This is a genomic window from Blautia difficilis (assembly GCF_014297245.1).
Taxonomy (GTDB): Bacteria; Bacillota; Clostridia; order Lachnospirales; family Lachnospiraceae; genus Blautia_A; species Blautia_A difficilis.
Map to the genome: position 1 here is coordinate 57672 of NZ_JACOQG010000010.1, position 57463 is coordinate 115134.

The following is a 57463-nucleotide window of genomic DNA, read 5'->3' on the forward strand; positions in this document are numbered from 1 at the left end:
ATCTGAAAGATTAATGCCACCGGTAAAACCTACCCATCCGTCAATGATACACAGTTTTCTGTGGTCACGGTTATTCTGAATAATATTAAGAATCGGACGGAAAGGATTAAATACCTGGCAGGTAATTCCCTTTTTCCGAAGCTCTTCATAATATTTGTGAGGTAAGGTGGTCAGACATCCAAAACCATCATAGATCAGTCTTACATCCACTCCCTCTGCAGCCTTCTGTTCCAGAATATCCAGAATTGTCTGCCACATCACTCCGTCATTAATAATAAAATACTCGATAAAAATATATTTTTTTGCCTGCTTCAGTTCTTTTACCAATACAGGGAACATATCATCCCCCACCTGAAAATATTCAGCTGAAGTGTTCTGATGCACCGGAAAATGAGAAGCACTGGAAATATAATGGGACTGCATGGCAGCAGAAGGATCTCTCTCCCAAAGGCCGCTGACAGTCTCCGGATCATTCTGCATCAGTTCACTGCTCTCCTCTATCCTTTTCATAAACTGGCGGTCCATAATAGATGCAATTCTGGACTTTCCAAAGAGAAAATACAGCGTTACTCCCAGAATAGGAAGACTTAAGATCAACATGGTCCAGGCCAGTTTATAAGAAGGATTGATCTCTTTGTTAACGATCCAGAGAACGATCAGCACTCCCACGATCCCCATAAACATATCCACATAACGGGAAAAGGCCGCGATCTTCAAAACCATGACAAAAATCCAGCCCAGCTGAATAAGCATAGCGAATACCACATAAAAAATCCTGTTAAACAGCAGCTTCAGCAATTTTCTGAGCAGCAGTAATATAAAGTTTTTCTTTTGTTTTAAATTTTCATTTTTCTCTGCCTTCAAGCCTGCTTCCTTTCCCCCAAAAATTTTCCTGTCTGCTTCATGCCCTACAGCAGATTTCGCAACACAGTAATACTTTATAATGTTAAAAATCCCTGACATACTGCCAGGGATTTTTGCGCACAATTAATTATATTTACGTTTTCTTGCGGCTTCAGATTTCTTTTTACGACGAACGCTTGGTTTCTCGTAATGCTCTCTTTTGCGGATTTCCTGCTGGATTCCTGCTTTTGCACAGCTTCTCTTGAATCTGCGAAGAGCGCTATCTAAAGTCTCGTTCTCTTTTACGATAACGTTTGACATAGACTCACACCTAACCTCCCTCCAGTTGTAGATTGTGCTAAAATACAACTGTCTGGGTATTTTTCTTGCACAAGTCATATTATATATCATTGGCTCTTGGTTCGTCAACATCTTTTTGGTTAAATTTTGAAATTATTTTGTTGCTGTTCACACACCACTATTCCGCGAGGTGTTTTGGCATGAATATGCCAAAATCCCGAGACATACAAGCCAAAATTCCATTGCCGCAGGCAATCTGGAATGAATTTTGGCTACGTTACTGTGAACGGAGTGAACAGTAACATTATTTTAACTGACCTTCCAGGATTCCTGCTGCTGCATCTACAGCTTCCTGAGCCTTTGCTGGGTTCTTTCCGCCGGCCTGAGCCATATTCGGACGTCCGCCGCCGCCACCGCCTACGATGGCTGCCACTGCTTTGATCAGGTTACCTGCATGAGCACCTGCTTTCTGGGCTACGTCTGTTGCCATTGCAAGAAGGTTTACTTTCTCACCGTTTACTGCTGCCAGAAGGACAACACCTTCTCCAAGTTTACCTTTCAGCTGATCGCCAAGGTCACGAAGTCCGTTCATGTCAACTCCGTCTACTTTTGCAGCAAGGAGTTTCACACCTTTGACTTCTACTACTTTATCCATAACATCTCCCAGAGCTCCCTGAGCCAGTTTGCTCTTTAAGGATTCGTTCTCACTGGAAAGTGCCTTTACTTCTCCCTGAAGATGTCCGATTTTCTCTACGATCTCTGCAGGATTTGCTTTGAGAGCTTTTGCAGCTTCGTGAAGCAGTTCTTCCTGTTTCTTATAGTATTCCAGAACTCCGTTGCCTGTCAGAGCCTCGATACGGCGAACGCCTGCTGCAATACCGGATTCGGAAACGATTTTGAACAGCATGATGGAGCTTGTGTTTGCCACATGAGTACCACCGCAGAGTTCTTTGGAGAAGTCGCCCATGGATACCACACGTACCTTCTGGTCATATTTCTCTCCGAACAAAGCCATTGCTCCGGATTTCTTAGCCTCTTCCACATCCATAACATCTGTACGGACTTCAAGACCAGCCTGGATTTCTTTATTTACAAGTGCTTCTACCTGTGCGATCTCATCAGCTGTCATAGCCTGGAAATGAGCAAAGTCGAAACGAAGTCTGTCCGGTGTTACCAGAGAACCTTTCTGTTCTACATGGCTTCCAAGTACTGTCTTTAATGCTTTCTGAAGAAGATGTGTTGCACTGTGGTTCTTCTCAGTATCTCTTCTTGCAGCTTCATCCACTTTCAGGGAAACAGTTTCCCCTGCAGAGATCATACCGGATCCCATATGACCTACATGTCCGAATTTGCCGCCGCGAAGCTTGATGGTGTCTTCTACTACGAACTTACCGTTTGCAGTTTCGATCACACCGGTATCTCCGACCTGACCACCCATTGTTGCATAGAATGGAGTCTGCTCTGTAAAGACAGTTCCTTTTTGTCCTTCCATCAGGGAGTTTACGATCTCTGTCTCTGTTGTAAGGACTGTTACTTTGGAATCAAAGGTAAGATGATCATATCCTACAAATTCTGTTGTAACATTTACATCGATATCATCATATACAGTTGCGTCAGCGCCCATATAGTTGGTCACTTCACGGGCAGAACGAGCTTTGTTTCTCTGCTCTTCCATACATTTCTGGAAGCCTGCCTCGTCGATATCATATCCTTTTTCCTCAAGGATCTCTTTTGTAAGATCCATCGGGAATCCGTAAGTATCATATAATTTGAATGCATTTTCGCCGGAAAGTGTTTTCTCTCCTGCTACTTTCATCTCATCTTCCATTTCTCCAAGGATACGAAGACCCTGGTCAATGGTCTTGTTGAACTGGTTTTCTTCATTTGTGAGAACTTTGAAGATAAATTCTTTCTTCTCCTCCAGCTCAGGATATCCTGCCTTGGAACCATTGATCACTTCTTCACTTAATTTGGCAAGGAAGGGGCCTTCGATTCCAAGAAGACGTCCGTGACGTGCTGCACGACGGATCAGACGGCGAAGTACATAACCGCGGCCCTCGTTTGTAGGCATGATACCGTCGGAGATCATAAATGTTGCAGAACGGATATGGTCTGTGATCAGACGGATGGATACGTCATCGTTATAGTTCTTCTCGTATTCTTTTCCGGAGATTTCACATACCAGGTTACGCAGTGCACAGATGGTATCTACATCGAAAATGGAATCTACGTCCTGCACAACAACTGCCAGACGTTCCAGACCCATACCTGTATCAATGTTCTTCTGTTTCAGTGTTGTATAATTTCCATTTCCATCGTTCTCAAACTGGGTAAATACGTTGTTCCATACTTCCATGTAACGGTCGCAGTCACATCCTACTGTACAGCCAGGTTTCCCGCAGCCGTACTTCTCTCCACGGTCATAGTAGATTTCTGAACATGGACCACAGGGGCCTGCGCCATGCTCCCAGAAGTTATCTTCTTTTCCAAAACGGAAAATTCTGTCAGCCGGGATTCCGATTTCTTTGTTCCAGATGTCAAATGCTTCATCATCTTCCAGATATACGGAAGGATACAGACGGTTTGCATCCAGTCCTACTACCTCTGTGAGGAATTCCCAGGACCAGTGGATGGCTTCTTTCTTAAAGTAGTCACCAAAGGAGAAGTTACCAAGCATCTCAAAGAATGTACCGTGGCGTGCAGTTTTACCTACATTCTCGATATCACCTGTACGGATACATTTCTGGCAGGTACTTACTCTTGTTCTCGGTGGGATTTCAGCACCTGTAAAATATGGTTTCAGCGGAGCCATACCTGCGTTGATCAGCAGAAGACTCTTATCTCCCTGTGGTACCAGGGAAAAGCTTTTCATTACCAGATGTCCTTTGCTTTCCATGAAGTCCAGGAACATCTGACGAAGTTCGTTTACTCCGTATTTCTTCATAATCTTTTCCTCCTGAAGTCGGCGGAACCAGCAGTATCCGCCGACATTTCTATAATGATTTTTTATTTTGCCAGAACTTTGTTAAATTTCTTTTTACCTTTTTTGAGAACTACGCCATCGCCTGTAAGTGCATCTTTGGCAACTGTGTATTTCACATCTGTGATCTTCTCACCGTCGATGGAAACACCGCCCTGTTCAATGGCACGGCGTCCCTCGGAACGTGTTGGAACCATTCCTGCTTTTACAAGCATGGAGATCAGGTCGATTGTTCCTTCTTCTGAGAAGTCTTCGTCTACAAGCTCAGTTGTCGGCATATGTGCTGTGTCAGCGCCACCTGCAAAAAGTGCTCTTGCGCCTTCCTGTGCTTTCTTTGCCTCTTCTTCCCCATGAACCAGATTTGTCAGCTCATATGCAAGGATTTCTTTTGCTTTGTTTAACTGGCTTCCTTCCCATTTCTCCATCTCATCGATCTGCTCTAACGGAAGGAAGGTGAGAAGACGCATGCATTTGATCACATCTGCATCATCCACATTTCTCCAGTACTGGTAGAAATCGAATGGAGAAGTCTTATTCGGATCAAGCCATACAGCTCCAGACTGTGTTTTACCCATCTTCTTGCCTTCTGAGTTAAGAAGAAGTGTGATCGTCATAGCGTAAGCGTCTTTTCCAAGCTTACGGCGGATCAGCTCTGTACCGCCAAGCATATTTGCCCACTGGTCATCGCCGCCGAACTGCATAGTACAGCCGTATTTCTGATATAACATGTAGAAGTCATAGCTCTGCATGATCATGTAGTTAAATTCAAGGAATGTAAGTCCACGTTCCATACGCTGTTTGTAGCATTCATGAGAAAGCATACGGTTTACAGAGAAATGTGGCCCAACATCACGAAGTACCTCTACGTAGTTTAAGTTCATCAGCCAGTCTGCATTATTTACCATTAATGCCTTGCCGTCTGAGAAATCAATGAAACGCTCCATCTGTTTCTTAAAGCAGTCGATATTGTGCTGGATAGTCTCCACTGTCATCATCTGACGCATATCAGATCTTCCGGACGGGTCACCGATCATACCGGTTCCGCCGCCTAATAATGCAATGGGTTTATTTCCTGCCATCTGCAGACGTTTCATCAGGCAGAGTGCCATGAAATGTCCCACATGAAGGCTGTCTGCGGTAGGGTCAAAGCCAATGTAAAATGTAGCTTTTCCATTATTTACCATTTCTTTAATCTCTTCTTCGTCTGTTACCTGGGCAATCAGACCACGGGCTTTCAGCTCGTCCCAAACTGTCATTACAATTTCCTCCTGTAAATAAATATAAACCCGGTTCCTGTCCTTTTAGGACGAGAACCGGGTCTCGCGTTACCACCTAAATTTACAGAAAACTCGCATTTTCTGCCTCCATAAGTGAATATTATAAAGTCACTGCCAGAGTATCTTCCGGCCAGACCTTTCACTTAAGCAAATTAACGGATGCCAAACCGCTGCAGCCTACTGTTCTCAGAAAAATCAGATCCGGAAGTTGGGTGCAGAGCTCCGGGAGGTATTCACACGGTTCCCTCAGGCGCCTCTCACCAGCCGGCTGCTCTCTGTCTGCTTTCCACGTGCTACTATTTCCCATCTGTGCCTTTACATTCATATAGCCGTCAGGATCAGAATACCGAATTGCCCTTTTCCTGACTGCCTTATCTATCTGCAAGTATACAAATACAGATTTTGTTTGTCAAGAAATTTTACAGATAATTTCGTTTTTCTCTGCCAACTTAAAGTATTAATGCATCAGCCTGATATCCAGTCTACAAAGAACATATGACCCTTGTACTGTTCATAATCCAGTTTGCTGAAATTCAGGTTCTGCGCCCAGAAGGCCTGAGGAGTCATAAAGAATTTATAATCAAAATCCTTTTTCTTAAATCCGGGCAGAGTTCTGGCAGTTCCTTTATTAACATAATCATTAAACATTGCCATTGCCGCTTTTGCAGCTGCATAGGCATTGGTTCTGTCTTCAAACTGTCCCTTCAGTCGTTTGATCAGAGCACCGTCAATCACAACTGCATACTGGTTCGGTTTTCCCTGATATACCACATAACGGATCTGTGACGGAAATTCCTTATACTTGTCCACTGTACAGTTCAGCACACAGAGAGCCACTGCTTCCATACCCACAAGCCCCTGGTCTCCCGCCTCCGCATCACATACTGCAGCCAGCAGGTCCAAGTCAGAAACTGTGCCGTCAGCAATTCCCGGATGCTCCAGAAACTCTTTTTCCATATAATACCATTTATTATTTTTAGCATCAAATACCTTGACATATTTTCCATCTATCACGTAGTTGGAATCTACTTTAGACGCCACACCGTTTTCATCAAACTTGTAAGTAGCGCCGTCAATAGCCCGCACATCATTTACAACCATGGCACCTGAGGATTCAAAATAATATTTTTTGCCATCCTCCTCCAGCCAGCCGGTCTTCATTTTGCCTGTTTTTTTGTCAAAATAATATTTCTTACTTCCGACCGTGCCAAAACCCTTCTCATAACGGATACCTGTAGTCTTGGAGAAATAGTAGTAATCTTCTCCCACCTTCTGAAGTCCTACATACAGAATTCCCGACGTCGGATGAAAATATCTGTAGTTACCTGCAGAATTCTCAACCCATCCCGTAAGCATCCTGCCGTTTGCTTTACTGAAATAACGTCTCTGTGATTTTTTATCCTGTACCCAACCGGTAGCCATCACTCCGGAACCACTGTAATAATAATATTTATATCCCTTGGAATCTGTACGCCATCCTCTGGTAAGCAGGCCTGTCTTCTCATCAAAATAACGGATATTTCCCTTGGAATCCTTCAGATTGCCGGTAACCATATAGCCGGCACCCTTGGTAAAATACCGGATCACTTTACCGCTGGAATCCTTGGCCCAGCCTTTCAGCTGAACTCCTGTAGTTCTGTTAAAATAATATTTTCTGCCATTTAGCTCCAGCCATCCTTTCTGTCTGGAACCATCCTTGTTTATGTAATAGGTTTTGCCATTCTCAGTGACAAAGCCTGTTTTGGCCGCAGCCGACACAGAAAAACACCCCAGTACAAAAACGGCGATCACAGAAAGAAGCAGGCAGCTTTTCCATATGTTCCTATGTTTCTTCATGAATACTCTCCATTCTTTTTATACTTATTTTTCGACTTTTTATTGCATTTGTTTTTCACAATCTTTGCATTCTTTACAAAATTGTTACATATATTATATCTGAATCCACTATTAATGTCAACTTCTATTCGGTTTACTCAAACAACACATTTGAGTTACTGTTCATTCCGTTCACAGTAACACATTTGATCCTGGTACATATGATAGAGTGTAAAGAAATTCTGGAGGAATCAACATGAGTGATTTAGCTGCTACAAACTGCTGCGACGACAGAGGAGGATGCGGATGCAATTCCGGTTGTGACACTAACTGTGGATGCAATATGGGCTGTGGATGCGGAAACGGCTGTGGACTCTCCTGCGGAAATAATTCCTGCAGCAATATCCTTTGGATCATCATTCTTCTTTGCCTGTGCGGTAACAATGGATTTGGTGGAGGTAATAGCTGCGGATGCAATGACAACTGCTGGATTATTATCGTTCTTCTCTGCCTGTGCGGCAATGGCAGTGGATGCAATAACAACTGCTGCTGACCGGCTGCCGTTTTTCCCTTCCCGGGCAGAGGTTAACCCCTCTGCCTTTGGGGACGGCTATCCGGTTTGTCACAGCCAGATCCAGTACCTTTTTCAGCTTCTTCCTTCCTGCGCACGCACTCCAGATCTATTTCATAAAAGGAATTCCCCTCCATTATCTGTTTTTCCTTCTGATCCTTCATTTTCCCTTCCTCTTTCCTTCTGTTTATAATTTATTATATGTCACAGCTGTCTGCTTCGCCATAACGATTACCCACTTCCCGTCAAAATTCCTTCATATTCTGATAGCAAAGATCATAAACTGTTAGGGGCAAAAATCTCAGGCCCCGTCATCAATCATAAACAAAAAGGAGCATCATCATGAATCAGGATTTTATTTCCCAAACTCCTCTGGATCAGATCACAGGTACTGATTACGGACAGATGCTAAAGGCTGCTATTCCTTACCTGCCTGCCAGAAGCCGCCAGATTCTCTCTATTTATGAAAAAGCAATAGAATTTCGAAATACAGTTTCTATTTTTGGAAAAAGAAATTACGAATCCGATCTGACTGCTGCAAGTACCACAGACACGGATCCTATGGATATGCTTAACGATATCCGCAGCTTTTGCTACGGTCCTGCCAGGTCGAAGCTGGATCAGCTTGTGAATATGATGGCAATGGTTCAAATGGTAAATATCATAAACCAGCCGGAATACAGAAAGGAGGATTCCAATGAAGGATCCCTTAAATAATAACCTGAATGATAACTGGATCAACAATCCAAAGCTTGCAGATATAGACAAAGCCAAGCTGGAAATGCTCCGCAGCCTGGCTTCTCAGGGAAATACAAAAGGCGCCGGTGAACTCCTGCCTTTCCTGTTGGGAGCAGCCTCCCAGGGGAAGAAAAGCGGTATGAACTTCAGCGCCAGTGAAATCTCAACAATCATTGATGTGTTAAAAGCAGGGAAATCTCCTCAGGAGGTTCAAAAACTTGACAAGGTAATTCAGCTAATGAAAATGATACGCTGAATTACTTTTTCAGTCCTGCATTTTATCAATCCTGCATGGATAATACTTTCTTGTTCTGCCAGATATAAGTAATCAGAGAAATAATAGTCAAAGCTACTGACAACCAGACGAAAATCTGTGCCCACACATCAAACACACCTCCCAGATCTGCCAGAAGAAGAATAATCATGATCATCTGAGAAACAGTTTTGAACTTGCCCCAGTAATTCGCCGCAATTACAATTCCATTCTCTGCTGCGATCAGGCGGAAACCACTGATAATAAATTCTCTTGCGATAATGATGATCACAATCCATGCCGGAAGCTTGTCCAGCTCAATAAAACAAATCATAGCAGAACAGACCAGAAGCTTGTCTGCCAGAGGATCCATAAATTTTCCGAAATTTGTTACCAGATTATTTTTTCTGGCAATCTTACCGTCAAACCAGTCTGTAACACTGGCTACCACAAAAATAGCCAGGGATATATAGCGGTTCCCTTCTCCGCCCCATCCTGTAAGCATAAACAACACCAGAAATGGTACAAGGATCATTCTGGCCACTGTCAGTTTATTCGGTGTATTCATCTGCCAACACTCCTATCAAATCATATTCCAGCGCGCCGGTCACACGTACCTTTGCAAAATCGCCGGTCATCAGAAGCTCCCCGGTCTGCACAAAGATATAGCCGTCCACCTTCGGTGCGTCTCCATAGGTCCTGCCGATATAGGCACTTTCATCTGCCACCTTGCCCTCAATCATGACAAGCAGCTCCTGGCCAATACGGTCAGTCCCCTTATCATAAGAAATCTCCTGCTGGAGCTCCATGATCTCATCCCTTCGTTCTTCCTTGATCTCCTCAGGAATCTGGTCCGGCATTCCTGCAGCAGGAGTATCCTCCTCAGGTGAGTAAGTAAATACCCCCAATCTGTCAAACTCCATTTCATCCACAAATTCCATCAGTTCCTCATGGTCTTCCTCAGTTTCACCGGGAAATCCTGTGATCAGAGTCGTTCTCAGAACAATGTCCGGAATCTCTCCCCGAAGTTTATTTACAATATCCACCAGTTCTGCCCTGGTGGTACGTCTTCCCATTCGCTTCAGGACCCTGTCGCTGGCATGCTGGATTGGAAGATCCAGATAATGACATATTTTTTTCTCCTCTTTCATGGTCTGGATCAGTTCATCATAAATCTCTTCCGGGTAGCAGTATAACACCCGGATCCAGCGGATTCCGCTGATCTTACACAATTCCCTCAAAAGAACATGAAGAGATTTTTTTCCGTAAATATCCGTACCGTATACCGTAGTCTCCTGTGCTACCAGGATCAGTTCTTTCACACCTTCCTCAGCCATTTCTCTGGCCTGGGTGAGCAGGCGCTCCATGGGAACACTTCGGAATTTACCTCTAAGCTTTGGAATAATACAATAAGTGCAGTGCTTGTCACAGCCTTCTGCTATCTTCAGATATCCAAAATGGCCGCCTGTAGTCAGGACACGCCTGCCCAGGCTTTCCGGCAGATAATCAATACTCTTGAATTCCTGAAACTGTTTCCCATCCATAGATTCCTGGATTGCTCTGTAAATATCCTCATAGGAGGTGGTTCCCAGTACTGCATCTACCTCCGGAACTTCTTCCGTGATTTCATTTTTGTAACGCTGAGCCATACATCCGGTGACGATCAGAGCCTTACAGCTTCCTGCCTTTTTATACTCTGCCATCTCCAGGATTGTATTTACGCTCTCTTCCTTAGCATCATTAATAAAGCAGCAGGTATTGATAATGATCACCTCTGCCAGTGTTTCATCATCTACGATCTCAAATCCTTTTCTGGTCAGAAGTCCAAGCATTTCCTCAGAATCCACCAAATTCTTATCGCAGCCTAATGATACAAATAATAGCTTCATATAATCTCCCAATCAGTTTTCTTCTGTCTCAGTTTCAGCAGCAGTCTCTTCTGCTGCCTCTGTCTCAGCTTCTGCCACAGCCTCTGTCTCTTCCACAGCTGCCTCTGTCTGTACAGCTTCTGCTGTTTCTTCTGTCTCCTCTTCAGGTGCCAGAATCTTTACCTGTCCCTGATATAATTCATCAATAGCAATAGAAAGCGGCTTTTTACCTGCTGCACCAGCTACCATAGGTTTTGCTCCTGCGATCAGCTGACGTGCACGCTTGCTGGCAGCAAGTACCAGGGAATAGCGGCTGTTGATGGACATTGTGGTATCATCGTCCTCATTGTTTGTGTTGATTGCCTCAATTAATTCTGTATAAGATGGATGTATCATTTATATTCTCCTTTCATTTTTAATGGCTTTGCCATATAGTTATCTTTTATTTCCGAAAAGCTTTTGTCTGTCTCTGGATGTCCTCAATAAAATCAATATTTCTGGATGCTCTGGAATGCTCACTTACAATAATATCATGAAGATGATCCACACATTCCTCCACATCATCGTTAACCAGAATATAATCATACTGATCCATGCCTTTTGCTTCTTCTCCGGCTCTGGCCAGCCGGTCTGCAATTACCTGATCAGTTTCTGTTCCTCTGCCTTTAAGACGCTTTTCCAGCTCTGCCACTGTAGGCGGAGTTACAAATACCAGTAAAGCCTCCGGTATTTTTTCTTTTACCTTCATTGCCCCCTGGATTTCAATTTCCAGGATCACATTCCTGCCTGCTGAAAGCTGCTCTTCTACATAAGAACGGGGAGTACCGTAATAATTCTCCACATACTGGGCATATTCGATCAGCGCATCCTCCCTGATCAACTGCTCAAACTCTTCCCTGCTACGGAAAAAGTAAGCAATACCGTCTTCCTCACCTGGGCGGGGTGCTCTGGTAGTCACGGAAACAGACAGTGCATAGTCATCATATTTTTCAAGAAGACGCTTCATCACTGTGCCTTTACCTGCACCTGAAAAGCCGGAAACTACAACTAAAATTCCTTTACTCATGAACTTCTCCCTTATCTTCATATTCATATATTTCTGCAAACCTGCGGGCGATGGTCTCAGGCTGCAGTGCGCTAAGTACCAGATAATCATCACTGGTAATGATCACTGCTTTGGTTTTCCTGCCCTGGGTTGCATCGATCAATGACCTGGTTCCTCTGACGCTCTGCACCATGCGCTTCACCGGTGCAGCATCAGGGCTGACCACAGCCACGATTTTCTGTGAATTCACTACATTTCCAAATCCTATATTAATCAGTCTGGCCACCATCATCCATCCTTTTTATTCTATATTCTGGATCTGTTCCCGTATTTTCTCGATTTCTGTCTTCAGGTCTATGGCTATATCCGAAATCTCCATATCACTAGATTTGGACAGGATGGTATTTGCTTCTCTGTTCATCTCCTGTGCCATGAAGTCCAGCTTTCGTCCAATCCCCTCTGTCTCTGTGGTAAGCATTTTCGTCATGTTTTTTACATGACTGTGCAGACGTACTGTTTCCTCATCATTACAGATTTTATCAGAGAAAAGAATAACCTCTGCTGCGATCCTGTTGTCATCGATCTGTGTGTCCTCAAGAAGCTCGGAAACCTTGGCTTCCAGTTTTGTCCTGTAGGCATTTACCACCTCAGGCGAACGTTCTTCTATGCGGGTAACCTTCTTGTCCAGGCCGTCCAGTTTCTCCAGAAGATCTTTCTCCAGGTTGTGTCCCTCCTGGGTACGGGTCTGAATGAATTTCTCACAGGCTTCCCGCACCGGCGGCTCCAGTATGCTCCACAGTTCTTCTTCATCTACGGACTGTTCTTCCATAGTGAGGATATCCGGATAACGGGAGAGAGTGCTGACTTTTATGTCATAGTCCAGGTCAAAGTCCTGCTGGATCTGCTTCAGGCAGGCTATATATTCGGCTGCCAGTTCTTTGTTGTATTTCAGGGTGCCATTGTTTATGGTATAATCTTCGTATGTGATATAGACGTCTACCTTACCTCTCTGGATATAGGTTTTCATCAAATTTCGGATGGAACCTTCCAGGAAGCTGAGTTTCTTTGGCATTTTGATACTCAGATCCAGATATCTGTGGTTGACGGATTTGAGTTCGATGGTTATTTTTCGTTCATCGGTTACGACTTCTGAGCGGCCGAAACCTGTCATACTTTTTATCATGGTTTTTTCTCTCTTTGTGGGTCTGTTTTAAAAGTATTGGGGTGTAAAATTTACATACAGATTTATTATAGTTCATTATGAAATCTTAGTCAAATATTTTTTGTAGTTTTGAGGGTATGCTTGAATCCTTGATTGCAGGGGGCGGGGTGTGGTATACTGAGAGGAATCGTATATAAATTTAAATATTTTAGTTAGGAGTATATATATGGCATTTGATGGAATTACGATTGCGGCGATGGTGGCGGAGCTGCATTTGAATTTGGATGGAGGCAGATTTAATAAGATTGCTCAGCCGGAGGCGGATGAGTTGTTGATTACGGGTAAGGGGGCGAATGGGCAGTGCAGGCTGCTTTTGTCGGCCAGTGCTTCGCTTCCGCTTATTTATTTTACGTCTAAGAATAAGGTGAGCCCTCTGACTGCGCCCAATTTCTGTATGCTGCTGCGTAAGCATATTGGCAGTGCGCGTATTTCCGGGATCAGGCAGCCGGGGCTGGAGCGTGTGGTGGAATTTGAGCTGGAGCATCTGAACGAACTGGGGGATCCCTGTAAGAAGGTTCTGATCATGGAGCTGATGGGGAAACACAGTAATATTATTTTCTGTGATGATCAGGGGATGATCCTGGACAGTATTAAGCATGTTTCTTCTCATATGAGTTCTGTAAGGGAGGTTCTTCCGGGAAGGGAGTATTTTATTCCGAAAACTCAGGATAAGCTGGATCCGCTGTCTGTAAGTGAGGAGGATTTTATAAGAGTTATCTGCAGTAAGCCCTGTAATATTTCCAGGGCGATCTACTCTTCTCTCACCGGACTTAGTCCTGTTGTTGCAGAGGAAATCTGCTACAGGGCTTCCATTGACGGCAGTGATGCGGCGCAGTCACTGGATGAAACAGCCCAGGTACATCTGTACCATACCTTCAGTAGACTGATGGAGCAGGTTAAGGAATGTGATTTTACCCCTAACATTGTGTTCCGGGGTGAAGAGCCTGTGGAGTATGGGGTGTTTCTTTTTCAGCAGTATGGGGCTGAGTATCATGCTGAGACCTTTGACAGTGTGTCTGCCATGCTGGAAACTTATTATGCGAAAAAGAATACTCTTTCACGTATTCATCAGAAGTCTGCAGATCTGCGCCGGATTGTACAGACTGCCCTGGAGCGTAACCGCAAGAAGCTGATACTGCAGGAGAAGCAGATGAAGGATACTGCCAAAAAGGACAAGTATAAAATCTATGGAGAACTGATCAACACTTATGGTTATGGCCTGGAGGATGGCTGTAAGTCATTTAAGGCTGTGAACTATTATAATAATGAAGAAGTTACCATTCCTCTGGATCCTACCATGACTCCTGCTGAAAATTCCAAGAAATATTTTGATAAATATGGCAAATTAAAGCGTACGGAGGAGGCTCTTAAGGAACAGCTTGAAGAGACAAGAAGTGAGATCGATCATCTGGAGTCTATCTCCAATGCCCTGGATATTGCGCTGGCTGAAAGCGATCTGGCCCAGATCAAGGAGGAGCTGGCAGAATGCGGCTATATCAAAAAGCATTATGACCGGAAGAAAGGCCAGAAAATGCAGGCCAAATCCAAGCCCTTCCACTATGTCACAGAGGATGGCTATGATATTTATGTAGGGAAAAATAATTTCCAGAATGATGAACTTACCTTTAAGTTTGCCACAGGAAATGACTGGTGGTTTCATGCGAAGAAGATGGCCGGTTCCCATGTTGTGGTAAAGTCCAGGGACGGGGAGCTGCCGGATCATATTTTTGAGATTGCAGGACAGCTTGCGGCATATTATTCCAAAGGACGTACTGCGCCAAAGGTGGAAATTGATTATATCCAGAAAAAGCAGGTAAAAAAACCGGCAGGTGCCAAGCCTGGCTTTGTGGTTTACTATACCAATTATTCTCTGATGGCAGAGCCCTCCCTGGCAGGAGTCAGGGAAGTCTGAGGTTCACTGATTTTTTCTGTTTCCGGCAAAAAAATACCATCCTGTACTATTTTTCAGTACAGAATGGTATTTTTTTATCTTACTGCATTATTCTTCTTATTTTTACCCAGATATGCGGCCTTTACTGACTCATTGGATGCAAGCTCCTCTCCTGTTCCGGACAGAGTGATGGTTCCAGTTTCCATTACGTAGCCATGATGAGCTGCACGGAGAGCCATATTGGCATTCTGTTCTACCAGCAGGATGGTTTTTCCCTGCTTATTGATCTCGCGGATAATATCAAACACACCCTTAACAACAATAGGTGCCAGTCCCAGCGAGGGCTCATCCATCATGATAATATCCGGTCTGGACATAAGGGCCCGGGCAATGGCCAGCATCTGCTGCTCACCACCGGATAGAGTTCCTGCCAGCTGCCAGTTTCTTTCCTTTAATCTGGGGAACAGATCATAACACCAGTTGATGTCCTCTTCCAGGCTGTCCTTGCGCATATATGCACCGATCTTTAAATTCTCCAGCACTGTAAGATCTGCAAAAACGCGACGTCCTTCCGGAACCAGGGTAATTCCCTGACTTACGATCTGTTCCGGAGTTTTTCCCGCAATTTCTTTCCCATTTAATTTAATATTACCGGTTTTTGGCTTTACCAGACCTACAATAGAACGCAGGGTGGAACTTTTGCCGGCACCGTTGGCTCCGATCAGGGTTACGATCTCCCCCTTCGGAACCTGAAAGCTGATATTTTTTACAGCCTTAATGCCGCCGTAGCTTACGCTTAAATCCTTTACTTCCAAAATATTACTCATCTGCGGCACCTCCAAGATATGCATCAATAACTCTCTGATTATTCTGGATTTCTTCAGGTACACCCTCTGCAATAGGTTTCCCAAAATCAAGAACATAGATCCTGTCAGAAATCTCCATAACCAGATCCATATGATGTTCGATCATAAATATAGTCAGACCAAATTCATCACGGATTTTCGCGATAAAGGCAGTCAGATCATCGGTCTCCTGTGGATTCATACCTGCAGCAGGCTCATCCAGGAGAAGTAGCTTTGGTTCTGTAGCCAAGGCTCTGGCAATCTCCAGTCTTCTCTGTTTACCATAAGGAAGAGAAGTTGCCATCTCATCTCTCAGATCTTCCAGACCTACGATGCGAAGGAGTTCTTCTGCCTCTTTACGCATCTTCGCTTCTTCTTTGCCATTCAGATGGAAGGTAGCAGTAAAAAGGTTACTGGTTCTTCTCAGATGCTTGGCAATGAGAATATTCTCGAATACCGTCTGACTTTTGAACAGACGGATATTCTGGAAGGTTCTGGCGATTCCCAGCTTTGTGATCTTATCCGGTGTGGGAACAATGGAATGCGTATATTTTCCATCATTTTCTCCCTGATAAAGCTTTTTCATTTTACCCTGGGGATGATTTTCAATGATCTTCTCCCCCTGGAAATAAACGGCTCCGTTGGTAGGTGCATACACTCCTGTGATTACATTGAACGCAGTAGTTTTGCCCGCACCGTTAGGACCGATCAGCGAAACGATCTCCCCTTTGTTTACTTCAATATTCATGTTGTCTACGGCGATCACACCACCAAACTGCATGGTAACATTCTCAACCTTCAGTACGTTGTTCTCACTCATCAGGCGTTACCTCCTTTGGCAGTTTTTTTCTTTTTTGATTTTCCGGTCAGGAAATTATAGATTCCCCTGATGGAAAATTCTCTGGTTCCCATAATACCCTGTCTGAAGAAAAGCACGATGATCATGATAACCACTGAAAATACAACTTTACGGAAACCGGCACGCAGAAGAGGCACATGGAAGCTTCCTATATAAGTATCATTGTCAAGGAATCGAAGAATCCATTCAGAGAAAATGATAAACAGGAAAGAGCTGATACAGCTTCCTGTAACAGAGCCGATACCTCCGATTACCACGATCAGAAGGATTTCATAGGTCATGGCTGATTTGAAGGTAGATGCCTGGATCGTAGTCTGATACATGGCAAGTAATGCACCGGAAACTCCTGCAAAAAAGGAGCTTACCACAAAGGCAATTCTCTTGTGATGAGCCAGGTTGATCCCCATGGCCTCTGCAGCCACCTCGTCATCGCGGATTGCCTTGAAAGCGCGGCCGTAAGTGGAATTAATCATCATCACGATAATGGCAATACAGATTCCGGATACAATGAAGGGAAACAGCACACTGTTAAAGGTAGGATAGGCTCTCAACAGGTTGGAACCATTGGTCAGCGGTCCTAATTTATCCCACTGGAACACTGCACGGATGATTTCCGCAAAGCCCAGTGTGGCAATAGCCAGATAATCGCTTTTCAGGCGAAGCACAGGCAGACCGATCAGATATGCAAAAACTGCTGCAACCACACCGGCTGCGATCAGTGCCACAAAAACCGGCACAGTAAACTGTACAATACCACCGTCAAAATACATATATACATTTTCTCTCTGTTCCACCGGAATGGTAAGGATTCCATAGGTATAGGCACCCAGAAGCATAAATCCTGCCTGTCCCAGAGAGAACAGTCCTGTAAACCCGTTTAACAGATTCATGGAAACTGCAACCAGCGCATAAATAGCACCTTTTTTCAAAACTGTAAAAAGCATGGAGGTAGACGGAAGAATCTGCTCCAGCACATATAATACGATCAGTAAGGCAGCGATTAAGGCAACGCTTATGATCGTTTCTTTCTTCTTTGTCATAATATCTGCCTCCTTAAACCTTATCTGTAGATTTCTCACCGAAAAGCCCGGTTGGTTTTGCAATAAGGATAACGATCAGCAATGCAAAGGTAAATGCATCTGAGAAAGTCGTCCAACCCATGCCCTTAATAATATTCTCACAAATACCAATGATAAACGCTCCGATCACCGCACCAGGGATAGAACCGATACCTCCGAAAACAGCTGCTACAAAAGCTTTCAGGCCAGGCATAGCACCTACAGTAGGAGTAACACCTGTATAGTTTGTAAAAAACAGAAGGCTTCCCACTGCTGCCAGGAAAGAACCGATAATAAAGGTCATACTGATGACTGAATTGATCTTGATCCCCATAAGCTGTGAAGTCTCAAAATCCTTGGATGCTGCACGCATTGCCATACCGATCTTTGTATATTTGATCAGGGCAACCAGGGCGATCACAAGAATAATCGTCAGAAAGGGTGTGATCACAGTTACACGTTTTGTGGTAGCACCCAATACTGTGATGGTATCACTGATCCACGGGATAGCCGGATACTGCTGTGCCAGACCTCCTGTTATGTACAAAGCAAGATTCTGCAGCAGATAGGAAACACCGATTGCTGAGATCATAATAGACATTCTGGGTGCAGACCGCAGAGGCTTGTAAGCCACACGTTCTACCAGAAAACCAATCACAACGGTTGCAACTAATACTAAAGGGATAGATATATACATGGGCATAACCGTGGATGCATATATCATAATCAGACCTGCGACCATAAAAATATCACCATGGGCGAAATTGATCAGTCGCAGAATACCATATACCATGGTATATCCTATGGCGATCAGTGCGTACTGTCCGCCTACTGAAATACCTGCCAGCAAATAGGGCAGATTTCTGCTGAACCATTCCATATCATTTCTCCTTATGCTTACGATTTATAATAATCAACCAAAACTGCTCCGGCTAAGAGATGTATCATCCCTAACACCGGAGCAGTCAGGTATCTTTCTCAGGAAATACCCTGCTACTTACTGATATTCATTTTAATATCACGGCTGTAGTTTTATAAGTAAAAAGATTATTTAATTCCCTGTTCTCCTACAAATTCCCATGCACCGGTCTCTGTATTTGCCTGTTTTACATATGCTGTATCTCTTACTGCGTCCCCGTTTTCCTTGTCAAATTCAATGTGTCCGCATACGCCGTCATACTGAACATCCCAGAGTGCTTCATTTACTTTTGCCGGATCTGTGGAGCCAGCTCCCTTCAGTGCCTCCAGAGCTGTAAAGTATGCATCATAGCCCATGGCAGATACAGCAGCGATGGTATCATTTCCACCATTGTTGGCTTTGTTTGTGGAATCAGAATTTACAAATTCTTTCATACCTTCATCAAATTCTTTGTTACCACCCTCCTGGTAGAAGGTTGTTACATAAAGCTGAAGATTTTTGCCCTTAGCAGCATTCAGGATAACATTGGAATCCCAGGTATCGCCTGCAAGAAGAGGAGCCTCCAGTCCCTGGGAAGCTGCCTGGTCAATAATCAGGGCTGCTGCCTCTGTAGAAACCGGTGCAAAGAATACGTCTGCCCCTTCATTCTTGGCTGTTGTTACATAGGAAGCGAAATCGCTGTTTCCTTCCGGGAATGTATCAGATACAACTTCACCGCCTGCATCTTCAAATGCCTTTGTGAAGTAATGTCCAAGGCCAGCAGAATAATCATCCCCCTGTTTCGTCAGTACATAGGCTTTTTTTGCTTTAAATTTGTCACTTGCAAAGTTTGCAAGTACAGTACCCTGGAAGGGATCCAGGAAACAGATACGGAAATAATGGGTATTTCCCTGGGTTACCTGTGGATTGGTGCATGTAACACCGATTGCAGGAACCCCGCCCTGTTTGAAAATATCAGATGCTGCGATGGCAACACTGGAACCATAAGATCCAAGTACAACAGAAACTCCATCACTTACCAGCTTGGATGCAGCAGATGGACCCTTATCATTGGAGGATTCATTATCAACAATATCCAGTTCTACATTATATTCCTTGCCATCAATCTCTACGGTAGGCTGTACACTGTTGGCATACTGGATGCCCAGCGTCTCCTGCTTGCCGCCTGCACCATTGTCACCGGATGCCGGTTCATATACACCAATCTTTACTGTGTCAGCCGCAAATGCAGTTGCTGCTGTGGCTGCCACCATAGATACTGCTACTGCTGCGCTGAGTAATACGGCTAAAACTCTTTTCTTCATAATAGTTTCCTCCTTTAAGATGATTTAAATGTTTTTTCTTGGAGAACATTTGTCCTTATCCCTCAAACATTTTTTTGAATTATATCACGCTTTACCACTTTACGCAAGTAAAATTTGTGTTTTTTTATATTTAAAGCCCCGGATAATGGACTTTAAACAAAAAAGGTGCCGAAGATTTCTCTTCAGCACCTTTGCTTGACATAAATAATAACACATTGTAATCCATATTACAAGTATTAATTTTTTATTTCAAAATTTGCGTTCCCATTATCCTCAGGTCCACATTTATCTCAATTTCTCTGCCAGCGCTTCTATTTCCTGTATAATATCCTCACGGTCTCTTACCGGTACTTTATCTGTACGGTTCACATAGACAGTTCCCAGACTGTCACAGTTCATCTGGCGGAGCAGCATTTTTGCTGTGCTTTCCGCTTTTTCTCTCGGTCCAATGCTCCCTGCTGCCAGAAGGACTGCTCCTGTTTTCTTTTTGGGGACAGGTTCTTCCTTGCGGAGATACCTGGCACTGAAATATGTCTGAAGCCTGCTCAGCACAGCAAGAAGCATTCCCGTCACCTCTTCAAAATATACAGGTGAAGCTATCACAATATGGTCGCACTCTTCAATAAAAGAAAGAATTTCCTGCCATTCATCCTGTACCGCACATCCTGCATGTTCAAAACACCACCTGCAGTCTATACACGGGCTTATTCTGGCTCTGTATGCATCCACTACTTTAAATTCCCCGCCAAGTTTCTCCTGTAATGTCTTGATCATATACGCTGTCTCACCTTTTTTTCTCGGCGATCCGTTAAAAATCAATGTTTTCATTTCTGCCTTCCTTATCTTTCCATAAAAAACAGCTCCATGCAAAGAACTAACCATCCATTTACATGAAGCTGTTTCATTTGTCTTTCTATCAGAACAGGAAAATCATTTCTTATTCTGCTCTCAGATACGGTATCTTACTCCTTTGTTGTGTATGAGAAGAAGAAGAATCCAAGAGGTGTATAGTACATACCCTTAATGTCATCTTTCAGCATGTATGGCTGTACATAGAAGTACAGAGGAGCCAGTACACTGTCGTCTCCGATCAGGATATCTTCTGCTGCATGGAATGCTTTCATACGTTCTGCTGGATCAGATGTAGATTTTGCTGCATCGATCTGTGCATCGTAATCCGGGTTGGAGTACTGAGCATCGTTGTTTCCGCCGCCTGTGTACCACATATCAAGGAATGTACAAGGATCATTGTAGTCTCCGATCCATCCGTTACGGGAAATCTGATAGTTACCTTCTTTTCTGTTCTGAAGGAATACGTTCCAGTCCTGGTTGTCCAGATTTACTGTAACACCAAGCTGTTCCTGCCACATATTCTGAAGTGCTTCAGCGATCTTTTTGTGTTTGTCATCTGTGTTGTACAGATATTCAACTGTCGGGAATCCTTCACCGTTGGGATATCCTGCATCTGCAAGAAGCTGACGTGCTTCTTCACAGTTTTTCTCATAATCGTCTTCAGAAACGCTGTAATATTCACCGCCTACTGTACGGAAGTCATCTCCGCTTGGTCCTTCTGCGTCATAAACACCATTGGGAACATATCCTGTTGCAGGAGTTTCACCAGTCTGTGTAACGCTCTCTACAATGTAGTTACGGTCAATAGCAAGTGAGAATGCTTTACGAACCTTAGGATCAGAAAATGTTTCATCCTCTGTATTGAAGCATGCATAGTATGTTCCAATGTAATCTCCCAGTTCGATTTCTCCGGATGCAAGTAAACCAGCAACCTCGTCTACAGGGAAGTTATTGATGAAATCAAGTTCTCCGTTGTTATATCCTTTAAGGATAGCATTGCTGTCGTCCAGAAGAGCAAATTTGATTGTGTTCGGACCAAGGTTTTCATAATCATAGTAGTTTTCATTCTTTTCCATAAGAATGTAAGCGTTATGAGACCATTCTTTCAGCTTATATGCACCGTTGGTTACATAAGTTGCAGGATCAAATGTCCAGTTGTCACTTCCCTCTACAATATCTTTACGAACAGGGTAGGTTGCCGGGAATGCCATGATTTCCTCGAAATACGGGCAGTCATAGCTTAAATCAATCTGCAGTGTTGTATCATCTACAGCCTTAACTGCAAGAGTGTCAACCTCAGCACTTCCGTCAGCTACTTCGCTGTAGCCTTTGACCATATCGATCATGTAAGTGTAATCTGCTGCTGTTTCCGGATTTGCCAGACGTTTCCAGGAATATTCAAAATCCTGTGCTGTAACTGCCTGGCCATCAGACCATTTGATATCGTCACGAAGGTGGAAAGTATAAGTTACTGTTCCATCATCGTTTGTCTCTTTATCCCAGGATTCTGCCTGTCCTGGAACTGTAGTAGCATTTCCCTCGCCATCATCAGCCCATTTAACCAGACCTTCGAACATATGCTGACACATAATGGAACCATCCATTGTTGTATTCAGTGCAGGGTCGATACTCTGTGGTTCAGATGCGATACAGAGATTCAGATCAAATCCCTCTGCTGCCATTACAGGTGCCGGAGCTGCCATGCTTGTTACCATAGCTGCTGTCAGAGCCAGAGACATAATTGTTTTTGCCTTTCTCATTACTAGTCCTCCTTTATTATGGTTTTCGGTAACCGTTCAGCAATTTAGTGCTTAAATGCTGAACAGTTGTATCGCTGTATCATCGTTCAGCGATTTGTATTATAAATTCCATTATACAGGAATCTAATACCTGTGTTAAGTCTTTTTTTTCGCATTTATAAACATAATTAAAGTCATAATTTTGTTAATTATTACCCATGTTATGTTTTTTCTGTCTTTTTTTACATTTTCTGTCAATTCCCACTCTACTGCAACATTTCTGCGAAATAGCGTATTCAAAGCAGTTCACAGGCTTTCATCCTACAGACTTGATCATTTATCAAGCAGATGGCATGCTGCCCAGTGTCCAGGCTCATGCTCCTTGAACTTCGGTGCCTCCTCTTTACACTGCTGTGTCGCATATGGACATCTGGTGTGGAAACGACATCCGCTTGGCGGGTTCATAGGACTTGGCACATCTCCCTCAAGGATGATCCTCTGTCTTGTACGGCTCAGCTTAGGATCCGGTACAGGAACTGCAGAAAGAAGTGTCTGTGTGTACGGATGAATCGGGTGGCGGTTCAGCTCATAGCTCTCACCAAGCTCTACCAGAGATCCCAGATACATAACACCGATTCTGTTGGAGATATGACGTACAACTGACAGGTCATGTGCAATAAACAGATAGGTCAGTCCCATCTCTGCCTGCATGTCCTCCAGCATATTTACTACCTGTGACTGGATGGAAACGTCCAGAGCGGAAATCGGCTCATCACATACAATGAATTCCGGTTTTACGGCAAGTGCACGGGCAATACCTACACGCTGCTGCTGTCCGCCTGAAAATTCATGAGGATAACGGTTTGCATGCTCTGTATTTAATCCCACTCTTGAGAGCAGACCCTTGATCATATCCGCACGGTCCTTCTTGTTTGCAGCCAGCTTATGAATATCAATGGCCTCTCCGATGATCTCTCCTACTGTCATACGCGGGTCAAGAGATGCGGAAGGATCCTGGAAAATGATCTGCATTTTTTTACGGTAAGGAAGCATGTTTACAGCTTTCGCTTTTCCGATGGGATTTCCGTCCTTGTCCAGAGGATTGTCAAAGATCGTTTCACCGTCATAAATGATCTTACCACCGGTAGGCTCATACAGTCTGAGAAGAGTTCTTCCCAAAGTAGTCTTACCGCAGCCGGACTCTCCTACCAGACCCAGGGTCTCTCCTTTTTTTATATAAAGAGAGACATCCTGAACTGCCTGGACACCAGGTCCGTTCGCTCCTTTGATAGGGAAATATTTACGTAAATTCTGTATCTCCACAAGTTTCTTTTCTTCATTTGCCATATCAGTTCTCCTCCTTGCCCATCAGTTCCTGAACACGCAGCCAGCAGGCTGAACGGTGTTTCTCGCCTACTTCCACATAAGGAGGCATTTTCTTAAGACAAATCTTCATACAATGCTCACATCGTGGTGCAAAAGGACATCCTTCCGGCGGATTCAGCATATCTACCGGGGTACCCTCGATAGGGATCAGTCTCTCATAACTCTCTGCATCTACACGAGGCATGGAGCGCAGAAGACCTTTTGTATACGGATGTGCAGGTTCATAGAAAATATCATCAACCGGTCCCTGCTCTACGATACGTCCTGCATACATAACAGAAACCTTGTCACAGATATCTGCAACAACACCCAGGTTATGAGTGATAAAGATGATTCCCATCTTTGTTTTCTTCTGCAGATCTTTCATCAGGTCAAGGATCTGAGCCTGGATGGTAACATCAAGAGCTGTAGTGGGCTCATCGGCGATCAGAAGCTGGGGATGACAGATCAGACCCATGGCGATCATAACTCTCTGACGCATACCGCCTGAGAACTCATGAGGATACTGTTTCATACGTTTCTGTACATTGTTGATACCAACCAGCTCCATCATTTCCATGGCACGTTTCTCAGCATCTTCTTTGCTGATATTTTTGTCATGTGCACGGAGTGCCTCTACCAGCTGATTACCGATAGTATAAACCGGGTTTAAACAGGTCATAGGGTTCTGGAAGATCATTGCTACCTTGTTTCCGCGGAACTGAGTCATCTGATCTTTGGTGAAGGACAGAACGTCTTCTCCCTCAAATGTAATGGAACCTCCCACTACTTTACCAGGTGACTGCAGAAGTCCCATAATGGAATAAGCCTCCTGACTCTTACCGGAACCGGACTCACCTACTACTCCCATAACTTCGCCGTAGTCCAGGTCATAGGAGATTCCTCCTACTGCCTTAACCTCACCGGCAGGTGTAAAGAAGGAGACCTTTAAGTCCTTTACTTCTAATAATTTATTCTTCTGTTCAGACATGATTCTCCTCCTCTCTTATTTCTTAAGTTTCGGGTCAAGTGCATCACGCAGTCCATCACCGAACAGGTTAAATGCAAGAATCATTATACTGAGGATCACAGACGGAACGATCAGTCTGTAAGTATAAGTATACATACCACTTAAGGCATCTGTTGCCATAGATCCAAGACTTGGAAGGGGTGCTGATACACCAACACCAAGATAGGAAAGGAATGACTCCAGGAAGATCGCAGACGGAATCTGCAGACAGGTTGTTACAACGATCTGTCCGATACAGTTCGGAAGCAGATGACGACGGATGATCCTTCCGCCTGAAGCACCGAGTGCTCTTGCTGCTGTTACATATTCCTGCTGTTTCAGCTGAAGTACCTGACCACGGATGATACGGCTCATTGTAACCCAGTACAGAAGACCGAATGCAATGAACATGGAGATCAGGTTCGGTCCAAGTACATTGACGAAGCTCTTCATGGGACCGCCGCCCGCAGAGTTAACATAATCTGTCAGGATTGGTTTCAGCGCTGTTGCGATCAGAAGTACTACAAGCATTTCAGGAACTGCATAGATAAGCTCTACGATTCTCTGCATCACTGCATCGACCTTGCCGCCGCAGTAACCTGAGATAGAACCATATAAAGCTCCGATGATCAGTACCAGGAGAGCTGCAAATACACCTACGGACATGGATACACGTGCACCGTACATAACACGTACGAGAATATCACGGCCATACATATCTGTACCGAAAACATGTGGGAATACTTTCTCACCTGCGGCCTTGCGCTCCAGCTCTGCATTTGAATATCCGAAGATATGTTTTTTGATTCCCAGTTCCTTGCGGATTGCATCCTGGTCCACATCTTCTTCTGTTTCATTATTGCTTGTGTCTTTTGCGGCTGTTTTTGCTTTTGCACGAAGAATGGCTTCTTCTTTTCTGCCAAATTTTTCACCCTTGGCTTCTGCCTCTGCCTTAGCCTTTTCGATCATTGCATCTACGTCAACAACCTCACTCTGGGTTCTGGCTGCAATCTCCTCATCTACACGCTTCTGGTCTTCCAGTGTGTAGTGAGTGGGATAAAGGTTTTCAGCACCTTTGTTAAATTCATCGTATCCGTACGGAACAAGAACCGGGCCTAAGAATGCAAACAGAAACAGGAATATGATCACTCCGAGAGCTACCATTGCCACAACGTTCTTTTTCAGTCTTCTCCAGGCATCTTTCCAGTAAGATACACTCTGACGGTCCTGGATAAAATTATCCTTCTCCTGACTGGATGCAGGTGCAAAATCATCTGCTGTCATTTCCTGCAGGAGATTCTCGATATCCGGCTGAAGACTTACCGGACATTTCTTAATTTTCTTATTCTCTGCCATGATCAGTCTCCTCCTTTCGTCAGGCTGATTCTCGGGTCAGCGATCTTGTAAAGGATATCAACGACCAGGTTCATCATAATAATAAATGTTGCAAGGAAAATTGTAGTTCCCATAATAACCGGATAATCACGGTTCTGAATGGACTGTACGAAATAACGTCCAAGTCCCGGGATGGAGAATACACTCTCAACTACGAAACCACCGCATAAAGTAAAGGCAACCTGCGGTCCCAGATAAGTGATTACCGGGATCAGGGCATTTCTCAATGCATGTTTGAAAATAATCTTTTTGTTCTTCAGACCTTTTGCCTTAGCTGTCTTGATATACTCCTGTCCCAGAGAATCCAGCATTGCGGAACGGGTCTGACGTGCAGTATAACACATTGGATAAAATCCAAGTGCAAAACAAGGGAGCAGGTAAGCTCTGAATCCCTGGGACGCATCAAAGATGGACGGGAACAGATTTCCTGCGCGGTCTCCTGTAAGTGTTACAAGAAGAACAGATGCAACTACGAAGCTTGGCATGGAGATACCCAGAGTACAGATAACTCTCAGTAAGCTGTCTGTAAATTTACCTCTCTTAAATGCAGCAAGACATCCAAGAGGCACACCTACGATGATCGCCCATAAAAGTGCAAGCGCACCTACTTTGGCAGATACCGGGAACATATCAACGATAATGTCCAGAACTGCGCGGTTTTTCTGCATTTTCAAGGATACACCAAAGTCACCATGCAGAATATTTTTCAGATACATAAAAAGCTGAATGTGAAGCGGCTTATCCAGACCATATTTCGCATTCAACGCTGCCAGTGTTGCGGCAGATGGCGTTTTTTCACTGAGCCATGGGCTTCCAGGCACAGCATTCATCAGAAGAAATGTAAGACATGCTACCAGAAAGATAGTCAGCAGTGCCATTGCAAATCTCTTTAAGAAGTATTTAGCGTTTGCCATATTGTTTTCCTTTCTTCCTTTTCCTGCTTTTCGCTTGTGGATATATTTCTGCAATTATCTCGTAAATATTTCGTACATCCCTTCTGAAATAACTATAGTAATTCCCATCATTTCCAAGGGCAATATGATTATTTAAGAAGCGATGTACCAGTCGTGCAGATATAACGGGAATTATACCATACATTCCACCACTATTTCAAGCAAATACTACTTGAATTTGCTTACACTTTAGCTAGTTAAATGTCTATAAATAGATATTCTCCGGAATTCTGACGTTTAAAAAGCCACCTGGCAGAATTTTCCCCGCTGTATACCGGTTCTTGTCCTGCCAGATGGCTTAAATTATTTTTTATTATCTGGAAGCTTTATATTTCACATCTGACCATCTGCTGTATACCTTTTTACCCTGGGTATTATAGGCATATGCACGGATTCTGTAATAATATTTCGTTCCTTTTTTCAAACGTGTATCTGTGTATCTTACCGTAGAACCGGATTTGATCACTGCAGCTCTCTTGTAAGAACCTGTCGTCCCGATCCTGCGATAGATTTCGTATCCTTTTGCATTCCTGGATTTTTTCCAGGTAAGTGTAAGTCTTCTTGCATTTTTGTTGGAAATACTGCTGATCGTCGGTCTGGAAGGCTTTATTGTGGTACTCTCTACATTATATTCTACATTTGTCATCTGCAGAATGGAGGAAGCTCCTGTTCCATAAGCCTTTCTTGTATCTGAATCATATTTGAAATAGATATCTCCGCCCTCAGTCTCATAAGTATAACCTTTTGAAATACTTCCTCTGGCAGGTGTGTTCAGGAAAAGCCCACCATTCTCTCCTACTGAATCCGTGTCACTGTTTGTAATATCTGCAATGTAATATCTGCCATCCTGTTCCACAATATTCCACATATGGGCACCTGCACCGGTTCCGCCATCCATATCACCGGTTACTGTATAACAGGTAATATCGCTGAGATCACACAGATACTGGAAAGCCTTGGAATATCCTTCACAAACTACATTGGTAGATTCATCCCCGTCAAATACCCAGATCAGCTGCCATGGATCTCCGTATTTGTCTCCATAGGAATCAGAGATTGCCTCATCATTATAATCTGTCAGATAACAGATCATTTCTTTATATGCAGCAAGCTTCTCCGGCTCAGACATGTTTTTAAATTCATTAACGATCGTCTTTGCATTGGAAGCTGCTTTCTTTGCAGTCTTTACCATGCGGGAATCTACCCGATACTCCTTAGCTGCATATTCACTGATCACAGGCATGGAAACTGTTATATCTGAAATCTCTGCGATCCTTTTTCCGCCCCTGACAGATACGGAATAACTATAATCCCACTGTGTCATTGCAGTCTTTTCATACCAATATAACTCATAGGGACAGTCTGCCAGCAGACAGGTCGTGATCTTTTCTTTATTCAGGCTGTCAAACTTCTTGGATACTTCCTGTTCCAGCTTTGCATCTGTGGCAGAAGTCTGCCAGCGCAGTCCAAGATCTGAAGTAATTCCGAATTTGGTAGATCCGCCTCTGGCTGCTACGGAGGTAACCTTTGTTTTCATTTCTTCATAAAGTGCCTGCTGTACTCCGGAAAGAACGGTTTCACCGATAGAGGTACCCGGTGCGGTAGATACCTGATCATAGAAAAAGCGGCTGGCATATTCTCCGAACAATTTATCCCCATCCGGCTGATCCTCTGTCTTTATGCTGATTTTCTCTGTCACATGGACAGTACCGTCAGGAAGCTCCTCCACACTGCGGTCTGTAACTGTAAAATTACTTTCCTCTGTTTCCATATCTGAAAAGTCAGATTCCTGCTGTGCTTCCGCCCCAAAGACCTCTGTTTCTTCTTCCTGCTCTACAACCGGTGCCTGCTCCACATCTGAAAATTCTTCTGCCTGTGCTGCCTCTGCATCCTGCTGCTGTACAGCCTGCACCTCTCCATCTGAAAACTCTGCTGCTCCCACCGGTGCTGCCAAACCTCCCATTGCCAGCATCAGGCTTAAGCTAAGACTTATAAAGCTTTTTTTCCTATACATAACTACTTCCTCCTTTTAATACAGCATACACAATTTTCACCTATTCAACAAGGAAAAAAGGACAATTTGACATTTTCCGTGACAAATTATAGGGTAACAGCACAGCCCAGTATCAGAAATTACTTTCTTTTCTGTTTGTCTGTTCTCTGCAGGCATTTCCTATATTGGTCAGGCAGAGCACTGTGGCGATCAGGAAAAGTCCGGGGATCAGAATGATCCACCAGGAACCTGTCATTAATGCCTTATCTGACAAAGACAGCATACTTCCCCATGTGATAACCTCTATGGGAAGTCCAATACCCATAAAGCTCAAAGTCGCCTCAGAGATCATTGCAGTTCTTACATTCATAACTACCATAAACATAATGGATGAGAAAAAGTTCGGCACCAGATGCTTCCACAAAATACGGAAGAACCCGGCTCCCATACATCTTGCAGCGATGATATACTCACTGTTTCGTATCTGCCGTACCTCTGTGCGTACCACCTTCGCAATACTGGTCCAGCTGGTCACACCGATTACAAAGGACAGACTCAGAATATTGGCATTTCCCATAATAGCCTGCAGCAAAATGATCAGAAGCAGAGTTGGTATACTTAAGAATATTTCTGTAAATCTCATGATCAGTTCATCCAGCCAGGCAGGTGCCACCCCACTGAAGGCGCCGACTACCACTGCAATAAAAGTAGAAATAACAGTAGCTAATCCACCGATCAGAATCGAGATTCTTCCTCCATACCAGATCATGGAAAAAATATCCCTTCCCATAGTATCCGTTCCAAAAAGGAACTCCCTGTCAGGAGCTTTATTATAGTTTAACAGATCCATATAAGTAGGATCCTTTGTCATAATCAGTTCCGCACACAGGCAACCCAGTACGATAAGAATCAGGATTGCTGCTGAAACAACCGGTTTTCCCTCATACCACTTTTTCTTTGATTTGGGAATTACGGTTTCTGTCTTTCTGTTTCCTGCCAGTTCAAATAAATGATTGTTCATCCTTCTACTACCTCCGATTTCTCGGTTATTACTTCATCCTTCATACGGGGATCTATCTGTTCATTGATCGTCTGACTGACAATATTACAGAAAATAACCAGGATTCCTGACATCATACAAAGCAGCATCAGCAGATTGTAATCATGGTATCTGGCACTCTCATAAGACAGAGCTCCGATTCCGGGATAAGAGAATACACTTTCTACCACATAAGTTCCTCCAAGTACATGGGGGACTGCAATGGCCATAATACTCAGATAAGCAGGCATTACATTTCGGACACAATGTCTGAACATAAGCTTTTTCTTATTTAGTCCCTTTGCCTTTGCCAGAAGTACATAATCTGCGCGAACCTCTTCAAGGATCTTATTTCGGATCATGTAAGCATAATACCATAAATGCTCCATGACCACGATGGTCAGAGGCATGATCAGATGCAGCACTCTGTCACCTATATCTCCTGCATTTCCTGTACTGTAAGCACCACTGCTTGGCAGGATCTTAAGATTTACGGAAAAAACAAGGATCAGGACCAGGGCCATCCAGAACTCAGGAATACAGCTGGATATGGTTCCCAGCTTACACAGAATCCGGTCTGCCAGCCGATTTTCGTACCAGGCGCACAGAATTCCCAGGAGCAAGGCTCCGGCAAACATAATGATAAATCCGATTCCTCCAAGCACAAGTGTATTGCCAATACGGCCGCCGATCACTTCTACTACATCCTGTTTATATTTAAATGAAATTCCAAATTCTCCATGAAAAGCATTTTTTACCCACTTCACATACTGCACAGAAATTGGTTCGTTCAGTCCCAGTTTTCCCATAGCCCATTCACGTTCTTCCGGACTCATCTTCTCTGTACGGTCACCATAATAGGAAATCAGCGGATCTCCCGGTGCCAGTCGGGCTACATAAAATACAGCTACAGACAGTATAAATACTGAGATCAGGAATATCAGGCATTTTTTACCATAGTAAACTAACTTTTTTTGTCTCATGATATACTGCACCCCTTTCCTTCAGCCGGAAGCATTGCAAAATGTCCGGGTGACACTTCTGTCCACACACTGTTTTCCATTCCTTCGCCATCATAGTACTGCAGAACTCTTTTTCTTTCCCTGATGGGGTCAGGAACAGGAATTGCAGACAGCAAGGTTTTTGTATAAGGATGCACCGGATTGGAATACAATTCTTCCGATGGTGCCAGTTCTACCAGTTTTCCATGATACATAACTCCCACACGGTCACAGAGATACTCCACCATAGCCAGGTCATGGGCTATAAACAGAAATGTAAATCCGTGCTCCTCCTGCAGATGACGGAACAGATTCACAATCTGTGCCTGTATGGACACATCCAGAGAAGCGATAGGTTCATCAGCCACCAGAAATTCCGGTTCCATACACAGAGATCTGGCTATGGCCACTCGCTGTCTCTGTCCCCCTGATAATTCAGATGGATAACGGTCCAGGAAACTATTCTCAAGTCCTACATATTCCATCTGAAAAGCAGCTTCCTTCACAAAGCTTCCTCTCGGAGGTGTAATATGCTGGATCCTCATTGGTTCCGTAATAATATCTGACACCTTCATTTTCTGGTTCAGACTGGATGCGGAATCCTGAAATATCATCTGGCGGCGGGTCTGCAGCATTTTTTTATGCTTTTTGAATTCCTTTTTGTCGCATATATTTACATCTTTATACCAGATTTCTCCCTGAGCCGGCTGATATATATTCATCAGACATCTGGCAACTGTGGACTTTCCTGAACCGGATTCCCCTACCAGACCAAAGATCTCACCTTTATGGATCTGAAATGAGACATCATCTACAGCCTTTACCTTGATCTTTTTTGTCAGATGAAACTGCTGAGTCAGATGCCTGACATCCAATAAAACTTCTTTACTCATGCGCGGTTCCTCCCATAGGTGATTTGATCTGCGGTGCTCTTGGATCCAACAGCCAGGTTGCCGCATAATGAGTATCTGTTATCTTAAACATAGGCGGCATTTCTTCATAATCAATATTCAGGGCATATTCATTTCGACATGCAAAAGCATCACCTTTCGGCGGATCTATCAGAGTAGGAGGCATGCCGGGGATGGTGTACAGGCTTTCTTTTCCATTTGCAAATGCAGGCAGTGATCTCATCAGTCCCCATGTGTATGGATGTCTGGGATCATAATACACTTCCTCTGCTGTACCAATCTCTACGATCTTGCCTGCATACATGACTGCTACCCTGTCTGCCACACGTGCAACAACTCCCAGATCATGGGATACCAGTATGGTAGCTGTTCCAAGCTTCATCTGTATTTCCCGCAGAAGATCCAGGATCTGTGCCTGTATGGTCACATCCAGTGCAGTAGTAGGTTCATCTGCAAATAAAATATCCGGATCTGCTGCCAGAGCAATGGCCATAACACATCTCTGACGCATTCCGCCTGAGAACTGCCAGGGATACTGATGATATCTTTCCTTTGGATGGGAGATACCTACCAGTTCCATAAGTTCCAGAACCTTCTTATTTACCTGTTCCTTCGTGTAATTCTTATTGTGGATCACCACTGCTTCCCCAATCTGTTTTCCGATTTTAATCGTTGGATTCAGGGATGTCATAGGATCCTGAAAGATCATAGAAAAAACTCTTCCACGCAGTTTCTGCATCTCCCTTTCCCTGTAACAGGTAATATCCTGTCCGTTCACACAAATGTTGCCCTCTTTAATCTTTGCACTTGGCGGCAAAAGCTTCATAATACTTTTGCAAAGCACACTCTTCCCGCATCCGGATTCTCCAACTATAGCCAGCACCTCTCCTTTTTTTAATGAAAAAGATACATTTCTTACTGCCTGAACTTCTCCGGCCGGACCGTCAATGCTGACTGAAAGATTTTTAACTTCTAATAAACGTTCCATTTTTAATCCTTTTCCGCTCGTGTGAAAAGGGGGCACCTTTAGTGCCCCCGTCACAACCTTTATCTCATTTGATGTTAGGGTCAAAAGACATTTTGCCCCTAACTTGATATCTACGAATTGCTCCGCTGCAAAGCAGCTCCCGCAATTCTCAAACATTCGAAATCCGCTGATTTACTACGTAAATCGCTACTTTCTCATGTTTGGAGGGTCCCAAGTTCAAAAGTCTTATCGTGCAAGCACGAACGACTTTTTGACCTTTTGACCCTGATATCACTCAATCGTCCAATCTGCTACATTCCAGAAGATTCCAACTCCATGATGTCCCATAATTGTATCAGGATCGATTCCTTTAATATTGCTGTCAGCAACATAGTTGGCATCAATATAACAGATCATCGCATAAGCCGGATCCTCTGCCAGAGCTTTCTGGAAATTAGCATAAGCTTCTGCACGAACTTCCGGATCAGCGGACTGTCTCGCTTCTGTCAGATACTTGTCAACGTCTGCATTGGAGTAGCTGGAGTAGTTTGCTCCCTTATCTGTTCCGAATACTTTGTATGTATGGTCGTCAGCATCAAATGGGCTTCCCCATCCGATCAGGAATGCCATCTGTCCTGCCCAATCTATCTGTGCAGGGATCTCTACTGATACATCCATGCCGATCTCTTTCAGTTCCTGTGCTGCAATCTGAGCCATATCAATACGTACCTGGTCTCCTGCGCTTACGCTGATCACAAATCCCACTTTTTCGCCGTCACGATAATAGAATCCGTCATCACCCATCTCACATCCTGCAGCTTCCAGAATTTCTTTTGCTTTTTCAGGATTGTAATCATAATGCTCTACATCTTCATAATTGTAGACATTTCTCTGAAGAGGTCCATAAGCCGGCATTCCCTGTCCCAGGATAACTGCGTCGATGATCGCCTGACGGTCAAGTCCATAACATACTGCCGGGATCAGATCACGGTTTTTCTGCCAGTATTCATTTCCAAAGTTAAACATGATTCCACGATAGTCAGCAGTCTTCATATCATAGCATGTATATGCATCATCATCAGCAAAAGCAGCTGCATCCTTCGGTGTTAATAAGGCCAGATCAAGTTCTCCGGATTTTAACTGAAGTGCTTTCGCATTGTCATCCGGTACGATCTTGAATACAACTTTATCGATGGAAGGCTCACCCTTGAAATAATCTTCATTCTTAGCCAGTGTGATCGCCTGTCCCTCATCCCAGGATTCAATCTTGTATGGGCCTGTTCCTACCGGATTACGGAAGAAATCAGAAGTCTGCATATCTTCTCCCTCAAGCAGATGCTTAGGAAGAACTGCCATTGTCATATAGTCAAGAAATGCAACGTTTTTGTCCTCAAGCTTGAAGGCAACTGTGTGATCATCAATCACATTGATCTCCTCTACGTCCTCATAGTTGGGTGCATTCTCAGAACCGTTTTCCGGATCCATGATCGCTTCAATAGTAAATTTAACATCCTCTGCTGTCACAGGTTCGCCGTCCTGCCACTTGGCATCTTCTGCCATATGGAAGGTATAGGTATTGGTTTCATCATCAAAATCCCAGCTCTCTGCCAGTCCCGGAACCACCTTATTCTCTCCGTCATGTGCAGTTAAGCCGTTGAAGATCAGGATATTAATCTCTCCATGTTCATCCATAGCAGGATTGATCCTGGTATAATCTCCGCTTCCATATACCAGTGTTGTTTCTTCCTCTGCCAGTACAGGTACTGTTGTCCCTGCGCTTACCAGTGATACGGTCAGAAGTACTCCGGCCATTGTCAATAAACCCTTTTTCATTTCATGTTCCCTCGCTTTTTCTTTATTGGTAACTGACTTTTATGATATCAGACAATTCTGACATCAGTAAGCCCTGCGGGGGGATATTGACATATTCCTTTTTAGGCCGGAGGTATATCACATACAGCATACCTCCGGCCTAAATCCTCTCAACCTTTCTTTATTATATTCTTTTTCTTTTTTATCCTGCGGACGATCTTTCGGATCAGAACTACAACAAGGACAATAATTACAACAAGGATCAGACATGCCGCCACGATCATCACTGAAAATTTATTTGGATTTTTCACCAGATCAATGATGTTTTTACTGTCATCTATAACCTTACGGTTATGTGTCACTGCATAATATTCCGGTACATTGGCGATTCCGTCTCCATCTGTATCTTCAAAAGACTGCATATATCTTGCGATCGCATCCCACGCCTTCAATTCTCTGCCGTTTTCCATGATTGCCTGATCTTCCAGATTTTCAATCGGATTTCCATTCTCATCCTTAGGTTCCAGAGACAGCAGGCCATATGACATTTTCATCACAGAGCCAAGCATTTGTCCTGTGTACAGATCCGTCACAACATGATACAGCTTATCATCCTGGATTTCTATCCGTTCTCCGTCTCCTCTGGTCAGATAGCAATCCGTTACTTTGTTCAGGATCATTCTGTGCGGATTATATGTAAAATTCAGTCCACTGCAATATAATCTTGCAGTCGTCATAAAGTCCGAAACAGACGCATCCACTTCTGCTGCCAGCTTCAGTTCTTTTCCGGTCAGATAGGCGTTGATCAGAGGATATCCTGCTACTCCGTCCTTTCCGATTCCCAGAGAGAATGAATTGTAGACATCTTCTACTGTAATATTTCCCTTTGTATAGGTATCACGGACAGTTCCGCTTGGAACCACCGCTACATCTACCGGATTCCCATCATAATATTCTGAATGTTCCACAGCATATACATAGGCATCAGACATAATATCGCCAAGATTCAGTTCTTCATGCTTTGTTCCCATTTCTTCCAGACTGTTAAATTCGACATCATTTTCAGCCAGGACCTCATCTCTGGTGTAGCCAAAATCCGCCAGGTAATTGGTATCCACCGTATCCATTAATTCATCAATCCGTCTCTGGGTTGCCTGATCCGGCTTGATCTCATCAGACACCGGGATCAGCTCATAGGAGGTCATCTCCCAGCGTCCGTCCTGTTTCTGTGTCATGGAAAGTGATCCCAGATTTCGTCCGTACTCACCGCAGGATACAATATAAGTATTCCCATGCTGAATCGCTTCCTTCAGCTCTGTGTGGGAATGTCCACTGATGATCAGATCCAGCTCAGGAACTTTTTTTGCAAGGATTTCGTCCTCAGACTTATCCTCATCCTCCCAGGTTCCGCCATGGGACACACATGCGATCATATCTACAGTCTCGTTCTTCTTAATCTGGGCTACCGTCTGCTTCACTGACTCTGCCGGATCCTTGAACAGCAGCTCACAGGTAGGTGCACATTCCAGAGCATCTTTTCCAAATACACCAACTACTGCAATCTTCGTATCTCCCTTTTGGATCACCACGTAATCCTTCACACCGTAAGCTTCAAATGCTTCTTTGATCTGCTTCTGTCCATCACTTAAGTCCTCTTTCTCCATAGCATCCCAATCCACATTACACACTACAAGCTCCGGCAGTGTCTCGCCGGAATTTACAGCTGCCTTCAGCATATTTGCCAGACCCTTTGACCGGTAATCGTATTCATGATTACCAAAGGTAGTCACATCATAACCCAGATATCCCAGCATCCGAAGCTCCGCTGCCTCTGTGTCATATACAGTCTGGATCAGTGTACCCATGGAAAAATCTCCTCCATCCAGCACCAGAGTATCCGGATTTTCTTTTCGCTTTTCATCCATCAAAGTTTTAATCCTGGCAAATCCGCCAACTTCTTTTTGCTGTCCCTCTACAATGGTTGAAAAGCTGTCCAGATGGGAATGGGTATCATGGGTAAACAAAACGTCTACTTTTTTTGGTTCTGCTGCTGCCACAGGAATATCCAGCACAAGCAGAAGCAATGTTACAATGGTAAGTATCACTGACAAAATCCGTTTCCGTGTTTTCATAAACATCTCCTTTTCGTCCAAGAAATTATTTATCTTTACTTTTCTTTATCTTATTTATTTTCCTTTATACTCCGCTCTGAGCAAGGCGATTTCATGAGTCCATCCTTCATCATCATTGGGGGTTTCCAGAATAAAAGGAATTCCTTTTGTGGCAGGGTGATTGATCACGCGCACAAGTGCCTCCAGTCCTATTTGGCCCTCTCCGATTCTGGCATGCCGGTCCTTATGGCTGCCAAGGGGATTCATGCTGTCATTCAGGTGGATAGCCTTTAGTCTGTCCAGACCTATGACCCGGTCAAATTCTGCAAATACACTGTCAGGATCATTTACAATATCATATCCACCATCCCAGACATGACAGGTATCCAGACAAACCCCTAATTTATCTTTTAATTCCACCTGGTCAATGATCTGACGGAGTTCTTCAAAATTTCTTCCTACTTCCGTCCCCTTTCCTGCCATAGTTTCCAGAAGTACAATTGTACTCTGGTCTTTTGTCAGCACTTCATTAAGAATTTCTGCAATTTTACGGATTCCCACTTCTGCACCCTGTCCTACGTGGCTGCCCGGATGAAAATTGTAATAATTTCCCGGTGTCATTTCCAGACGTTTCAGATCATCTGCCAGGATTTCTCTGGCGAAATCTCTGAGGTTTTCCTTAGCAGCACAGCAGTTCATAGTGTAGGGTGCATGAGCTACCAGCTTTCCAAAATGATTGTCCTTTACCAGCTGCAGAAACGCCTGTACATCCTGAGAATCTATTTCTTTGGCCTTCCCGCCTCTTGGATTTCTGGTAAAAAATGCAAATGTGTTACCGCCATTTGCCAGCATCTGCTTTCCCATTGCAACATATCCTCGGGATGAACTTGTGTGATTTCCTATATACAGCATCTTTTTGCTCCTCTTCTGTAGTATTTTTTACCATATCAATTATTTTATTATAACACAGAATCCGGCAAATGCGATGCCATTCCTGAATTATCAGTCTATTCTTTTCGTCAAATTAAATGTATAATAGACAGGAAAGGAGAATTAAGTATGGGAAAGTTAATCGAAGGACTCTGGGATTGTCCATTTTGTGACAATAAGAGAATCAAAGCCGGACAGAAAACCTGTCCACTCTGTGGGCATCCTCAGGATGAAAACACAAAATTCTACATGCCGGACGCAATTGAATATGTTTCAGAGGAGAAGGCTGCCAAAATCAGCCGAAATCCAGACTGGCAGTGCAGTTTTTGCGGCAGCCTTAACAGTGACGATCTGAACATCTGCAAAAACTGCGGAGCCACAAAAGAAGACTCTGAGAGAAACTATTTCGAAATACGGAAGCAGGAAGAAGAAAAGAAACGCAAAAAAGAAGAGAAAAAAGAAACGCACCAGAAAAATACTGTAAAAAGTGCACCAAAGAAAAAAGAAAAAAAGAAGAAATCACTGATGAAAAGAGCTCTTCTCTTTCTGGGAATCTTTGCTGTCATCATTTTCGGAATGATGTCCTGTCTGGCACCGAAAGTAAAAAATGTAACCATTGATGACTTTGACTGGGAACGAACCATCGACATCGAAGAGATCGTTACACACAACGAAAGTGATTGGCAGCTGCCAGATGGCGCACGACTACAATACACGAAAAATGAGATTAAGTCATACGAACAAGTCATAGACCACTATGAAAAAGTTACGGAAACCAAAACACGCCGCGTTATCGACCATTATGAAGATGAAGTCTCCCATGTTGACCTGGGAAACGGATATTTTGAGGAGAAAACCAAGAGTGTTCCTGTATACAAAGATGAAACCTATACAGAAACCACGGATAAACCAGTGTATCGACAAGAACCGGTGTATGCTACAAAATATTACTACGAAATAGACCGGTGGACTGTGGTAGACACTGCGAAAGCTTCTGGAACAGACCAGAATCCAGCCTGGCCAGAACCAAAACTGAAAGACAACCAGAGAACAGGAACAAAGGATGAGCACTATTTCGTAACTGCTACCTATGAGAAAAAGGAAGGCAAAACCGAAACAGAACGCTATGAAATGGCTTTCTCTGAATGGAAAGAGCTGAAAAAAGGCGAAAAAACAGACTTAAAGGTTGATGCTGCCGGATTCGCAGAAATTAATAAAAAATAAGGCAAAAAAGGAGTATTGAATTTGCTGGATGAAGCAAAACTATGGAAATAATCCGACGTCAATCGGGTGGGGTTTTCTGTGTTTAAATAGATAAAAGGCTGTCGCACATAGTGCGCAGCCTTCAGACTGTAGACAAACTTGGGGTTGGGTGTTATATCGGTATTTCATGGTCGAGTAGACACACCAATTACTTGGTGTGCCCCTCACAGATCCGAACCTCTTCGAAATCATTATTACATGGTACAGACCTCAGCAAAGAAACCTCTTGTTTTTCCATCAATGATGCTGTAGCTTTTTCTCCCGGTCTTAATGTGATACGCTTAAATCCTGCCAGTTCCCGCATCGGTCTTACGCGCGAAGCCACAACATTGGAGTCTGACCTCTGTATGTTTTTTACCGCAGGGAACTTACTTGATTCGGTTAAATTCCCATTGTAAGAATCTCCATCAGTATCCCAAGCAATGACGGATTCAAATTCATGGATACCAGAACAGGCACTGCCTCTGTGCCCAGCTCTTTCACTACTTTATAGACGTCTGTCTTCTGTGCATAGGTAATCTGTGCTTTTTCCAGAATCTCATAGACCTCTTCTGCATAGTCTCTCTGATAAACAGCTGCATCTGCCGCAAAAGTAATCTTCACCTGTGCATCTGCCGGCACATTCTTCAGGATCACTATTGTTCCATGAAGCTTCTCATCCTCTGCGAACTCTGCCTCCTTATATGCCTGTCCGTTTACAGTAAGCTCCTGCGGTTTGTCCAGAATATTGCAGAAGCGGATCTTCCAGGAACGTTTCTGCGGGATCACTGCTGTATTTCCCTGTGCAGCTTCTATAATAAATACTGTTCCATTCTCATCTGCAGTCTTCGTCATTCTGGTGGATACCCAGTTCTCATCCAGGTCTTCCGGTGTGTCCCCACCGTCTTCCCAGAGTACAAATTCCCCAGATTTTCCAGGATATACAAGTACTTCCAGTTTCTCGGGATTCTCAATGGAATTATCATATCCTTCCATGTCCTTCAGCGGAATGATGCTGCCTTCACGCACAAGTACCGGCATCTCGTAAATATCTCTCCAGAGATCCACTTTTCTGCCACCCTTATATGCTCTTCCGTTAAAGAAATCATACCAGATTCCCTGCGGGATCCATGTCTTCGCACCTGCCAGTCCTGTTACCGGATCCAGCTTATCTGTAATTGGAGATACCATCATCTCTGTGCCGAAATAATAGTTGTTCGGCACTTCATAGGTTTCCTCACGCTCCGGCTCCAGATAATACATTGGCTGTACCAGCGGCAGTCCCGCTCTGCTTGCACGACGGTTCATAGTGTAAAGATACGGAACCAGCTTATGACGCAGTTTCAGGAAATTCTTCATTACTGTTTCTACGATCTGGTTGTATTTCCATGGTTCTTTTCCATTGAACGGGTTGTCTGTGCTGTGCAGACGGTTCATTGGTGAAAAGACTCCAAGCTGTACCCATCTTGCAGTGAGCTCGTCGTCTCTGTATCCCAACATATGTCCACCGATATCATGACTCCACCATCCAAAACCGATGTTGCTGGCATTTGCCGTGAAATATGGCTGGAATTTCAGACTTTCCCAGGTAATGACCGTATCACCTGAAAAACCAACCGGGTATCTGTGGCTTCCGGGTCCTGCATATCTTGAGAAAGTCAGCGCACGTTTTCCTTTCCACTTGCTGTCCAGATAGTGATAGTGGTTCAGCATCCAGAGCGGATCCAGTCCCGGAACCTTGGTTACAGTTCCCTGCTGCCAGTCAAGCCACCAGAAGTCTACTCCCTCTTCTTCCATCGGATGATGCAGTTCCTCAAAATATGTCTCAATGAATTTCGGATCTGTCATGTCAAAAAGCACCGGTTCCTTGCTTGCAGGATCAATTCCCATCTTCTCTGCAACTCTCGGATAGGCTTCTTCATAAGCACGCACTCCATCTGCCGGATGTACGTTCAGTGTAATCTTATACCCATGTTTGTGCAGCCAGTCCATAAATTCAGGCGGATTGGGGAAAAACTTCTTATTCCAGGTATATCCTGTCCATCCGCTTCCATATACAGGAGGTACATCCTCTACCAGATGCCAGTCCATATCTACAACTGCAACAGAGAATGGCACTTCTTCTTTCTCAAAACGCTCTACCAGTTCTTTGTATTCTGCCTCTGTATATTTGTGATATCTGCTCCACCAGTTTCCGAAGGTGTATCTTGGAAGCAGAGGTGTTTTTCCACATAATCTGTAAAAATCCTGCAGACATTCTATATATCTGTGACCATATCCAAAGAAATAGAAGTCTGCTCTGTTTCCCTGACGTGGCTCTACCATTCCATCTTCGCCCATAGCCATTGTGTGGGAATCATCCAGCACTGAAAAACCGTTTCTGGACATAATGCCATGACTCAGCGGAATCTCACCGTCTGCTTCATCCAGGGTTCTGGCTGTTCCCAGCAGATCTTTCGGTTCATCACCATAATGCCACACACGCTCGCTGGCTTTTCCACCCGCAACACGTATCATCAGACCGCTTGGAGAAAATTTCTGCCTGTCATAGTGGATTTCAAGATCTTTGGTGTAAATATGTAATTCCTCACCACCATCGCTCACCCTGAATTCCGGCACCGGGAAATCACGATTGCATACCATCTGTGTTGCTCTGTCCTCAAATCCTCCGTCTTCGCTGTACTCAAAACGGATCAGGGCAGTTGTCAGCATTGTAATCCTGAAATGATCGCCCACGATCACAGCTTCCTTTCTGCATACAGGATTACCTTCCAGTACAAATTTCTTTAAGTCCATAAAAGCTTTTCCTCCTTTACATTCCCGGCAGTCTGATACTGCCTGCTTTTGAAACTATTTTATACTTTTGTACATCAATTGGCAATAACTTGTATTTCTTCCCTTATTCTCTTTCTGCACTATTATAAAACAAGCTGATACCAATTTGATACCAGCTAATGTTTTACCTGCATCCTTCAAGGACGCACCCACATGATATGCTTTCGGTATTATAGCAATCCTCTAAAATAATGCATCTTAATCCAGCCCATCAGAATGTGAAATCTTGGGTAAAGCATTTTTCAAACACACTCTAATCTCTTGGTGTTAATCCTACATACATATCTTTGTACTGTTTTGCACTCTTTTCCCAGGAAACATCTTTATTCATATCGCGGATCACCATATCATCCCAGGATTTCCTGTTCTCGAAATAGAGCGTCTTTGCTCTGTTGATCGCGTCGTAAAGCAGCCCACTTTCATATCTGTCAAATGTAAAACCGTTTCCTGTATTTTCAAACATATTATAAGGCTGAACCGTATCTTTGAGTCCTCCGGTCTCTCTTACAATCGGAACTGCACCATATCTCATGGCTATAAGCTGTGTAAGTCCACATGGTTCAAATCTTGATGGAACCAGAAGCGCATCACATCCTGCATAAATATTGTGAGCCACATTTTCATTGTAAGCGATATATGCACAGAAATTGCCCTTATATTTGTTTTCATAATAACGGAATGTATTCTCATACTGAGAATCACCAGTACCAAGAACAACCACCTGCGTATGTTCATCCATAATTCCCGGGATTACATCATTTACAAGATCAAGACCTTTCTGGTTGGTGAGACGTGAAATAAGTCCGATTACCATCTTATGTTCATCTACATCCAGCCCCAGAGATTCCTGAAGAGCTTTTTTATTAATCTTTTTATTCTTTATTGCTGACTTCTCATCATAATCAGCAGCTAACAGCTTATCAGTTGCCGGATTCCAGATATCCGTATCAATACCATTCACAATTCCCAGAATCTTATTATTGTGATATCTTAAATGCTCTGCAAGTCCCTCGCCATATTCCTCTGTCTGAATCTCCCAGGCATAGGTGTTACTTACGGTTGTAACTTTGTTACTGTAAGCGATACCCCCCTTTAACATATTGGCATCCAGCCAGTTCTGAATCATGCAGTCCTTATTAAATACATAATCAGGAAGTCCTGACCAGTATTGAATCTTTTTTCTGTCATAAATACCCTGGAACTTCAGATTATGTATTGTGAGTATTGAAATTGCACGTCCTACATCGGTATCCTGGAAACAGGTTCTCAGATAAAGTGGTACTAAAGCTGCCTGCCAGTCATGACAATGTACTACATCAGGAGTCCAATTCAGATAATTAAGGGTAGCAAGGGCAGCTTTTGCAAAATAACAGAATTTCGGAATGTCATCTATGAGATTCGTATATGGATTTCCCCAGGAAAAGAACTCATCATTATCTATAAAATCATAGACAACACCGTCCTCCTGATATTCCATAATTCCCACATAATACTGCTTTCCATCAGAGCAGAGATTCATATTAAAGGAACCCCTGTATTCCATCTTTTCCTGAAATTTCTGAGGAATACATTTATATCTTGGAATAATGACCTTAACATCAATGTTTAATTTTGCCAGACTCTTTGGCAGGGCAGACATTACATCTCCCAATCCACCGGTCTTAACAAATGGATAACATTCTGATCCAATGAAGGCTACACTTCTTCGCGGTCCCAGATCAGGCTGTTTCGTTGGAACGTTCTGTTTATACTGTTCAACAGATGGCTCCTGAATAATTGCGGTTTGCTTAACAGAAACATTCTCTGCTGTTGGAGCAACAGTCTTAACAGCTTTTTGAGGACTGTTTTTTGCACTGCTTTTTACGCTGTTTCTTGCATTGCTCTTTATATTACTTTTTGCATTGCCTTTAGTACTGCTTTTTTGAACTGTTTTTTTTCTCATATCATTGATCTCCCTTTTGCATTTTATAAAGTCCGAAATTTATTACGCCTTAACTAAAATGTCCTCCGATAAGTTCCTGATAAACATTCATTTTACAGATATTTATCATTTCCTGTTAATCTCAATTATAACACAAAATGCGCAAAGTAACTATTATTATGCAATGAATCTACCAAGATCTTCCTCCGGGTATTGCATGGAGTCTGACTTCGGTGTGTTCACAGGATCAACAATTATGTTCGGAGATTATGCAGCAGAAGTAGCGTAATCCATAATCTTCTCCACATTGCTCGCATTTCATACATGGTACGTTTTCAATAATAACATAGCAGTTTTTCAACTGCGCAAAATATGCGGTCGAGGATGGTTTCATGCTACCATTTTTACAAGTTAGGCATCTCATTTTAAAATCTCCTTTCTTGTTCTGTAATCAGATTCCCACTTTTCAGGATCAGGAAAATACGCAGTAATAGTTCGACTGCCAGTTCCTTCATCACTCATCACTACGTGAATAGAGAGGCATTCCAAAAAAGCCCCTCGTTCATCTTCATTCAATCCCTCAAATTTACATGTAATTTTAATTTCTAATGTTGCATCTTCTTTGTAAAAATCTTCCTGCTCCACTCTATACCAGTTCATATCTGTAGTTCCAAGAACTAGTTTTATTGCATCCATGATTGCTGATTTTCCAGAATCATTTTCTCCAACAAGAACATTTAAACCTTTTTTGAAAGTAATACTATGCTCATTTCCATCAAAACATCTAAAATTCTTTATTTGCAACAGTGAAAGATACATATTCCTCAACTATCTTTTCTTTTGTTATCCGATTACACCTTATCTTCGTTTTATAGTTTTACAACACTTACAATACTTTCCAGTATCCTGTCTTTTTTGAGCCAACCCGCTCTATATAACCATTTTCTCTTAAAAATGATATATTGTTTTCTACTGCTGTTTCACTCACGCCTAATATGTTATGAAGCTCCACAGTTGTAATGTTTGGATTGTCTCTCATTTCTGCAATAATCTTTTGTCTTCTGGAATTTAAGGGTTTCTTATCCCCAACCTTTTTCCCAACTTTATTCCCAACCTTATTTATTCTCTCAAATGGGATAGTAACAACAATGGAATTCTCCCTAAATGAAAATGCATCTTTTCCATACATTTCCGTAATTTTAGGAACCCCTCGTCCGGATTTCTCACTTATATGCAGTTGAAGAAATATCTCGGATAATTTTTCATTTACAGGGATTGATTCTCCTAAGAAAAATCCCTCCATGGTCTGTGCCGGAGCAAGTGTTCCCCTTGATAGTATCTCTATTCTGTCGGAAAATACCGAAATCATAGGTTCATTTCCTTCCACCCATTTATTGTGCAGGACGGCATTTATGACAGCCTCACGAAATGCCTTGTTATCAAATAACGGAACCTCCTTTCGTTCAACGACCCTGTCTGTCTCATCCGTCTGAATCAGGTTCAATACATCTCCATAACGCAACAACTTATCCAAACTGTATAATAAACAGTCATTTCCAAATTCACGTACAGAGAAAAGATTAGAGCCTTTTGTTTCTCCATCAAAAATAGATACACGAAGCGGAAAATGAGAATTATCCGACAGAAGCTGCGCTAATATATTAAACTCGCCTTCTTCTGTTTTTAGCCCCAGATTCTTAATAAACGTCTTTTGATTTAGAACAATACCTTTGGAACCGTAATATCCAAAGAGTTTTTGAAATGTAAGTTCCTGATATTTTGCCGGTACTTTTTCTATCGTTTCGGTTCTTCCATCCAGTATTTTGAAACCCTCATATATCCAGGCAGCAACACAATGGACCTTTACTATTCCCTATATAAATGTCTCCATGGAATCTGTCTGGAAATTGTAGCAAATTCTTCTTTTTTTATCTCACGCACACATCCGTTCGTCTGAATCAGCAAAAACCTGTCTGCCAGAGACAGAGAATCTGAGAGATTCAGTGAAAGGTCTACCACCGTAATTCCTTTTTCCAGAAATTCTTCCAGCAATTTCCAGATAACCATTCGATGGGTAAGATCTGCCCCCTTAAACGGTCTGATGCAGAAAACGATCTGGGGATTCTGAAGCATCACTCTCGAATAAACAAGTTGATATTTCTGCTTTTCACTGAGAGAATCTACCGGCATCTCAAAAACTTCGTCTCCAAGCTTCGGACCATACTCCTTCCGGATATTATGGCGTATCTTATGATTGCGCCAAAGATTTCCCATTCTTCGTGATAACGCCATACATAAATTATCTGTGTAATCTAATTCCGGAAAGATCATGCTCACTGTCGGCGATTCCTGAATAACCGATACTTTTGCATCTCCTGAAAACTTTTCACATAATGCATCTGACATTTCCTGTAAGATTCTGCTTTCATGAATCTGAATTGCCAGATATTCACCTCTGTATATTGGAAAGGAAATTTCTTTTCCAACTGCCTCACTGTAACTTTTCCATTTTAAAATTTCTTCCGGCTTCTTTTCATTTAACTCTCTTTTTTTCAAATGACTTCTGACCATTTTGTCATATTCTCTTGTATAAGAATAAACTTCGCGAACCTCCCTGGACATCATGTCTTTTGACACCACTTTCCAGATTCGTCCATTTGTCAGCATCGCCGCTCTGTCACAGATATTATTTACCTCTTCAAAATGCGGGCAGATATAAAGGAAAGAAAAACCCTTCGCTGCATAATGTCTAATAATTTCGTGGAGCTGTTCCAGTTCCCCGTAACTGATCAACGCTCCTACTTCCTCAAGTACGATCAGATGACTTCCCATCACAACCGCCCTTAATAATTCGATTACTATACGCTGAAAAACCGACAGATTCTCTATTCTCGTATCTGACGGTATCTCAATTCCTATTTCTTTTAAAAAAGGCTGTAATTGTCTGTTTAAAAGTTTTGTACGTATCAACTCCTGTTTAAATCCAGGGCGCATTACAAATACATTGTCTGTAATCGTCATTGTCTCCACAAGAGAACTCTTAGCCTGGATAACCCCAATACGATTGTGCATTCCCGAAGATTTTTTCCAGGAATTAACCAGTTCACCATTATAATAAATATAGCCATCATAAATAGGAATATTCGTCTGCAACAGTTCTAAAAAATCCGACATTCCATACCCGTTAAAAGGCACCATTCCCATAATCTCCCCCTCATAAATCTGAAGGTTAAAATCTTCCAGTCTGGTGACTTCTGCCTCTTTGTATGTGACTCTTTCCATTCTGAAAATTTCTCTTCTCATTTCAGCACACTCCGATTCTTTGCCTCTCTGTCACTCTCAGTCAGCGGAATCGTGATTTCTACATCTGTTCCCCTGTCAGGCACTGAATATACATGAATTCCGTATTCATCGCCAAAAATCAGATGAATGCGGTTATTCACATTCACAAGAGCAATTCCACCTTTCTCTTCTTCTGAAGATCCGAATGAATCGTTTGCACGTCCAAGCTTCCTGTTTAAGGCAGCCAGAGTCTCTTCATCCATGCCTACTCCATCGTCAGATACGCAAATGATCAGTCTTTCCTGTGTGCAGGCAAAACGGATATAGAGATTCCCAGCTCCAAGTTTTAATTCTGTTCCATGAATAATACTGTTTTCCAGAATCGGCTGAAGAGTCAGTTTGGGAATCCTGCAATTCATAATCTTTTCATGCTCTGCCGGATCATATTCTATGTGAAGATTCAGTCTGTCCCCAAAACGATATTTCTGGATACCAAAATAAGTTTCACAATTATCCAGTTCCTCCTCCACTGATACCAGATTCTCTACCTTTGTAATCGTATAACGGAAAAACTTCGCCAGTGCTTCTGTCATATCTGCCACTCCATCAAGCCCTGCAATCAACGCTTCTCCTCTGATACTCTCCAGTGTATTATAAAGGAAATGCGGATTGATCTGATTCTGCAGTGCCAGATATTGCGCCTGTCTCTTATTCAGATCCATCAGTTTTGGAGAGTGAAGAAATTTTTCCGTATATTTTATTTGTTCTGCAGTATAAGGTGTAAGCATTGCTGCCTTTTCTCCATCCGTTTCAGAAATCAGATATCCTTCCAGGAAACGTTCTATAATTTTCTCCGAATTACGATATGGTTTTATGATCCAGAACCATCCTGTCAGAGAATAGGCAAGCTCTGCTACTCCGGAAAATACCGCAAGCCATATCGGACTTTTTCCCCTTATTGCGCCAAAAAACGCAAAAGCAAACATAACTGTCATCATTCCCAGAACGAACAATCCCAGACGCCAGATGCGCTCAGATATATAAAGAATGTTTTTCTTTTTCTCCATATAATTTCCTTTCCCATAACCTCATAGCATTTTCCGAAAAATGCCTGTAGTACCTCAAGAAAATAATGCGATTACTGCGATATTTTCTTGAACTATTATAAATATCATCCATAAAGTTTACGATAAGTAGACGGCTTGACATCTGTGATTTTCTCAAAAGTCTGGGTAAAATGCTTCAGATCATTATATCCCACTTTACGGCAAATCTCTACGATCGGATAATTCGTTTCTCTAAGAAGAAGCTTCGCCTGCTCAATGCGCACATTGATCAGATATCTGGCAAATCCCTCGCCTTGCGTCTTTTTAAATAATACGCTGAAATAATTCGGACTCAGTCCGACTTCTTCACTGACCTCTTCCAAAGTCAGCGGTTCTCCATAGTGATTTTGTATATATTCTTTCGCTTTACGGACCGGACGTACTCTTTCGTTCTCCCTGCTCTCTACAATCTTTTCTATATGTTCTCTCTGAAACATTCTCAGACATTCAAATAACTTATCTATATTCGAGCACTGTTCGCATTGTTTTCTGAATTTTTCAAGCTGTGCAGCTCGTTCCGGCATCTGGATACACGCACCAAAAATATCTGCCGCACAATATACCAGTTCCTGAATCTCACAGCCTCTCGGATTTCTGATACCGCGCACTTTCTCCTGCAGATATTCAACTGCCTGATCTGCAATCTCCAGACTGAGTGTTTCTGCCGCATGTGTGATCTCTCTCAGATATTTATCCAGCATCTTCTCACCCTGCATGGAACTCTCTTCTCCCATATGTTCCAAGAGACGTCCGCTTCCTTTTACAAGTCTCTGATAAATCAGTTTCTGCGCCTCCTCTGCTGAGTGTGGAAGATCCTTGATTTCTCTGGAAGAACTTCCAAGTGACATAGAGAAATCCACCTGTTTAAAAATCGCCCTCTGCACTTCTATCTGATTGAGCGCATTCTTCAGTACACGCCGTATTTCATCCTGATAACGGCTCTCATAATTTACAAATCCCAGGCAGTAAAATCCCCTGATTTCCATCACCAGTTCCAGACATTTATCTTTCAGATTACGCTCCAGGATTTCTTTTGCTTTCTCCATTAGAACATCAACCGAAGAATCCCCAAGTGCATTTTCTTCGCAGTCCATTTTCAGACAAAATGCCTGGATGAGTCCCGGTTTTATATAAATATGATAATTCTCTTCCAGCATTTCTGTCGAAAGTATTTCCTGCAAGTTTGCAAAATTTCCGTCAAATAACTCCAGAATAAATCTGCTTCTCATGTGGCTTTCATTCTTCTGCGCCCGCTGGATCAATTCTTCCTTGTTCTTTTCCGATTCTCTTCTCTGACTGATCTTTTTCTTTAATTTTTCCAGTATCTCTGTCAGTTCTGCCTTATTAATCGGTTTCAGCAGATAATGACCTACGCCAAAGCGGATTGCCTGCTGAGCATACTCAAAATGTGCATAACCGCTGATGACGATAATTTCCAGCTCCGGGCAGGAATTCTTCACTTTCTCAATAAGTTCCAGACCGCTGCACCCAGGCATTCTGATATCTGTAATCAGAATATCCGGGCTGACTTTTCTTACAATCTCACACGCCTCTATGCCATTATGAGCCATTCCGGCTACCTGCATTCCCATTTCATCCCATTTAACTAACGCCTGGATCAGCTGACAGATACGTTCTTCATCATCCACGATCACTACTTTTAGCTTTTCCACTTTTCCCCTCCAATAACGTCGTTTCTTATTCTGTTTCTATGTTCCTGTTTCCTGCATTTTCTGTAACATGTGAACAGGAACTATTCTTCTACTTTCATACCATATTTTTGTGGAAAATGCAAGAAAACCGCCAGATATATACGACGGTTTTCTTGCATTTTGTATTATTGTTTTCCTCATAATGCGAAAACAGCAAATACAGTTATATATTTTGTTACGAGGTGTCACTTATTATATAAGTACTGATTATTCTGCTGCACTGTCTTTTGTCAGAACGGATACACCTGTATCTGTTACTTCACCGCCAAGGTCTTCGCCATTGATAGCCTGTACTGCTGCTTTTACGCCTTCTTTACCCATAACGTCCGGATTCTGTGCCATTGTTGCGTGAAGATATCCGTCATCAATCAGGTTAAGGATCGCATCAGATTTATCAAATCCAACACCTACGATTGCATCATTTCCAGAAGCTTTGATGGCATTTCCCGCACCAGTCGTAGAACCTTCGTTGCATCCGAAGATACCAACAACGCCCTGAGTGATATAGTTTTCTGCGATACTCTGAGATTTTGCTGCATCACCTTCGCCATACTGTGTTTCCATCAGTTCAAAGTCTGTGCCGTCAAATGCGGAGCGGAATCCTTCCTCTCTGTTTACGCAGGAATCTGTGGCAGCATTTACATTAATGATACCGATTTTTCCAGAAGTTACGCCTGCATCTTTAAGAGTTTTGATCATCTCTTCGCCTGCTGTTTTTCCGGCTGCTTTATTATCTGTTGAGAAAGTTGCCGCTGCATCTACGTTTGCAGGTGAGTCAACATAAACAATCTTAACACCGGCATCAGAAGCTTCCTGTAATGCGGAGGAAATTGCATCCGGTCCGTTTGCGGCTACCATGATCGCATCATATCCGCCGGCTACTGCGTTATTTACACACTCGATCTGCTGTGCATCGTCTTTTGTATTCGGGGACATGAAATCTACAGTTACACCAAGTTCTTTCGCTTCTTCCTGCGCACCTTCATTTAAGGAAATCCAGTGCTGATCGATAGAGTCCATTGTAATCAGAGCAATCTTCTCATCTCCTGTTGCTTTCACTTCATCTGCCGCAAATGCTGTTGTTCCCATTGCAAAAACCATAGATGCTGCACATAATACTGCTAATAACCTTCTCTTCATTTTAAAACCCTCCTGAAATAAAATATTTTTTTGGTAACCATTCAGCTGGCTGCTAACTATGAAGCTGCTGAACAGTTCCATTTTTATTAACTATCCGCATTCCCACAGCGGTTTAGTTTCCCTTACATTCTCTTACATTTTAATCTTAATGCAAGATTCTTTTCCCAATTACGGGTGGTTACTTATTTTTACGTTTTCCAAACTGTCCGCTGCGGACTACTACGTCGAGCAGAACGGCTACTACTACAATTACACCAATCACAACTCGCTGGATACCAACCTGTGCACCAATCATATTCAGACCGTTTTCAAGTGTCTGCCATACTGCAGATCCTGCAAGTGTTCCAAGTAAAATACCGGTTCCTCCAAGAGGAGATACACCACCGATAACGCCTGCTGCAACACCATACATTTCATACATGTTTCCGGCTTCCATATTACCCATACCGGCCTGTGCGCAAAGGATAAGACCTACCAGGCAAGAGCAGACTGCACTGATCAGATATGTCTTGATTGTTGTTGCCACAACATTGACACCAGATAATTTTGCCGCGTCTACATTAGAACCAATCGCATAAATGTGACGTCCTGTTCTTGTTTTAGAAAGAACAAAAAAGAAAATGATAAATACGATGATTGCAAGCCAGAATGTGTTATAAACACCAATTGTTTTTCCATAATAGAAGAAGTTCTGGAATTTATCAGCTGTTTCTTTTCCTACCCCTGTTGCAATGGCATCTGTGTTTCTGTTTCCATTTACCATGTATGCAATACCTCTGGCAACAAACATAGTTCCAAGTGTTGCGATAAACGGAGGAAGTTTGAATTTTCCCACCAAATATCCATTGATAATACCGATTACCAGACAGCTTAATAATGCAATCAGTATTGCAAGTATCGGACTCATTCCACCAGTCATTAAGGTAGCTGCGATCATAGCGCTCATACCAACCATAGATCCGATAGACAGGTCAATATTTCCTGTGATCAATACATAACTCTGTGCAATACCTATTAACAGATATTTTGACATGGATCTTAAAAGGTTCAGGATGTTCTGTCCGGAAAATACTGCCGGATTGATAAGTCCAAAGGCGATATAGATGATGACCAGACCTACAAACGCTGTCAGCGCTGCGCCCATTCCTCTGATCGCCAGGATTTTCTTAAGCGGATTTTGCTGTTTACTGTTCATTTACTTTTCCCCCTGTCAGCCTACATTTTTCTTTTTCTCAAAAGCAGTCGCCATTGTAAGAATCTGATTCTGAGTTGCCTCGTTTGCCATCAGCTCACCTGTGATCCTTCCGTCACACATAACAATGATCCTGTCGGCAATTCCCATAACCTCCGGCATCTCTGAAGATACAAACATGACTGCGATTCCCTGCTTCTTCAGGTCATTCATCAGATTATAGATTTCTACCTTTGCACCTACATCGATTCCTCTTGTAGGTTCATCAAAGATTACTACTCTGGAATTTCTTGCAAGCCATTTGCCAACTACTACTTTCTGCTGATTACCACCGGAAAGATTTCCGGAATCAATCTCTACGTTAGGGGTTTTGATTCTTAAGTTTCGTACTGCCTCCTCGCAAAGTTCATCTTCTTTTGGTTTTCTGATCACACCCAACTTATTACAGATAACGTCCAGATTTGGAAGTGCCAGATTCTGTCTGATGCTCAGCTTGGTACAAAGACCATCCTTTTTTCTGTCCTCCGGTGCAAGTACAACACCATTTTTGATTGCGTCCATCGGATTATGGATTTCTATTTTCTGTCCATCCAGATAAATTTCTCCGCTCTCTTTCGGATCTACTCCAAAGATTGCTCTGGTGGTTTCTGTTCTTCCGGCTCCCATCAGTCCGGCAAATCCGACGATCTCGCCTTCATAGAGCGAGAAATTAATATCTCTTACCATTCTTCCTGCATTCAGATTTTTGACCTCAAATACTTTCTTTCCTTTCGTGCAGGTAACCCTCGGGAATTTTTCCTTAATCTCACGTCCCACCATATTAGTAATAATCTGATCCATGGTCATATCTTTGAAATTGCCATCTGTAATGTACTGTCCATCTCTCATAATTGTTACTCTGTCTACGATCTGTGCCAGTTCTTCCAGACGGTGTGATATGTATACGATTCCGCATCCCTGTGCTTTCAGATCACGAATAATTCTGAAAAGATCTTCAATCTCTCTGGCTGTAAGTGCCGAAGTTGGCTCATCCATGATCAGGATTCTCGCATGAATAGATAACGCTTTTGCAATTTCAACCATCTGCTGTTTGGATACAGGCAAATCGCCTACTGTCTGATCCGGATTGATATTGATTTTAAGTTCATTCAGGACTTTTTTTGCTTCCTGACGCATTTTCCGGTTGTCAAGAACTCCTTTTCCTATCATCTCACGTCCCAGAAACATATTCTCAGCTACGGAAAGATGCTTACACATATTCAATTCCTGATGAATAATGGCAACTCCTGCCTCCTGCGCCTGCTTTGGTGTCAAATCATCATATGACTTCCCGAATATCTCCATGGTACCACCATCTCTGGTATAAACGCCACTCAAAATTTTCATAAGTGTGGATTTTCCTGCACCATTCTCACCAAGCAGTGCCATGACTTCTCCTGAATGCAGTTCAAAGTGTACATTATCCAGTGCTTTTACACCTGGAAAAGTCTTGCTTATGTTGTTCATGGAGACAATGACTTCGTTCATATATTTTCCCCCATTCAAAGCTTTTTTGGTGTTTGCTTTTGTTCTTTTTTTCTATGTCATAATCATACGGCATTTTCTTATTGTGCAAAAGAGGGGAAAATTTCTTTTTTAGAGGGGGATTTTTATGCAGTTTTAAGTCAGGCGTTCATAATTAACATATTTACATGTTGCACGAAGCCAAATTGTCTTATATAATAGTTTATATCTTATAATTGAGACAAGTAATTCTTCTGAAATAATCTGTTTTATCAGAAACAAGCGCGTCAAAAACCTGTTAAAGTATTTTCAATCTCTGCAATTTTTATTGCTATCTGAAGGCAGTCAGCTACGGATACGGCGGAACCGGCAACGACTATGATTTCCGCTATTATTATTCAAACTGGGATGTCAGCTATGCAGAGGATATGTTCTATTGAGGACATGGCGACTGCTTCGCTTTCGCATCCGCATTCGCTTACCTTGCAAATGCTGTTGGATTCGAAGCCAAAGTTATTTCCTCCGGCGGACGCCCTTATTATAAAGGAAACAGAGCTTACGTAATTACAATCTAAGTATCAAAAAAAGTTTCGGACAAACCTGTCGCCCAGGTTCTCCGAAACTTTTTTACTTTACTTCCTCCCCCTGTTCATCAGACGAAATACCTGTTCCACAGTATCTGTCATATTAGCTTTTGCATTTTCAGGTTTCATGGCTTCTTCTAATGTTACCACCCCTCTGAGAATCGGGAAGAAGGCATCGATTCCGTTCTGATTACATGCAACTGCTTCTTTTGTAACGCTTCCTGCGAAAGCAATGACAGGAATATCATGTTTTTTTGCAAGACGCGCTACTCCGACAGGGGCTTTTCCCATCGCTGTCTGTCCGTCTAATCTGCCTTCTCCTGTAATTACAATATCTACATTTTCCATATATTTTTCCAGACAGGTTTCTTCTAACACAATCTTAATTCCCGACTCCAGAACCGCATTTGTAAAACTTAAGAATGCAAAACCGAGTCCTCCTGCTGCACCTGTTCCCGCCTACATGCTTTGTTAATCCTTTTCAAATATCAGAATCTTCTGCGTAACCTTTTTTGCAATCGGTAATAACGCCAAAAGTCTATATGCAGATGAAAATAGCTCCATACCACGAAGAATATTATCATCTTTTATTTTGTGATATCCCTCTGTCATATTCCCAAGTTCTTCAAAATGATCTGCCCCGAAAACAAATTTTGAGCCTGTTTGCTGTATGGATTTTTCTATTCCTTCTTTCTTTACCCATGTCTTTGCCAGACATTCCATAAGAATATAGGCATTATCAAAGTTGTCCTTTATTATTTTTAATATCTTACCATTTTCTTCTGCTGTCAGATACATCGATAATCCTTCAATGATAAAAAGCATTTTCCCCCGCACTTTTACTTCTTTTGACCATGCAGGATTAAGTGCAGAAATTCCTATCGTAGAAACACGTCCTGATTCCTCAAAAATCTGATTGCGGATTGCTATCGTTTCTGGCAGATCCAGATTGTACCAGGTAATTTTACCATTATCCATGCGATAAAATCTCGTATCCAGACCACAAGCAATGTTAACCACCGTACAATCAGGATTTTTCTCTATAAAATTCTTTACTAACTCATCAAAAACTACCGTTCTGGCAATTACCCCTTTTCCCATCGTAGAATCCTTGGCTGCTGTAGAAAAATCATAATCAATTTTGTCGACTAATTCTACCGCCTTTGCATCATAGAATTTATTATTTTTACTTTTGGAATATTGGGCTCTGGCATAGAAGCTCTGAAGCATTGTCTCAGCACTACCACTGATAGTGGGTTTTATTCTTTCACTCATACATTTACCTCTTTTGCAACATGGTTACATCAAACTAACTTAATTATAACATATTTTATGCAGATAAACAATTTCAGATTGCTTCTAAACTAAAAACAAAACCTCATTGAAGTTATAAACATCTTTGCAAATATACCATATCTATTAACTGTACACCACACTCATAAATTGGGTGGTCATAATTGTCCGTAAAGAAATTCGGAATATTGTGAGATCGGACAAATCCGCATTTTTCATAAAACGGTACGGTCAACGGGCTGTCACCTGTTCCAACCTGCAAAATAGAATATTCATCTGCATATTTACTTACAAGGAAGTCAATCAATGCTTTCCCATAGCCCTGTCCTTGATTCTGAGGATCAACTGCAATATTTTTAATTTCAAGTATTCCATTATCTTCATCAGTAACGACACATTCAGCTTTTACATTACCATCTTCAAGTACATACATAGTACCTTTTTCAAGATAGTGATCAATCATATTTTCCTGCTCATCAGCTAATAACAATAATGCTATAAATTGCTTTTTATTCTCATTCACTTCTCGGATTTTCATATCTATTACTCCGTCAAACTAGAATTTTCAAATTAGTCTTTGCAAATAACCTTTGAATCTTCACCATCAATTACAATTCCCTGACGGTTGTTAATTGGGCATAGATTCAAATCCGAAAACTCAGTCATTATTTTCTCGGTAACTTTCTTAAATGGTGCTGTAAGATAATGCGGAAGAACATAGAAATCAATCAAATCAAGCCCTGCATCATCTTCTTGTGAGTAGTCCTCTGGCTTTTCATCCATTTGCTCGATATATTGGATGCTTGGAGCGCATATAATTGCGCCTGCCGACTCGCCGATCATCAATTTTCCATTTGCCAATTCCTTTTTCAGCAGTCCATCAGTTCCCGTTTTACGGAGCTGGTCCATAAGAAAGAAAGAATTTCCGCCGGTAAAATATATCACATCTGCTTCTTCAAAAACAGACTGTATCGTTGAATAAGCCTCCGTTGAAATATCAATTTCAGTTACGATCGCTCCCAACTTTTTGAATAATTTTCGAGCCGAGCCGACATAACCGGTGTAGCCTTCACGCAGTGAAGCTGTTGGAATAAATGCGACTTTCTTATTTTCAATTTCTTCCTTTATCAGACTTCCTACACTTGAAAAGTGCGAACATAAAAATAATTTCATCAATATTCTCCTTTATAAATTTCGATTGAACAAAATCGCTGCGCGATGGCCTGCCAAGGCTGTGGCGCAGTTTTATTTTTATTAAAAAAGCAGTAGAATTACTTTTCATAATCCGTTATTGTTAAGTTACCACACGAAACAACTGAACTAAGAAAGCTCCACTGCCTATGATAAGAATAACATTTTCTAGTCTCTTCCGCAATCGGAATTATAACGCTAATGCACCCCCAAATAGGTAAATGTAATTATTAACACTACTTATTCTGGAGGTTTTATTATGTATAAAGATATTTTTGAATCCATCCGCAATGAAGCGGAGAAACGTAACCTGCGTGAAAGAACTATTCAACTGTATTGCTCTGATGTCAGTTACTTCCTTCGTTGGATTGGAAAAAATGTTTCTGATCTTACACTTGAAGATGCGGAAAGTTTTCTTACTGCCAAACGCCTGGAAGGCAGGTCTCCTGAAACTCACAATCACTATCGGTCTGCAATCAAGTTCTTATATAAAAAGGTGCTGAAGATTGTCTGGGATGATGACACTGTTCCGGCTATGAAAAGAGAGCGAAATCTTCCTGCTGTTCTATCCCGCAATGAAATAAATGCAATCATTGA

General features: G+C 42.7%; 52 protein-coding genes, 1 pseudogene and 1 other annotated feature (1 of these 54 running past the window's edge). Of the genes and pseudogenes, 6 read left to right on the forward strand and 47 right to left on the reverse strand.

Annotated elements, in window-relative coordinates; all coding sequences use genetic code 11:
- The 5 genes from cls to H8Z82_RS08160 all read right to left on the reverse strand — a co-directional run.
- Positions 1–753: the 5' portion of a cardiolipin synthase gene (cls, locus tag H8Z82_RS08140; protein WP_243176425.1), read on the reverse strand. 735 nt of this gene lie to the left of the window's left edge; 753 of the gene's 1488 nt are visible here — the first part of the coding sequence; it begins with the start codon at positions 751–753; its stop codon lies beyond the left edge, outside the window.
- Positions 754–987: 234 nt separating this feature from the next.
- Positions 988–1164, reverse strand: coding sequence for a 30S ribosomal protein S21 (rpsU, locus tag H8Z82_RS08145; RefSeq protein ID WP_004222305.1), 177 nt, complete (start codon positions 1162–1164; stop codon positions 988–990).
- 283 nt (positions 1165–1447) lie between these two features.
- The gene (gene alaS, locus H8Z82_RS08150; protein ID WP_186994844.1) at positions 1448–4087 is read right to left on the reverse strand and encodes an alanine--tRNA ligase; all 2640 of its coding nucleotides are present in this window, start codon (positions 4085–4087) and stop codon (positions 1448–1450) included.
- 62 nt (positions 4088–4149) lie between these two features.
- Positions 4150–5379 carry a tyrosine--tRNA ligase gene (gene tyrS, locus H8Z82_RS08155; protein WP_019161451.1) on the reverse strand — a complete coding sequence of 410 codons (1230 nt, stop codon included), beginning with the start codon at positions 5377–5379 and terminating at the stop codon, positions 4150–4152.
- Between the two features lie 43 nt (positions 5380–5422).
- Positions 5423–5719: a binding site (T-box leader), on the reverse strand.
- A gap of 146 nt (positions 5720–5865) precedes the next feature.
- The gene (locus H8Z82_RS08160; protein ID WP_186994845.1) at positions 5866–7236 is read right to left on the reverse strand and encodes a cell wall hydrolase; all 1371 of its coding nucleotides are present in this window, start codon (positions 7234–7236) and stop codon (positions 5866–5868) included.
- A gap of 235 nt (positions 7237–7471) precedes the next feature.
- On the opposite strand from H8Z82_RS08160, the gene H8Z82_RS08165 reads away from it, so the two are divergent.
- Positions 7472–7768, forward strand: coding sequence for a hypothetical protein (locus H8Z82_RS08165; protein ID WP_186994846.1), 297 nt, complete (start codon positions 7472–7474; stop codon positions 7766–7768).
- A 32-nt stretch (positions 7769–7800) separates the two neighbouring features.
- Here H8Z82_RS08165 and H8Z82_RS08170 read toward each other — a convergent pair whose 3' ends face one another.
- A complete protein-coding gene (locus tag H8Z82_RS08170; protein WP_019161447.1) occupies positions 7801–7950 on the reverse strand; it encodes a hypothetical protein in 150 nt (49 codons plus the stop codon).
- A gap of 178 nt (positions 7951–8128) precedes the next feature.
- Between H8Z82_RS08170 and H8Z82_RS08175 the strand changes: the two genes are divergently transcribed.
- Positions 8129–8503, forward strand: coding sequence for a hypothetical protein (locus H8Z82_RS08175; protein ID WP_019161446.1), 375 nt, complete (start codon positions 8129–8131; stop codon positions 8501–8503).
- On the forward strand, positions 8484–8780 hold the full coding sequence (locus H8Z82_RS08180; RefSeq protein ID WP_019161445.1) for a hypothetical protein: 297 nt from the start codon (positions 8484–8486) through the stop codon (positions 8778–8780). Before H8Z82_RS08175 ends, H8Z82_RS08180 begins: the two co-directional genes overlap by 20 nt.
- A gap of 25 nt (positions 8781–8805) precedes the next feature.
- Here H8Z82_RS08180 and pgsA read toward each other — a convergent pair whose 3' ends face one another.
- The 6 genes from pgsA to H8Z82_RS08210 are packed head-to-tail and all read right to left on the reverse strand — an operon-like array spanning position 8806 to position 12873.
- Complete coding sequence (pgsA, locus tag H8Z82_RS08185) at positions 8806–9345, reverse strand: CDP-diacylglycerol--glycerol-3-phosphate 3-phosphatidyltransferase (protein ID WP_186994847.1); 540 nt, start codon at positions 9343–9345, stop codon at positions 8806–8808.
- Entirely contained in the window at positions 9329–10666 is a 1338-nt protein-coding gene (gene rimO, locus H8Z82_RS08190) for a 30S ribosomal protein S12 methylthiotransferase RimO (protein ID WP_186994848.1), read from the reverse strand. Before rimO ends, pgsA begins: the two co-directional genes overlap by 17 nt.
- A gap of 12 nt (positions 10667–10678) precedes the next feature.
- A complete protein-coding gene (rpoZ, locus tag H8Z82_RS08195; protein WP_186994849.1) occupies positions 10679–11041 on the reverse strand; it encodes a DNA-directed RNA polymerase subunit omega in 363 nt (120 codons plus the stop codon).
- A 46-nt stretch (positions 11042–11087) separates the two neighbouring features.
- Complete coding sequence (gene gmk / locus H8Z82_RS08200) at positions 11088–11711, reverse strand: guanylate kinase (RefSeq protein ID WP_186994850.1); 624 nt, start codon at positions 11709–11711, stop codon at positions 11088–11090.
- Positions 11704–11976 (reverse strand): DUF370 domain-containing protein, encoded by a 273-nt coding sequence (locus H8Z82_RS08205; RefSeq protein ID WP_081584405.1) that lies wholly within the window; start codon positions 11974–11976, stop codon positions 11704–11706. Before H8Z82_RS08205 ends, gmk begins: the two co-directional genes overlap by 8 nt.
- A 15-nt stretch (positions 11977–11991) precedes the next feature.
- Positions 11992–12873, reverse strand: coding sequence for a YicC/YloC family endoribonuclease (locus tag H8Z82_RS08210; RefSeq protein WP_019161439.1), 882 nt, complete (start codon positions 12871–12873; stop codon positions 11992–11994).
- Positions 12874–13078: 205 nt separating this feature from the next.
- Between H8Z82_RS08210 and H8Z82_RS08215 the strand changes: the two genes are divergently transcribed.
- Positions 13079–14824, forward strand: coding sequence for an Rqc2 family fibronectin-binding protein (locus H8Z82_RS08215; protein WP_186994851.1), 1746 nt, complete (start codon positions 13079–13081; stop codon positions 14822–14824).
- A gap of 74 nt (positions 14825–14898) precedes the next feature.
- On the opposite strand, the gene H8Z82_RS08220 is transcribed toward H8Z82_RS08215, so the two are convergent.
- The 19 genes from H8Z82_RS08220 to H8Z82_RS08310 all read right to left on the reverse strand — a co-directional run bounded on the left by H8Z82_RS08220 (position 14899) and on the right by H8Z82_RS08310 (position 37847).
- Complete coding sequence (locus tag H8Z82_RS08220; protein ID WP_026076945.1) at positions 14899–15621, reverse strand: ABC transporter ATP-binding protein; 723 nt, start codon at positions 15619–15621, stop codon at positions 14899–14901.
- 1 nt (position 15622) lies between these two features.
- Positions 15623–16468 (reverse strand): ABC transporter ATP-binding protein, encoded by an 846-nt coding sequence (locus H8Z82_RS08225; protein ID WP_019161436.1) that lies wholly within the window; start codon positions 16466–16468, stop codon positions 15623–15625.
- The gene (locus H8Z82_RS08230; protein ID WP_186994852.1) at positions 16468–17547 is read right to left on the reverse strand and encodes a branched-chain amino acid ABC transporter permease; all 1080 of its coding nucleotides are present in this window, start codon (positions 17545–17547) and stop codon (positions 16468–16470) included. The genes H8Z82_RS08225 and H8Z82_RS08230 overlap by 1 nt, the downstream gene beginning before the upstream one ends.
- A gap of 13 nt (positions 17548–17560) precedes the next feature.
- Positions 17561–18445 (reverse strand): branched-chain amino acid ABC transporter permease, encoded by an 885-nt coding sequence (locus H8Z82_RS08235; protein WP_019161434.1) that lies wholly within the window; start codon positions 18443–18445, stop codon positions 17561–17563.
- A 167-nt stretch (positions 18446–18612) separates the two neighbouring features.
- Positions 18613–19788, reverse strand: coding sequence for an ABC transporter substrate-binding protein (locus H8Z82_RS08240; RefSeq protein WP_019161433.1), 1176 nt, complete (start codon positions 19786–19788; stop codon positions 18613–18615).
- A gap of 285 nt (positions 19789–20073) precedes the next feature.
- On the reverse strand, positions 20074–20616 hold the full coding sequence (locus tag H8Z82_RS08245) for a flavodoxin family protein (RefSeq protein WP_026076943.1): 543 nt from the start codon (positions 20614–20616) through the stop codon (positions 20074–20076).
- 134 nt (positions 20617–20750) lie between these two features.
- On the reverse strand, positions 20751–22400 hold the full coding sequence (locus tag H8Z82_RS08250) for a peptide ABC transporter substrate-binding protein (RefSeq protein ID WP_019161431.1): 1650 nt from the start codon (positions 22398–22400) through the stop codon (positions 20751–20753).
- A gap of 312 nt (positions 22401–22712) precedes the next feature.
- Positions 22713–23726 carry an ABC transporter ATP-binding protein gene (locus tag H8Z82_RS08255; RefSeq protein ID WP_019161430.1) on the reverse strand — a complete coding sequence of 338 codons (1014 nt, stop codon included), beginning with the start codon at positions 23724–23726 and terminating at the stop codon, positions 22713–22715.
- A 1-nt stretch (position 23727) separates the two neighbouring features.
- A complete protein-coding gene (locus H8Z82_RS08260; protein WP_019161429.1) occupies positions 23728–24735 on the reverse strand; it encodes an ABC transporter ATP-binding protein in 1008 nt (335 codons plus the stop codon).
- A 15-nt stretch (positions 24736–24750) separates the two neighbouring features.
- Positions 24751–26109 (reverse strand): ABC transporter permease, encoded by a 1359-nt coding sequence (locus H8Z82_RS08265; protein ID WP_186994853.1) that lies wholly within the window; start codon positions 26107–26109, stop codon positions 24751–24753.
- Positions 26110–26111: 2 nt separating this feature from the next.
- Positions 26112–27062 (reverse strand): ABC transporter permease, encoded by a 951-nt coding sequence (locus H8Z82_RS08270; RefSeq protein WP_186994854.1) that lies wholly within the window; start codon positions 27060–27062, stop codon positions 26112–26114.
- Between the two features lie 352 nt (positions 27063–27414).
- On the reverse strand, positions 27415–29115 hold the full coding sequence (locus tag H8Z82_RS08275) for a fibronectin type III domain-containing protein (protein ID WP_186994855.1): 1701 nt from the start codon (positions 29113–29115) through the stop codon (positions 27415–27417).
- A 112-nt stretch (positions 29116–29227) separates the two neighbouring features.
- Positions 29228–30115: an ABC transporter permease gene (locus H8Z82_RS08280; RefSeq protein ID WP_019161425.1), complete on the reverse strand. Its 888-nt coding sequence runs from the start codon at positions 30113–30115 to the stop codon at positions 29228–29230.
- Complete coding sequence (locus H8Z82_RS08285; protein ID WP_118670096.1) at positions 30112–31116, reverse strand: ABC transporter permease; 1005 nt, start codon at positions 31114–31116, stop codon at positions 30112–30114. The genes H8Z82_RS08280 and H8Z82_RS08285 overlap by 4 nt, the downstream gene beginning before the upstream one ends.
- A complete protein-coding gene (locus tag H8Z82_RS08290) occupies positions 31113–32027 on the reverse strand; it encodes an ATP-binding cassette domain-containing protein (RefSeq protein ID WP_019161424.1) in 915 nt (304 codons plus the stop codon). The genes H8Z82_RS08285 and H8Z82_RS08290 overlap by 4 nt, the downstream gene beginning before the upstream one ends.
- The gene (locus H8Z82_RS08295; RefSeq protein ID WP_186994856.1) at positions 32020–33033 is read right to left on the reverse strand and encodes an ABC transporter ATP-binding protein; all 1014 of its coding nucleotides are present in this window, start codon (positions 33031–33033) and stop codon (positions 32020–32022) included. The genes H8Z82_RS08290 and H8Z82_RS08295 overlap by 8 nt, the downstream gene beginning before the upstream one ends.
- Positions 33034–33303: 270 nt before the next feature.
- Positions 33304–34845 (reverse strand): ABC transporter substrate-binding protein, encoded by a 1542-nt coding sequence (locus H8Z82_RS08300; RefSeq protein ID WP_019161422.1) that lies wholly within the window; start codon positions 34843–34845, stop codon positions 33304–33306.
- Between the two features lie 149 nt (positions 34846–34994).
- Positions 34995–36956: a bifunctional metallophosphatase/5'-nucleotidase gene (locus H8Z82_RS08305; RefSeq protein WP_186994857.1), complete on the reverse strand. Its 1962-nt coding sequence runs from the start codon at positions 36954–36956 to the stop codon at positions 34995–34997.
- A 54-nt stretch (positions 36957–37010) separates the two neighbouring features.
- Positions 37011–37847 carry a deoxyribonuclease IV gene (locus H8Z82_RS08310; protein WP_186994858.1) on the reverse strand — a complete coding sequence of 279 codons (837 nt, stop codon included), beginning with the start codon at positions 37845–37847 and terminating at the stop codon, positions 37011–37013.
- A 147-nt stretch (positions 37848–37994) separates the two neighbouring features.
- Here H8Z82_RS08310 and H8Z82_RS08315 point away from each other — a divergent pair, with 147 nt between their 5' ends.
- Positions 37995–39089: a zinc ribbon domain-containing protein gene (locus H8Z82_RS08315; RefSeq protein ID WP_186994859.1), complete on the forward strand. Its 1095-nt coding sequence runs from the start codon at positions 37995–37997 to the stop codon at positions 39087–39089.
- A 187-nt stretch (positions 39090–39276) separates the two neighbouring features.
- Here the strand turns inward: H8Z82_RS08315 and H8Z82_RS17120 are convergent, their stop codons facing one another.
- The 16 genes and pseudogenes from H8Z82_RS17120 to H8Z82_RS08390 form a co-directional block, all read right to left on the reverse strand.
- Complete coding sequence (locus tag H8Z82_RS17120; RefSeq protein WP_173744485.1) at positions 39277–39453, reverse strand: fibronectin type III-like domain-contianing protein; 177 nt, start codon at positions 39451–39453, stop codon at positions 39277–39279.
- Positions 39454–39509: 56 nt separating this feature from the next.
- Positions 39510–41903, reverse strand: a complete 2394-nt coding sequence (locus H8Z82_RS08320; RefSeq protein ID WP_186994860.1) for a glycoside hydrolase family 31 protein — start codon at positions 41901–41903, stop codon at positions 39510–39512.
- Between the two features lie 292 nt (positions 41904–42195).
- Positions 42196–43884 carry a glycogen synthase gene (locus H8Z82_RS08325; protein ID WP_186994861.1) on the reverse strand — a complete coding sequence of 563 codons (1689 nt, stop codon included), beginning with the start codon at positions 43882–43884 and terminating at the stop codon, positions 42196–42198.
- Positions 43885–44110: 226 nt separating this feature from the next.
- Positions 44111–44287, reverse strand: coding sequence for a YgiT-type zinc finger protein (locus tag H8Z82_RS17905; RefSeq protein WP_186994862.1), 177 nt, complete (start codon positions 44285–44287; stop codon positions 44111–44113).
- Positions 44284–44682 (reverse strand): ATP-dependent nuclease, encoded by a 399-nt coding sequence (locus H8Z82_RS08335; protein ID WP_186994863.1) that lies wholly within the window; start codon positions 44680–44682, stop codon positions 44284–44286. The genes H8Z82_RS17905 and H8Z82_RS08335 overlap by 4 nt, the downstream gene beginning before the upstream one ends.
- 67 nt (positions 44683–44749) lie before the next feature.
- Positions 44750–45367: an ATP-binding protein gene (locus tag H8Z82_RS08340; protein ID WP_243176423.1), complete on the reverse strand. Its 618-nt coding sequence runs from the start codon at positions 45365–45367 to the stop codon at positions 44750–44752.
- Between the two features lie 362 nt (positions 45368–45729).
- The gene (locus H8Z82_RS08345; protein ID WP_173744405.1) at positions 45730–47166 is read right to left on the reverse strand and encodes an ATP-binding cassette domain-containing protein; all 1437 of its coding nucleotides are present in this window, start codon (positions 47164–47166) and stop codon (positions 45730–45732) included.
- Positions 47163–48212 carry a sensor histidine kinase gene (locus H8Z82_RS08350; protein WP_173744404.1) on the reverse strand — a complete coding sequence of 350 codons (1050 nt, stop codon included), beginning with the start codon at positions 48210–48212 and terminating at the stop codon, positions 47163–47165. Before H8Z82_RS08350 ends, H8Z82_RS08345 begins: the two co-directional genes overlap by 4 nt.
- Before the next feature lie 104 nt (positions 48213–48316).
- Entirely contained in the window at positions 48317–49924 is a 1608-nt protein-coding gene (locus tag H8Z82_RS17725; RefSeq protein ID WP_173744403.1) for a response regulator transcription factor, read from the reverse strand.
- 246 nt (positions 49925–50170) lie between these two features.
- A complete protein-coding gene (locus H8Z82_RS08360; protein WP_173744402.1) occupies positions 50171–51103 on the reverse strand; it encodes an ABC transporter substrate-binding protein in 933 nt (310 codons plus the stop codon).
- A 178-nt stretch (positions 51104–51281) separates the two neighbouring features.
- Positions 51282–52298, reverse strand: coding sequence for an ABC transporter permease (locus H8Z82_RS08365; RefSeq protein ID WP_173744401.1), 1017 nt, complete (start codon positions 52296–52298; stop codon positions 51282–51284).
- Between the two features lie 15 nt (positions 52299–52313).
- On the reverse strand, positions 52314–53822 hold the full coding sequence (locus H8Z82_RS08370; protein ID WP_186994864.1) for a sugar ABC transporter ATP-binding protein: 1509 nt from the start codon (positions 53820–53822) through the stop codon (positions 52314–52316).
- Positions 53823–54430: 608 nt separating this feature from the next.
- Positions 54431–54838, reverse strand: a pseudogene (locus H8Z82_RS08375) (glycerate kinase); the annotation flags it as partial.
- Between the two features lie 15 nt (positions 54839–54853).
- Positions 54854–55657, reverse strand: coding sequence for a class I SAM-dependent methyltransferase (locus H8Z82_RS08380; RefSeq protein ID WP_186994865.1), 804 nt, complete (start codon positions 55655–55657; stop codon positions 54854–54856).
- A 112-nt stretch (positions 55658–55769) separates the two neighbouring features.
- Positions 55770–56213 (reverse strand): GNAT family N-acetyltransferase, encoded by a 444-nt coding sequence (locus H8Z82_RS08385; RefSeq protein WP_020993163.1) that lies wholly within the window; start codon positions 56211–56213, stop codon positions 55770–55772.
- 32 nt (positions 56214–56245) lie between these two features.
- Positions 56246–56848, reverse strand: a complete 603-nt coding sequence (locus H8Z82_RS08390; protein ID WP_118037485.1) for a Type 1 glutamine amidotransferase-like domain-containing protein — start codon at positions 56846–56848, stop codon at positions 56246–56248.
- 277 nt (positions 56849–57125) lie between these two features.
- On the opposite strand from H8Z82_RS08390, the gene H8Z82_RS08395 reads away from it, so the two are divergent.
- A partial coding sequence (locus H8Z82_RS08395; RefSeq protein ID WP_186994866.1) for a phage integrase N-terminal SAM-like domain-containing protein occupies positions 57126–57463 on the forward strand: 338 nt, incomplete at its 3' end.

Excerpts from the sequence above, each read along its gene's own strand:
- H8Z82_RS08230 (WP_186994852.1), bottom strand. The coding sequence starts at position 17,547 with ATGACAAAGAAGAAAGAAACGATCATAAGCGTTGCCTTAATCGCTGCC.
- H8Z82_RS08300 (WP_019161422.1), bottom strand. The coding sequence starts at position 34,845 with ATGAAAAAGGGTTTATTGACAATGGCCGGAGTACTTCTGACCGTATCA.
- H8Z82_RS08270 (WP_186994854.1), bottom strand. The coding sequence starts at position 27,062 with ATGGCAAACGCTAAATACTTCTTAAAGAGATTTGCAATGGCACTGCTG.
- alaS (WP_186994844.1), bottom strand. The coding sequence starts at position 4,087 with ATGAAGAAATACGGAGTAAACGAACTTCGTCAGATGTTCCTGGACTTC.
- H8Z82_RS08175 (WP_019161446.1), top strand. The coding sequence starts at position 8,129 with ATGAATCAGGATTTTATTTCCCAAACTCCTCTGGATCAGATCACAGGT.
- H8Z82_RS08310 (WP_186994858.1), bottom strand. The coding sequence starts at position 37,847 with ATGCTGTATATAGGAAATCACACAAGTTCATCCCGAGGATATGTTGCA.
- H8Z82_RS17905 (WP_186994862.1), bottom strand. The coding sequence starts at position 44,287 with ATGAGATGCCTAACTTGTAAAAATGGTAGCATGAAACCATCCTCGACC.
- H8Z82_RS08290 (WP_019161424.1), bottom strand. The coding sequence starts at position 32,027 with ATGAGTAAAGAAGTTTTATTGGATGTCAGGCATCTGACTCAGCAGTTT.
- H8Z82_RS08380 (WP_186994865.1), bottom strand. The coding sequence starts at position 55,657 with ATGAGTGAAAGAATAAAACCCACTATCAGTGGTAGTGCTGAGACAATG.
- H8Z82_RS08285 (WP_118670096.1), bottom strand. The coding sequence starts at position 31,116 with ATGAGACAAAAAAAGTTAGTTTACTATGGTAAAAAATGCCTGATATTC.
- H8Z82_RS08325 (WP_186994861.1), bottom strand. The coding sequence starts at position 43,884 with ATGAGAAAAAAAACAGTTCAAAAAAGCAGTACTAAAGGCAATGCAAAA.
- H8Z82_RS08265 (WP_186994853.1), bottom strand. The coding sequence starts at position 26,109 with ATGGCAGAGAATAAGAAAATTAAGAAATGTCCGGTAAGTCTTCAGCCG.
- pgsA (WP_186994847.1), bottom strand. The coding sequence starts at position 9,345 with ATGAATACACCGAATAAACTGACAGTGGCCAGAATGATCCTTGTACCA.
- H8Z82_RS08370 (WP_186994864.1), bottom strand. The coding sequence starts at position 53,822 with ATGAACGAAGTCATTGTCTCCATGAACAACATAAGCAAGACTTTTCCA.
- H8Z82_RS08320 (WP_186994860.1), bottom strand. The coding sequence starts at position 41,903 with ATGGACTTAAAGAAATTTGTACTGGAAGGTAATCCTGTATGCAGAAAG.
- H8Z82_RS08315 (WP_186994859.1), top strand. The coding sequence starts at position 37,995 with ATGGGAAAGTTAATCGAAGGACTCTGGGATTGTCCATTTTGTGACAAT.
- H8Z82_RS08215 (WP_186994851.1), top strand. The coding sequence starts at position 13,079 with ATGGCATTTGATGGAATTACGATTGCGGCGATGGTGGCGGAGCTGCAT.
- H8Z82_RS08365 (WP_173744401.1), bottom strand. The coding sequence starts at position 52,298 with ATGAACAGTAAACAGCAAAATCCGCTTAAGAAAATCCTGGCGATCAGA.
- H8Z82_RS08210 (WP_019161439.1), bottom strand. The coding sequence starts at position 12,873 with ATGATAAAAAGTATGACAGGTTTCGGCCGCTCAGAAGTCGTAACCGAT.
- H8Z82_RS08240 (WP_019161433.1), bottom strand. The coding sequence starts at position 19,788 with ATGAAGAAAAGAGTTTTAGCCGTATTACTCAGCGCAGCAGTAGCAGTA.
- H8Z82_RS08360 (WP_173744402.1), bottom strand. The coding sequence starts at position 51,103 with ATGAAGAGAAGGTTATTAGCAGTATTATGTGCAGCATCTATGGTTTTT.
- H8Z82_RS08390 (WP_118037485.1), bottom strand. The coding sequence starts at position 56,848 with ATGAAATTATTTTTATGTTCGCACTTTTCAAGTGTAGGAAGTCTGATA.
- H8Z82_RS08350 (WP_173744404.1), bottom strand. The coding sequence starts at position 48,212 with ATGGAGAAAAAGAAAAACATTCTTTATATATCTGAGCGCATCTGGCGT.
- H8Z82_RS08235 (WP_019161434.1), bottom strand. The coding sequence starts at position 18,445 with ATGGAATGGTTCAGCAGAAATCTGCCCTATTTGCTGGCAGGTATTTCA.
- gmk (WP_186994850.1), bottom strand. The coding sequence starts at position 11,711 with ATGAGTAAAGGAATTTTAGTTGTAGTTTCCGGCTTTTCAGGTGCAGGT.
- H8Z82_RS08385 (WP_020993163.1), bottom strand. The coding sequence starts at position 56,213 with ATGAAAATCCGAGAAGTGAATGAGAATAAAAAGCAATTTATAGCATTA.
- rpoZ (WP_186994849.1), bottom strand. The coding sequence starts at position 11,041 with ATGATACATCCATCTTATACAGAATTAATTGAGGCAATCAACACAAAC.
- H8Z82_RS08160 (WP_186994845.1), bottom strand. The coding sequence starts at position 7,236 with ATGAAGAAACATAGGAACATATGGAAAAGCTGCCTGCTTCTTTCTGTG.
- rpsU (WP_004222305.1), bottom strand. The coding sequence starts at position 1,164 with ATGTCAAACGTTATCGTAAAAGAGAACGAGACTTTAGATAGCGCTCTT.
- rimO (WP_186994848.1), bottom strand. The coding sequence starts at position 10,666 with ATGAAGCTATTATTTGTATCATTAGGCTGCGATAAGAATTTGGTGGAT.
- H8Z82_RS08250 (WP_019161431.1), bottom strand. The coding sequence starts at position 22,400 with ATGAGAAAGGCAAAAACAATTATGTCTCTGGCTCTGACAGCAGCTATG.
- H8Z82_RS08180 (WP_019161445.1), top strand. The coding sequence starts at position 8,484 with ATGAAGGATCCCTTAAATAATAACCTGAATGATAACTGGATCAACAAT.
- H8Z82_RS08225 (WP_019161436.1), bottom strand. The coding sequence starts at position 16,468 with ATGAGTGAGAACAACGTACTGAAGGTTGAGAATGTTACCATGCAGTTT.
- H8Z82_RS08295 (WP_186994856.1), bottom strand. The coding sequence starts at position 33,033 with ATGGAACGTTTATTAGAAGTTAAAAATCTTTCAGTCAGCATTGACGGT.
- H8Z82_RS08255 (WP_019161430.1), bottom strand. The coding sequence starts at position 23,726 with ATGGCAAATGAAGAAAAGAAACTTGTGGAGATACAGAATTTACGTAAA.
- H8Z82_RS08335 (WP_186994863.1), bottom strand. The coding sequence starts at position 44,682 with ATGTATCTTTCACTGTTGCAAATAAAGAATTTTAGATGTTTTGATGGA.
- H8Z82_RS08245 (WP_026076943.1), bottom strand. The coding sequence starts at position 20,616 with ATGAAAACATTGATTTTTAACGGATCGCCGAGAAAAAAAGGTGAGACA.
- tyrS (WP_019161451.1), bottom strand. The coding sequence starts at position 5,379 with ATGACAGTTTGGGACGAGCTGAAAGCCCGTGGTCTGATTGCCCAGGTA.
- H8Z82_RS08165 (WP_186994846.1), top strand. The coding sequence starts at position 7,472 with ATGAGTGATTTAGCTGCTACAAACTGCTGCGACGACAGAGGAGGATGC.
- H8Z82_RS08275 (WP_186994855.1), bottom strand. The coding sequence starts at position 29,115 with ATGTATAGGAAAAAAAGCTTTATAAGTCTTAGCTTAAGCCTGATGCTG.
- H8Z82_RS08305 (WP_186994857.1), bottom strand. The coding sequence starts at position 36,956 with ATGAAAACACGGAAACGGATTTTGTCAGTGATACTTACCATTGTAACA.
- H8Z82_RS08345 (WP_173744405.1), bottom strand. The coding sequence starts at position 47,166 with ATGAGAAGAGAAATTTTCAGAATGGAAAGAGTCACATACAAAGAGGCA.
- H8Z82_RS08260 (WP_019161429.1), bottom strand. The coding sequence starts at position 24,735 with ATGTCTGAACAGAAGAATAAATTATTAGAAGTAAAGGACTTAAAGGTC.
- H8Z82_RS08280 (WP_019161425.1), bottom strand. The coding sequence starts at position 30,115 with ATGAACAATCATTTATTTGAACTGGCAGGAAACAGAAAGACAGAAACC.
- H8Z82_RS08170 (WP_019161447.1), bottom strand. The coding sequence starts at position 7,950 with ATGAAGGATCAGAAGGAAAAACAGATAATGGAGGGGAATTCCTTTTAT.